Below are 57,671 nucleotides of genomic sequence, written 5' to 3'. Positions count from 1 at the left end.
GCTTCGTAAACCGTTATTTGTATTAATTTCTATTTTAACCTTTGGTCTTGTTACACCAACACAACTAATGAATTCTGTATATGCGGAGAACTTCAAAGATATAGATGCTTTTGAAGCGACGGCAGATAGAAATATTACTCGGCAAAATGGATTTTATGAAGAATTAGAGTTTAACCGGGAAGAGTTTATGGAACAATTAATAAAGCAGGCAGAAATTCAGTCTTACCAAAAGTTTGGAACAAAAATTAAGCCTGTAATAGAAGATGAATTTCGCGAAGTTATTTTGCCTAATATTGAATTGGCCATTGCACAAACGGCTGACCAATTCCCAGAAGAGGATTTGAAGACCCTTACCATTTCTGAACAGCCAGGTTCTGGTCTTTCAGAAAAAATATTTAATATTAAAAGCCGCTTAACAGGGGAAGATATTTTACGTTTCCATGTTAGACGTGACAATCCACCACAAGCAGGATACTGGTTTAATTTTCATTATCATACTATTTATGACGGCTATCAAAGCCATCATGAATTAGGAACAATCTATTGGGCTAAAAACACACCTCCTAAGTGGATGAGTTAGGTTAGCAATTGCGATTGAGAACAAAAAATTTTTTTATAATAAATGAAACCTTTTTATGAGAAACTCGTAAATAGACTATTACCTAAAATGGAGGAATGAAAAAATGGCAGTAAGTTTATCAAAAGGTCAAAAAGTTGATTTAACAAAAACAAATCCAGGATTAACGAATGTTGTAGTTGGACTTGGTTGGGACACTAATAAATATGACGGCGGAAATGACTTTGACTTGGATTCATCTGTTTTCCTTTTAGGAGAAAATGGAAAAGTAACCAATGAAACTGATTTTGTTTTTTACAATAATCCGCAAGGAGCAAACGGAGCCGTTGTACATACTGGTGACAATCGCACAGGTGCTGGTGATGGTGATGACGAACAGGTGAAAATTAATCTAACAACAGTTCCAGCAAACGTTCAGCGTATTGCGTTTACAATTACGATCCATGAAGCTGACAGCAGAAACCAAAATTTTGGTCAGGTTTCTAACTCCTATGCACGAATTTTTAATGAAGCAACAGGAGAAGAATTAATTCGCTATGATTTAGGGGAAGATTTCTCAATTGAAACTGCAATTGTTGTTGGCGAGTTGTATCGTCATAACGGTGAATGGAAATTTAGTGCAATCGGCAGTGGTTATCAAGGTGGATTAGCAGCGCTTGCAACTGACTTTGGTTTATCTGTAGGTTAATAATTTGAATGGAGAAGACCCAGGTGTACATGGGTCTTTTTACAAAATGTATACTTTATTTAAATACTGAGCTAAAGCGCCTGAGACTTCCTTATAATCCAAGGGCGCTTATGCTTTTCTACTCTAGGAGGAATTTTTTTAATGTCTGTTTTAAATCATATCTTAGATACATATTCTCAATTTTTTAATTGGAGTATGTGGGCAGAAGTATTAACAAATCCTGTAAGCTGGGGCTTGATTGGTACACTGGTTATTCTAGAAGGCTTACTATCAGCTGATAACGCGCTTGTTCTAGCAGTAATGGTTAAGCACCTGCCACCTGAAAAACGAAAGAAAGCTCTATTCTATGGATTATTAGGTGCCTATGCTTTCCGCTTCATTGCAATCGGAATTGGTGTATTCCTAATTAAGCTTTGGTGGGTAAAAATATTGGGAGCAGGCTATCTTGCATGGTTATCAATCAAGTACTTTATTGATAAACGAAAAGGTTCCGGAGGGGACGATGAAGAGGCTGAGGGCTTAAATCAAAGTGGTGTGCTTATTCGCCTATTCGGTACTTTCTGGGGAACAGTTGTAGCGGTTGAATTAATGGATATTGCCTTCTCTGTGGACAGTGTTCTAGCTGCCTTTGGTGTAAGTGAACAGGTTTGGGTATTACTAGTTGGAGGTATGCTTGGCGTATTAATGATGCGAGGAGTTGCAGGTGTATTCTTAACCTTGATAGACCGTGTACCTGAGCTTGAAACGACAGCATATATCTTAATTTTAATTATTGCCTTAAAGATGCTTCTAGCTGTATTCCATATAGATATGGGACATTTAACGTTCTTTATAATCTTATTAGTGACATTTGGAGCTACATTTGTCGTTCACTTTATGAATAAAAAGAAAGAAGAAAGTAAAGGCAATTAATTAATTTTATAATAATATTAAAAGGGGAGCTGACGAAAGTCTGTTTCCTTTATTTTTTACCTTATAACGAGGAGAAATAAAATGAATTTTTTTACCTATTTCTACGAGGAGGAGCTTAATCGTTTCTTCTATAAAAGACCTCAAACCTTTAATAAATACACTAATCGTGAGCTGTTGTCATATGGATTAGGAGCAACCCTTTACATGCCGGCAACACGCCCAAACATCCATCAAGAGATTCTTTCAAAAAAGCATGAGGGATTAACCTCGCTTGTTATTGATCTTGAAGATGCAGTGGGGGATAACGAGGTTGATAGAGCTGAAATGCTTCTTATGACGGAGTTGCTTAAACTATATGGAGAATTGAATAAAGGATTTTTAAGTTTTGTAGACTTACCGTTGATGTTTATCAGGGTTCGTAATATTGAGCAATTTAGGAGAGTAAATGAACAATTAGGAGAAGCGACCAAGCTTCTTACAGGGGTCGTTTTACCAAAGTTCACTGCAGAACGTAGTGAAGAATTATTAACTGAGGTCCTAAAAATTCATTCAAACGAGCACCCCTTTTATGCAATGCCAATCCTAGAGACAGCAACAGTCATCCAAAAGGAAACAAGAATGGAAGAATTAATGAATATTAAGCACCTACTCGACCGGTATAAGGAAAATATTCTGAATGTTCGAATAGGGGCGACTGACTTCTGTGGGTTATATGGGATTAGAAGAAGTGCTGACACAACCGTATATGATATTGCTGTATTAAGAGATTGCATTTCAGATATAATAAATGTTTTTCAGAGATTTGATTGCCCATATGTTGTATCAGGGCCGGTATGGGAATACTTTTCAGCTAAAAAAAGAATGTTAAAGCCACAGCTAAGGCAAACCCCTTTCCGTGAACGATATGGTGATGAAGGGCTGAAGTGGAGAGCCCAATTAATAGATGAGAATACAGATGGTTTCATTCGGGAAGTCCTTATGGATATCGCAAACGGTTTGACAGGAAAGACGATTATCCATCCCTCACATATTAAAATAGTTCAAGCTCTTAATGTAGTTTCCTATGAGGAATATATGGATGCGAAAAATATAATTGAAGCAGCAACGGGAGATATTGGAGTGTTTAAAAGTGACTTTTCTAATAAAATGAACGAGATAAAGCCTCACTATTACTGGGCAAAAAAAATGATCTTAAAATCACAGCTTTACGGGGTGTTACATGAAGAATTCACAACCATTGACCTTATCAAAAAAGAAGTATACGTTTAATATCCTTGATGCGATTGAAACGGAAGTAGAAATAGAAAAAAATATGTACAATTTACCGATTGATGAGCTTTTTACCATGGCTGCGAGAATCAACAAAAAGCGCTCGTTCCTATTCGTAAGCAAAGTATTAGGCAAACATTTACCCATTCTACCATATAAGGGTATGCTGACGGCCGCTTTATTAGCTGTTAGATACATGGAATCGGTCAAAGGGTTACATTGTGGGGAAAAAGAAGAGCTAGTGTCCTTATTTATAAATGAAGGAGAAACATACAACCATCTTCCGTTTGTGCCAAATTCGATTCAACCTGTCGTAATTGGGTTTGCAGAAACGGCAACTGCACTCGGTCATGCTTTCTTTGATTGTTTCTATACAGCTGAATTCTTTCATACAACAAGAGAGGAAATGCGGGAGGAAAATCCAAACGTCACTTTTGAGGAAGAACATTCACATGCAACCTCCCACCGGTGCTACATTCCAATTAATATGATTAATAACCAACGGGAAATTATTCTTGTAGACGATGAAATAACAACTGGGAAAACAGCATTAAATATCATCCAGTCTATTCATGCAAATTACCCAAGAGAAGAATATACAGTTGTTTCCATATTGGATTGGCGTTCACAAGAAAATAAAAATAGATTTAAACAGCTTGAGAACGAACTGGGTATAAAGATTCACGTGGTAAGTCTAGTAGCTGGCCATGTACAAATTAAGCAGCATAAAGAAATTATTAGTCAAACTCCTGGAAATAATGGGAATAATAAGGCGGAGCAGTCAGTCGAATTTCTGCAATTGTCTTCTTTGTTTACCCCAGTCCCCTCTTCCTCTAAGACGATTGGGAATAAGGCACCATATATCCAAGAAACGGGTCGTTTTGGTCTCCGTAGTTATGAAAACTCTTTTCATGAAAAAATATCAGAGGCAGCTTGTTACTTAGAGCAAAAAAGGACAGGTGAAAAAACGCTTTGTTTAGGTACAGGAGAGTTTATGTATCTTCCTATGCTGCTTGCTTCTAAGATGGGAAAGGGTGTGTATTATCACTCCACCACTAGAAGTCCAATACATGTAGAAAACAAAATGGGATACGGGGCTCAGTTCGGTTTGACATTTCCCAATCCAGAAGATTTAACAGTTACAAATTTTGTTTATAACATTCCACCAGATTATTATGATGAAATATTTATTTTTTTTGAGAGAGAAGTAGAGTTAGAGAATCTCCAGCCCTTACTAACCGAACTTAAACGTATAGGGGCGCCATCAATAAAGATCGTCTTTTTTTCTAAAAGTTAGAGGTGAAAGAAATGCAAAAAACAGTCAATAAGCCTGCAAAAATGGGGACATACCATGAAGATGATGTGCTTTTCTTACTTAAAGATTTAAGTGAAATAAAGCTTGAGGACTCAACAGCAAACCGGGAACTGATGGTTCAATCAGGGATGCATTATAGCGAATCATTACCTATCGAGTACCAGCCTCCAGAAGAATATGTTGATTTATTCTGGAAAACATTGATGGAATACAAACAAAAAGTGGCTTTGTGTGTAGGGATTGTGGCGGAACAAATCTACCAAATAAAAGAGAATAAGACTGTTCTCGTTTCTTTAGCACGAGCCGGAACTCCAGTAGGAATATTGATTAAGAGATATCTTAAATTCCGATACAATGTATCTTTGCCCCATTATAGTATCTCTATTATCAGAGATCGGGGAATCGATGAAAAAGCCCTTCAGTATATTATCAGCGAGCATCCAGATGGTGCCATTCAATTTGTTGACGGCTGGACAGGAAAAGGGGCCATTTCGATTGAATTAACAAAGGCCTGTCAGGAATTTGAACGAAAATACGGGACAAAGCTTGATGATACACTTGCTGTTATTGCAGATCCAGGCTACTGTACAACTCTATTTGGTACGAGGGAGGATTTCTTGATTCCGAGTGCATGTTTAAATTCAACTGTTTCCGGTCTTGTTAGTAGGACTGTACTAAATAAAACATACATTGGAACAGACGATTTTCACGGAGCTAAATTTTACAGGGATTTGCTTCCGGCTGATGTTTCAAATGAATTTATCCATCTAATCTCTACTGAGTTTTCTACGATTTGGGAGGAAGCGGCCGATATTTCATCGCAGAAGAAACACGAAAAAATAGAAACGGGATTTCTAGGGATGCAGGATGTAATGAAAATCCAAGCAGAATTTGCCATTGAGAACGCACATTATATAAAACCTGGAGTAGGAGAAACAACGAGGGTTCTTCTGCGAAGGGTTCCATGGAAAATTCTCATGCGTGATCCTTCAAGCCCATTTGTTAAACACATTCTCATGCTTGCCGAGGAAAAAGGGGTTGAGGTCGTGGAATATCCTGAGTTACGTTATTTATGCTGCGGCATAATTAAGTCAGTGAAGGAGAATAAAAAATGATAGTTGCTTCTGACCTTGACCGAACCATCATTTATTCAAAAAGAGCAATGGCTGATCTAGAAGAACAACCAGAAGGGCAATTGAAGCTGGTAGAAATAAAAGATGGTGAACAGGTTGCCTTTATGACAGAAGCAGCCTTATTTGCCCTTGAAATGATTTCTCAGAAAAGCTTGTTTATTCCAGTTACAACGAGGACAACAGACCAGTTTAACAGATTATCTATTTTTAAAAACAAGATTGAATTCAAATATGCGATAACTACTAATGGGGCTGTTATTTTAGAACATGGAAAGCCTATAGAGGGATGGACAGAGTATGTGAAAAATAGATTGAGAATGGAATCCGCTTTAGAAGAGGAACTACTGTCTATTTTTCAAAGAGAGGGTATCCGTTTTGATGGGATAAAAAAGCAGGCAGGGAAGCTTTTTTTCTATTTTATTTTAAATAGCCTTCCATCAACAGTCGAATTGCAATTAATCAATGATTTAGTCGGAAAGGTTGGCTGGAGAATTTCACTACAGGGGAGAAAACTATATTTTATTCCGCTGGCAATTAGTAAAGGAAGTGCACTTGAATATCTCTGTCAAACTGAAGGAACCAAAGCAATAGCAGGTGCAGGGGACTCCATTTTAGATTGGGATTTTCTACAGAAATGTCAATATCGGTTCGTTCCCAACCATGGTGAGCTTGCTAAGGCGACAGATACGAGTGATCTTATTTTTACTAAAAGTCGTGGGGTATGTGCGGGTGAAGAAATTCTCCAACAGGTTTTAGAACTGTTGCCTCTTAAAGTTTAATTCTTTTTCATTAACCTATTAAAAACAAAAAAGTATAGGCAGGCAAATAGACTGTAAAAAGCAAAAAAGAAAAGAATGGACATAACAAGTGAATGCATAACGGGGAAAAGAAGCAGGGTAAAGATGATACTGAAAACAAATAAGTCCAAGTAAATAAATAAATCAGATACCATTACTTCCATTACCGTATTTAATTCCTCTTGCAATTGCTCCATCCTTGGACGTTTATAGAGAAATCTCATTCGAGTCACCTACTTTAGTATGAGTACTCAAATAGTATGTAAGGACAAGAAAAAAGGTGAAAAATGAAGAGATTACTTAAATAACGAAACATTTTTGAGACACATTCGTATTAACAAATGAACCAATTAAATAACTGTGATATGATGGTAAGGAACCTTACATAATTTTCTATTATTATGCAGAAGTGCTAAAGTGCTGAAGCAGGACAAAGTATATAAATCTTCTTTGGAAAATAAGCTTTCGCTTCTAGAGGGAAGGGATTATGAATGTATCCACCATTAAATCAATTGAACGTCCGTCCTATATCCCTAACGTATGAAAATTGGTTTGATCTGTTAAAAAAAACCTTACCAGAACGGCCCCTTTTTTCATTACAAAATGGAACCATCCAGATCGGGCAAGTATTAGGTAAATTTCTAGGGATTCCAATTGACACGGATGAATACTACAACCAGTTATTTAATTATGTAAACTCGGAAGAATGGGGGTTACGGTTATTAAGTGAGGATTCACTTGATAAAACAATAAATAACACGTATTTTCAGTCCATTCAAAAAGTGATTAATATTAATCAGGAGCAAAAATTGTCAATTAACCGCTTTGCAGCCTTTCTTGATGGAGAACAACTTTTGTTAAAGTCAAAAGTACCGGTCATTCACCGGAAATTAAGGGAAGCGATGATTGCCACACTTGAATTGTACGCTACCCTTGAGAAGGATGGGCTTAAGAATCACGAACTAAGGCGAGTTCTCGTTGATGTGGTGAAGTGGTCAATCAATCATTTACAGTCAGAATTAGACCATGCGGATCCTGAGAGGGCCATGCCCAAATATCTGTGGTATGGCAAGTTTAAGAAAAGTCACCAATATTTTTTATATTATTTAATAAAGCTTGGCTGTGATATCGTCGTTTTTGATCCTGAGGGTAAAGATATACTAGCAGGTTACGTTTCAGAACCCGTCTTCACTCATCACTATCCAAATAGACTTCCTGCCGAGACCTTTCCTAAGGAAAGAAGGAACAGGAAATCAACGGTTGCTTATCGGGCCTCAAAAGAGATTGAGACGATTTTAAACCAAGAAGGATCCGGACTTTATAAACCATGGCAGTTAAGGGAATACACCCCATCTTCCATTACGTTAAAAACTACATATGATGAGCTATTTATCCTTTGTAAAGAGATAGCAATGATCCGTCCAGATTTTAAGGTAGGTGAAGGACAAGTTAAGATTCCCTCTATTTTTGCAAAAGTCCAGGGTGTTAGTAAGAATCGCAAAGAATATTGGGACCGCCTTCAATCTCTTAGTCAGTTGGAGCACAGTTACCTCATTCGACAACTGCCATTTACGATGCAGAGTACCAGTGATTTTCGCTTCCATTACCGGAATGCCCTTGGGAAGGATGGCTTGCTAGAACCTGAAAAAATGATGCAGGCACACTATTGGCCCTATTCATTCTTAGCATCTGGATTACAAAAGGGAATCGCTCATGCAATTAGGAAAATCTGTGAGAAACCAGGTTTAAAGCTTTTGCCGATGGAAAGTTTAGAAGATGTGAAAATGTATTTGTTTACTCAGGCTCAATTTATGCCAAAAAAGATCATTCAATTGCTTGAGAGATTTGATTATTCCCAGCAGGTTCCTAAATTGATTATCTTTAATAATGAATTATCCGGCATGCTTTCAAGGTCGGATACAGCATTGCTTCTGCTCTTAAATCAATTTGGGATAGATATCATCCTTTATAATCCACCAGGCCATAATGACATTGAAAATTATATCGATGAACGATTATTCGATAAACACTGGCTTGATGAAATGGTCTTTGATTTGGAATATAAAGAGCCTTCTGTTTTTAAAAAGGGGCTTTTTCAAGGAATACTAAAAAACTTAAGGGGAGATTAAGTAGTGACTTTACCTTCAAATCAATCTAGCGGCATGATGCCAGTAAGCGATAATGACAAACTATCAGAAACAAAAGCTTCTGATATCAAGCTAGCACTCCGTAAAGAACCAGAAGTTCAAAATTTAGTCCGTTCGATTGATGAGCGAGACCAAATTCAAGTTTTGGAATTTGGGAAAGAACCAGCCGTGCAAATTTCTCGCTTTTCCGATCAGATTCTCAGCAATATGCGGACAACAAAAGTAGAAGATTCTGGGGAACTTCTGAAACAACTTGGACGCATCATGGATAAATTTGATGCTAAGGACTTTCAAAAGACATCTGGTGGTATTTTCGGAAAGCTATTTAAAAAGGGCGAAAAAATGGTAGAAAAGCTTTTTGGAAAATACCAGACGATGGGCTCTGAAATCGACAAGATTTATATCGAAATCTCCAAATACCAGCATGAGATGGTTGATTCAACCAATATGCTTGAACAAATGTATGAGCAAAACTACCAATACTATTTGACACTTGAAAAGTACATTGTTGCGGGTGAAATGAAAGTAGAGGAGCTGAAGAACATTCAGCTACCACAGCTAGAATCACGGGTTGCATCAGGAGATCAATTGGCATCCATGCAGTTAGATACATTAAAAAATGCCATCGAGCTACTAGAACAGAGAATATATGACCTAGAAATGGCGAAAATGGTGTCGCTACAGACAGCACCACAAATACGATTATTGCAAAGAGGGAATACAAAGCTGATAGGAAAAATTAATTCAGCGTTTGTGACGACGATCCCTATTTTTAAAAATGGATTAATTCAAGCAGTTGCAGCGAAGCGTCAGAAGCTTGTTGCTGATTCTATGAGTGAGCTTGACCGCAGAACCAATGAAATGCTGCTTAAAAATGCTCAGAATATTTCACAACAGAGCACTGATATTGCAAGGTTAGCAGGCGCTCCAAGCATTAAAATTGAAACAATTGAAGAGTCTTGGAATATCATCATCAAGGGTATGCAGGAAACAAAGGCGATTGAAGAAGAAAATAAACGGTTGCGTGTGGAAGGTACAAAACGCTTAGAACAGTTACAGGAAAATTTTAAGAGATTGAAACAATCATAATTATTTTTATTGTGATAATTTAAAAAATCTAATTTGAGGTGAATGACATGGCTATTAACTTACAAAAAGGGCAGCGAGTGGATTTAACGAAAGGAAATCCAGGACTTACTAAAATTCTGGTAGGATTAGGTTGGGATCCAGTTCAAAGCGGAGGGGGAGGCGGCTTGTTTGGCGGTTTATTCGGCGGCGGCAGTGCTCCAAATGTTGACTGTGATGCGTCAGTTATTATGCTTGGTTCGAATGATAAGCTTCAGAATAATAAAGATGTTATCTATTTTGGTAATTTACGAAGCAATGACGGAAGTGTTCAACACTCCGGGGACAACCTAACTGGGGACGGAGACGGTGATGACGAGCAGGTAATGATTGACCTAAGTAGAGTGCCGTCAAATATACAGAAACTCGTATTCGTTGTTAATATTTATGACTGTGTGAAAAGAAAACAGCATTTTGGAATGATTCAAAATGCATTCATTAGGGTAGTAAATCCATCTAATAACCAGGAACTGATCCATTATAATCTAACTGACAATTACAGTGGATTAACATGTCTTGTGACAGGTGAACTATACCGACATGGAAATGAATGGAAGTTCGCTGCGATTGGCAGTGGTACTAATGCAGCTAGCCTTAGTGAAGTGGTTCGTTCTTATAGTTAATTTGTTATTATTGTCAAAATGAGGTGATACGTTTGGGAATTAATTTATCAAAAGGACAAAGAATCGACTTAACGAAAACAAATCCCGGATTAACGAAGGTCATCATCGGTCTTGGCTGGGATACAAATCGCTATCATGGCGGAAATGATTTTGATCTTGATGCATCGGCATTTTTAGCAGATGCCAACAGCAGGGTGACGGAAGATCTGGACTTTATTTTTTACAATAACTTGGTGCATACCTCAGGTGCCGTTGAACATACTGGCGACAACCGCACGGGTGAGGGTGACGGGGATGATGAGCAAATTAAGATTGATTTTAGTAAGGTTCCATCCCATATTAGTCGGATTGCCATTACTGTAACCATCCATGATGCTGAAGCGAGAAACCAGAATTTTGGCCAAGTCAGTAATGCCTTTGCTCGGGTAGTCGACGAAGAAACAAATCGTGAAATTCTAAGATTTGACCTGGGTGAAGACTTTTCTGTTGAAACTGCTGTTGTGATTTGTGAGCTTTATCGTCACAATGGTGATTGGAAATTCAATGCAGTAGGTAGTGGTTTTGCAGGAGGCTTGGCTGCCCTCTGTAGAAACTTTGGATTAGAAGTATAAATATAAAAACTAGAGGCGGGCATTGTGCAAGCCTCTTTTCTTTGGAATGCACCGAAAACATTTCTATTTAATGACCAACTTCATTAAACTTCCGGAAAATTTTTATGTTAAAATGAAAAAATATGAATGTCAGGAAGGGGAGTGTACGAAGTGAAGCAATATTTAGAGTTATGTGAGCATGTATTAAAGAATGGTACCGTTAAAGGGGACCGAACGGGGACTGGAACGGTTAGTACGTTTGGGTATCAAATGAGATTTAATTTAGAGGACGGATTTCCACTAGTAACTACAAAAAAACTACATCTAAAATCTATTATTTATGAATTGCTATGGTTTTTAAAAGGCGATACCAATGTTCGTTACCTTCAGGAAAATGGGGTACGAATATGGAATGAATGGGCAGATGAATTTGGGGAGCTAGGACCTGTATATGGACACCAATGGAGGTCATGGACAGGCGCAGACGGAAAAACAGTGGATCAGATTAGTGAGCTAATCCATCAGATAAAAACAAATCCAAACTCAAGAAGACTATTGGTCAATGCCTGGAATGTCGCAGAAATTGACCATATGGCATTACCTCCGTGTCATTGTATGTTCCAATTTTATGTTGCTGATGGAAAGTTATCCTGTCAGTTATACCAACGCTCAGCGGATGTATTTCTTGGAGTTCCATTCAATATTGCTTCCTACGCACTTTTAACATATATGATTGCTCAAGTGTGTGATTTAAAGCCTGGTGAATTTATTCATACCTTTGGAGATGTTCATATTTATCAAAATCATCTAGAACAAATCAAGCTCCAATTAGGAAGAGAGCCAAAGAGGCTGCCAACTCTGAAAATCAATCCTAATGTAAAGGATATTTTTTCTTTTGAATTTGAAGATTTTACTTTAGAGGGATATGAAGCTCACCCACACATCAAAGGGGTTGTCAGTGTATGATTTCTTTTATCGTTGCAATGGACGAAAATAGAACGATTGGAAGAGAAAATCAGTTACCCTGGCATTTACCGGAAGACTTAAAATTTTTTAAGAAGGTGACGATGGGTCACCCAATTGCAATGGGGAGAAAAACGCACGAGAGTATAGGTCGTGTCCTACCAGGCAGGGAGAATATTGTAATTACCCGTCAGGAAGGCTACCAAAGCGCAGGCTGTACGATGTTTTACTCGGTTGAGGAGTTTGTGAACTATTGCCGAGATGTGGACGATGAAATATTTGTCATTGGAGGAGCGGAAATTTTCCGTGAGGCATTTCCCTATGTTGACTGCTTGTATCTAACGCTAATACATGAGACATTTGAAGGAGATACATACTTTCCTCCATTTGACCTAAGTCAGTGGGAGCTTACATCCTGCGAAAAAGGGCCAAAAAACGAAAAAAACCCATATGATTATGAATTTAGAATCTATAAAAGGAAGATTTAGATAAATAAGAGCATCCAAGGCTTCAATAATAAAGGCTGTGTTAAGGAACAGTGTTGAATTGTCTACCCTGTTGATTGGAGCGGAAGGCGCGAAGACTCCTGTGGGAGTACGGTTCAGGGGAGACCCCGCAGGCGCAAGCGCCGAGGAGGCTCGCCGAAACGCCCACGGAAAGCGAAGTGCCTGGAGCGTAAATCAACAGACAAGTTTAACAAAGCCATAATAAAAAATAAGCATCAGCAATTTTTGCTGGTGCTTTCTTTTCTCTATTAAAAATAGGAACCATTCACTTCGTAATCGGTTAATTTCGCAAGCATACCTCTAAATTCATGTGGATGGCAAAACTCTTCTTCATGAAAGTGCTTTTTCACCCAAGCAATTAACTCATTTGAGCTATTAAAATATTCCCCACTTCGATCACTTTTTCGAATGGTGTATCTGCCATTGTCATCATCAATAGTTACCTCAACAGGGAGAGCTCCATCAAAACTGCATAGTGAAAATTCCATCCTCATCACATCCATTCCTTATAATTTCCTTTAGTATATGTCCTTATGGTTCAAATTATATGCAAAAAAAGTATAGTTGTCAAAATATTTTAAAAATTCTATCATAAAAATGGTCATTGACTTAAATAGAGGTAATTGTTAAATTGTCTATAGTGTTATAAAACAAAGTTGGAAATGCTAAAAATCACTCTGCTGTTAGTTTTACACGATTTTGTGAATTTACTATGAATTTTGTTGGATATTTAACGCAAATTGGTTTTTCAATACTATAATCATAGTAGAAATATACAACACTTGAAGGGGATGTAAATCCATGTTTTCAAATATCGGAGTACCCGGACTAATTTTGATTTTAACTCTTGCTCTAATCATTTTTGGACCAAAGAAGCTTCCAGAAATTGGACGTGCGTTTGGGCAAACATTAAAGGAATTTAAAAAGTCGACACGTGAACTTACAGACGATGTAATGAAGGATATTGACGAAGAAAAGAAAAACTTGACAAAATAAGGTGTAAGATTTCTTGTCTTGCACCTTTTCTTCTCGGAATTTTAACTATAAAAACATGAAAAAGCTTGTAAATAAAATGCAGAACAAGAAACATTTTCAACCTTTGAAATTGGTAGGGGAAGTACATGGAAGATAAAGAATTAAATTTAGTTGACCACTTGGAAGAACTACGTAAGCGGATTATTATTTGCGCACTCGCTTTTATCGCCTTTTTTGCCATAGGTTTTATTTATGTGGATGATATTTATAAATGGTTCGTTCGCGACCTTGAAGTGAAATTAATGGTACTTGGACCAAGTGACATTATTTGGATTTATTTTATGTTAGCGACTGTTGTAGCAGTTGCTGGGACGATACCGGTTCTAGCATTGCAAATCTGGTTGTTTGTAAAACCAGCTTTAAGACCAGTAGAAAGAAGAATCACTCTTTCATACGTACCAGCCTTATTCTTTTTATTTTTAATTGGTCTTTCATTTGGGTATTTTGTTATTTTTCCAATGGTTCTTAAATTCTTAGTGAATATTGGCGGTGATATGTTTGTAACCAATTTCACGGCGGATCGCTATTTTAGTTTTATTATGAATATGACATTACCATTTGGGGTGTTGTTTGAACTCCCGGTTGTTGTAATGTTTTTAACCTCACTTGGAATTATTAATCCGTTTGTATTGGCAAAGATACGGAAGTATGCCTACTTTGTTCTTATTATTATAGCTGTGGTAATTACACCTCCTGACTTTATGTCCGATTTTGTTGTAACCCTGCCACTGTTAATGCTTTATGAAATTAGTATTAACCTTTCTAAATTTGTTTACCGAAAACGGTTAAAGAAACAAAAGGAAGATGAATTAATAGAAGCATAGGAATATGTAAAGACCTTAAGGGATCAATTCTCTTAAGGTCTTTTTTTATTGGATGTATTTTCCATTATTTTCAACTTATTAAAAGAAAATATTGTAAAAATGCAGTTAAGGATACTTTGTGTACTTTTTTGAAAATTCAAGACGAATGGCCTAGTGTTATACTACAATTTCCTTGAAATCAAGTATTTTTTATTTTCATGATAAGTGGAGGGGAAAGCGGATGAAGAGACAGAAAACAGTATACGAAGCCGCGATCGACCATGGCTTTAGCAGGCGAGACTTTCTAAAAATGTGTACTGCACTTGCTGCTACATTAGGTCTAGAATTCACGCAGTCTGATCAAGTGGTGAATGCCATGGAAACAAAATCAAGAGTACCAGTTGTATGGCTGCAGTTCCAAGATTGCACGGGTTGTTCCGAATCTTTCATACGATCATCACAACCAAAGACTGAAAGCGTTTTACTCGAAATGATCTCACTGGAATATTCAGAAGTGCTTTCCGCAGCTTCAGGGCATCAGGTTGAAGCTTCCATGAAACAAGTATTAAAGGATTATAAAGGGGAGTACATTCTAGCTGTTGAAGGAAGTATACCTGATGATGATGCGTTCTTAACTGTTGCAGGACAATCGGCAAAAGAAACCTTCCTAGAAATGGCAGCAGGGGCAAAGGCTATTGTCGCTTATGGTTCATGTTCGTCATGGGGAGGCATCGCTGCTGCATATCCAAATCCAACGGGTGCCAAGCCAGTTACAAGCTTTGTAAAAGATACTCCAACTATTCTTGTACCGGGATGTCCGCCTATTTCAGAAGTAATGACGGGTGTAATTGCTCACTTTATTACATTTGGAAAATTACCAGAATTGGATCAGTTCGGACGCCCAAAAGCTTTCTATCGTCACCGTATACATGATAAATGCAATAGACGAGCCTTTTTCGATGCGGGATTATTTGTGGAATCGTTCGACGATGAAGGGGCTAAACAAGGTTATTGCTTATATAAAGTGGGGTGTAAAGGTCCAACCACCTATAACTCTTGTGCAGAAATGCGCTGGAATGGTGGGGTTAGCTATCCGATTCAATCCGGTAATCCTTGCTTTGGATGTTCAGAAAAAGATTTCTGGGATAATGGTCCATTCTATACAAGAAGAGCGAAAATACCAGGAACGCAAACAACAATTGAACCTGATGAGGTCGGGTTAGCAGCCATTGGATTAACAGCAGCTGGTATTGCTGTTCATGCAACTGGAACGGTAATAAAGAAGAAGAGAGACGACAAACGGGGTGAGGAAGAATGAGTGAACGAATAGTAGTAGACCCAATAACAAGAATAGAAGGTCACCTTCGTGTAGAAGTAGATGTAGATGAAAAAGGTGTAATTAAGGAAGCGTATAGTTCAGGAACAGCTGTCCGTGGTCTTGAGTTGATTGTAAAGGAACGAGACCCAAGGGATGTCTGGGCATATGTGCAGCGTATTTGTGGTGTTTGTACGACAGTACATGCATTAGCATCCATTCGTTCTGTTGAAGATGCCTTAAAAATAAAGATTCCGAGAAATGCCCATTTAATAAGAGACATAATGAATGAAGCGTTATTTGTTCATGACCATATCGTCCATTTCTATCACCTTCATGCATTGGATTGGGTAGATGTTGTAAGTGCAATCAGTGCCAATCCCGCAGAGACATCTAAGCTGGCTCAATCCATTTCAAGCTGGCCAAAGTCATCGCCAGGATACTTCACAGATGTGCAAAACAAAGTAAAAAAACTGGTTGAAAGTGGTCAACTAGGTATTTTTGCAAACGGTTATTGGGGGCACAAAGCCTATAAACTTCCACCTGAAGTAAATCTATTGGCTGTTGCTCACTACCTGGAAGCATTAGATTGGCAGAAGGAAATCGTTAAAATTCATACCATTTTTGGCGGCAAAAATCCTCATCCGCATTATGTCGTTGGTGGAATGGCGACTCCTCTCGATATTGATAGCGATAATGGAGTCCATGCTGAACGACTCATGCATGTATCACAATTAATTGATCAAGCCCGGGAATTTGTGAATCAAGTATATATTCCTGACTTACTCGCTATCGGTTCCTTTTATAAGGATTGGACGTATGGCGGCGGCTTAAATAATTATCTTTGCTATGGAGATTTCTCTACAGGAGACATCTATGATACAAAGCTATATCGCATGCCAAGAGGAATTGTTTTAAATGGCAATTTGAATGAAGTGTTGGATGTTGATTTAAAGGATCCTAAACATGTTCAGGAGTTTATTGACCACTCCTGGTATACCTACGATGGAAATGAAGGCGGAAAAGGTAAGCATCCATTCGAAGGAGAAACAACTTTTAATTACACAGGACCGAAAGCACCGTTTAAAACATTGGATACTGACAAACAGTATAGCTGGCTAAAGGCACCGCGCTGGAAAGAGCATCCAATGGAAACAGGACCACTTGCAAGGATGATCGTAGGTTATGCAGCTGGAAAAGAAGAGATTGTAAATATCGTAGATGAAACATTGAAAAAGCTGGATTTACCAATCACAGCCTTACAATCAGCATTAGGACGTACCGTTGCCAGGGGACTTGAAACGGTGTTAATTTCCGGATGGTTGCGTAATGACATGGATGAATTATTAAAAAATGTGAAAAGCGGAAACCAAACGACCTTTGATCGGACTAAATGGGAACCAAGTACGTGGCCGGAACGTGCCAAAGGCGTAGGCTGGATGGAAGCACCACGCGGCGCACTTGGCCATTGGATTGATATCAAGGATGGAAAAACACATAACTACCAGGCCGTTGTTCCTTCTACATGGAATGCCTCACCTCGTGATCATAAAAACAATATTGGGGCATATGAGGCAGCGCTTAAAGGAACACCGATGTTGAATAAGGAACAGCCATTAGAAATTATGAGGATAATCCATTCGTTTGACCCTTGTCTTGCATGTGCTGTCCACTTAACCGATTTGGAAACTAATAATACGACCGAAATTCGATTAGGTTAGGAGTGAAACAAATGGCCGCGCCAAACTTACCGACTCAAACGCCGGGGCCGTTCCCTGATAAACCGGTGATCAACAGCGAGAATTCGTTTCACACAGAAAGATCAATTGTCTATAAAGAAGTAAAAAATGAAGTCAGAGCCTATGTTTGGGAATTACCGGTGAGGATTTTCCACTGGTTAAATATGTTCGCCATCATTGTATTAATGGGAACGGGGATTTACATTGGTAAACCGTTTGCATCGGCTGGAATCCCGGAAGAGGCCTACTTTTCAAATTTGATGGGCTGGATGCGCTATATTCACTTTTTTGCTGCCTTCTTATTCGTAGTGAATCTTCTATTCCGTTTGTATTGGGTTGCTGTAGGGAATAAGTTTGCCACCTCTAATCCACTTAGATGGATATTTTGGAAGGAAGTTTTTGAAACTATTAAATTCTATTTATTTTTAAAAAATAAAAAGCCCCATTATGTTGGGCATAACCCGCTGGCACAATTAAGTTATTGGATCTTTATTGGACTTGGTTCCTGGATTGTCATGCTGACAGGATTTTATATGTACTTTGAACCGCAGCAAGAGTCATTTTGGGCAAAAGTGTTTGTCTGGGTGCCGTATTTATTTGGTGGCGAGAGTTATACGCTTCGCTCGTGGCATCATCTAGCAGCATGGGGCTTTATGTTATTTACCCTTATACATGTATATATGGCTTTCCGCGATGACTATCTTGAGCGAAATGGTTCCATCTCATCTATGATTACAGGCTACAAAACAACGACGAAGAAATCAGTAGGTGAAAAGGATGACAAATAGAAAGGTAGAATCAAAGATTACAATTCTAGGAATTGGCAACACCCTCTTTTCTGACGAGGGTGTTGGCATCCACCTTTTGCCTTTATTAGAGGAAGCACTAAAGGAAGTTGATCAGGTCGAAATTATAGAGGGTTTAACTGATGGCATGAGACTTCTGGGTCCAGTGGAGGAAGCCGAAAATCTTATCATTATTGATGCCATCAATGCCGGGAAAGGGGGTGGCACAATTATCTCACTTGTTGGGGAGGAAATTCCGGCTTATTTTGGTATCAAGATGTCCATTCACCAATTAGGCTTCCAAGAGGTATTGTTAGCGGCCAAAATGAGGGATCGTTATCCTAAGCAAGTTGTTATGTTGGGCATGCAGCCAACGTCACTTGAATTAGGAGTAGAGTTAACGGAAACCAACCGACAGAAACTGGGTGAACTGGCAAATGCCGTAATAGAGCAGGTGCATAACTGGAGAAATGTCTCATGAGACGGGGGGATTTCATAAAGGAAATGGGCAGCAGTCTTTTCCAAACGGTGAAATCTGTTTATGAGCCTTTTATTAGTGAGGATTTGGAAAAAGTAGAGTCAGCAGCAGATCGCGCTCTTGGGATTAGATGGGTTCCATTTATTAAAGAAAGTGAACTTTTTTCGGAGCTAGAATTGAAGTTTATAGGTGGGAAACCGGTAATAGTACTTCGGAATGGTACGAACATGCAGGCAATGGATGGAGTGTGTCCTGTATGTTCGAATATTATTATTCTAACAACACTATATTCAAGTGGAAAATGTTTGAATTGTCAAAAAGAATACAATTTTAAGACACAGTCAGGTGAGTTGCAGCTTGCTTCCTTTCCAATAAAAAGGAAGGAAGATATATATTATATTGGGTTTCAGAAGTATGAAAAGAAATCGGGTGGTAGTCATGCATGAATTGTCATTGATGGGAGATATTCTTCAGCTGGTGCAGGAGGATGCATTCGATAAGGGGATTCAAAAAATTGAAAAGGTGGAATTGATTGTCGGTGAAATCACAAATGCCATGCCCGATGCCTTACAGATGGCTTTTGATATCCTTAGAGATCAAAATCTTCATCTTTTCTCGGATACCGCTGAGCTTGTTATACATTTTGAAGAGGCACAAGCCAGTTGTGTCATTTGTGGCATGGAATATAAACCAGACCAAAAAATTGCTCTTTGTCCAAATTGCCTAGTACCTTCTGGAAAGGTACTAAGTGGGGAAACGTTTCAGGTATTATCATACGAAGGGAGTAATGCACAATGAAGGTTACTTTAAGGACGGACGTATTAACCAATAACAATAAGGCTGCTGAATTCAACCGAGAGTTATTCCACAATACCAAAACCTTGGTCATTAATTTAATGAGTTCTCCTGGGGCAGGAAAGACCACATTACTAGAGGAAACAGTCAGAGCATTATCTAAAAACTTTCGGATTGCCGTGATCGAAGGCGATTTGGCAACGGAAAGAGATGCGGACCGAATTCGTGCGCTGGGTGCAAAAGCTGTTCAAATTAACACCTATGGTGGCTGTCACTTAGACGCACGTATGGTTGCGGCAACACTAGGTGAATTTGATTTAGATGAAATTGATATTCTCTTTATTGAAAATGTTGGTAATCTCGTTTGCCCTTCAGGCTACGACTTAGGACAGCATCATAAAGTGGCGGTTTTAAGTGTACCAGAAGGTAACGACAAAATACCCAAGTACCCACAAATGTTTATGAGAACAGAACTTGTGCTTTTAAATAAAATTGATTTACTCCCTTATTTGGACTTTAGTGTGGAGGAAGCAAGAAAAGATTTATCGGAAATAAACCCGGAATCAATATTAATTTCTCTCTCAGCCCGGACAAAAGAAGGACTGCATGAATGGTTTTCTTGGATTGAAGGAGCATACGAGCGATGCGTACTGCAGTAAAAATTGCCGTCCGTGGCAGAGTGCAGGGAGTTGGTTTTAGACCGTTCGTTTTTCAGCTAGCCGAGAAATATCAGTTGAGTGGGACCGTCCAAAATAATATGGATGGGGTGAAAATTTATCTTGAAGGAGACGCCGGTCATATTAAGGCATTTCTATTTGCATTAAATAATAACGCACCACGACTATCAATAATAAATGAGATTTTAGTAGAAGAAATAGTAGCGCAAAACATAGCAGACTTTACGATTATCCCAAGTGAACGCAGTGGGACATCTATGCTTGTTATTCCAATTGATTCAGCAGTTTGTGACGATTGTCTCAAAGAAATGAATGATCCGAATGATTTTCGCTACCAATATCTGTTCATTAACTGCACCCAATGCGGCCCTCGTTACACGATCATTAACGAGTTACCATATGACCGGCCCTATACTTCTATGAAGGACTTTCCTATGTGTGAGGATTGTCGGAGGGAATATGAAGACCCAACAAACCGGAGGCATCATGCTCAGCCGATTGCTTGTCCAAAGTGCGGCCCTAGAGTATGGTTACTTGACCATAGTGGAAAGCAAGTAGAGGTAGAGAATCCATTGGTAGAAACAGTGACGTATTTAAAAGAAGGAAGGATAGTAGCCATTAAAGGGATAGGAGGCTATCATCTTTGCTGTGATGCAAGTAACGAGAAGGCGGTAGCCGAATTGCGAAGACGGAAAAAACGTCCTTTACGTCCGCTGGCGATTATGGTTGCATCGATGTCAGAAGTAGAACATCTGGCAAAGTTGAATGAGGGTGAATGTGATCTTTTGAAAAGCCCAGAAGCACCTATTGTCGTGTTGAAGAAAAATGAACGGTACCAGTTGGCTGAAAGTGTCGCACCACGCATGAGTACGATTGGAGTGATGCTTCCATATACACCACTTCATCACTTGTTATTTACTGATTCTGAACTCTCTTGTCTCGTAATGACTAGTGCCAATCCATCTGGAATGCCCATCCTATACAAAGATGAGGAAGCCTTTCGATACTTGGAGGGAATAGCTGATTATTATCTTGTGCATAATCGGGAAATACTTCATCCGGTCGATGATTCAGTAGTCCAATTTAATGATGGTAAGCTCGACTTTCTGCGCAGGTCAAGAGGCTACGTGCCAGATCCTTTTACGACAAACCAAGATGTGACTGGAATCGTCACTTTTGGCGGTCAACAAAAGACCACTTTTACGATAGGTCGAAATGAGCAAATTTTTGTCGGTCCGCATATTGGTGAATTAGAAAACATTGAAACAATCAATCATTACAAACAAGAATTAGATCATCTTCTAAAGTGGATTGAAATTCCTAAAAAACTGGCTGTGATCGATGCCCATCCTGGCTATCACATTCAGAAGCTAGTAAAAGAATATCCATTTGAAGAAGTAATGGAGGTTCAACATCATCACGCGCATATGGCAGCATGTATGGAAGAGCACCAAGTTAAGGGTGAGGCGTATGGAATCATTTTAGATGGAACCGGTTTTGGTCTCGACGGAAACATTTGGGGCTTTGAGGTTCTCTATGGTGATGCTCAAAGTTTTCAACGTGTGGCCCATTTACACTATACCCCCCTTCCTGGAGGTGAAAAGTGTATTCGTGAGCCGTGGAGGAATGCAGCGGCCATGCTTATTTCACTGCTTGGTGCGGAGGGGGAAACGTTGGCAAAAACGATCTTCACTGATAAAAAAACAGAGATTGATACCTTAAAAAAGATGATTGATCGTAATATAAATACGGTTTACGCTGGCACGTGCGGTAGACTCTTTGATGCTGTTAGTGCCTTATGTGGAGTGGCTAAAATATCAAGTTATGACGGGGAAGCAGCCATTCAATTAGCAGAATTAGCTGATGAAAACAACAGTTTTGAGCCTTATTTATTTGACTTCGTCGAACAGGATGTACTAACCATCGATTTTTCTAAAATGTTGAAAGAGATAGCACTGGAAATTTTAGCAGAAAGAGACGTTTCGCTCATTAGTGGAAGATTTCATGAAACAGTCGTACAGGCGACGGTAGAAGTGATGGAGAAGCTACTTGTTACAACCTCCAATGCTAATAAACAAGTTGTCATTTCAGGTGGCAGCTTCCATAATCGGTTCTTAAGGAAGAGATTGACTTCAGAATTGATAGAAAGAGGGTTTGCTGTATTCGTACCAGAGCAGGTTCCGTGCAATGACGGTGGTTTATCATATGGGCAATTAGCAATTGCCAAGGCAAAAAGGAGTGCTTTGCAATGTGTGTAGGTGTACCGGCTAGAGTAGTGAAGAAAATGGAATACAGTGCAGTCGTAGATGTCATGGGTTCGCAGACAACCGTTGGAACGATATTTGTTCCCGAATTGGAGCTTGGAGATTATGTCATCGTACATGCTGGTCAGGCCATGAGTATTGTCGATGAAACGTATGCAAGACAGAGTGTGGAGGAGTGGAGGAAACTTGTCAATGCTCGAAATTCTGAAACAGTCCAATAATCCGGAGGTCTGTAAGCCACTTGTGGAGGCCGTTATCGAAAAAGCTAAGGAATTTCAGCGGAAATTTGGACGCAAGCCTGCTTTTATGGAGGTATGCGGCTCGCACACCATGTCTCTAGCAAGAACAGGAGTGAAGCCATGTCTAAAGGATGAAGTCAACCTTATTTCCGGACCAGGCTGTCCTGTGTGTGTTACGGATCAACGTTCCATTGATGCCATGATCGCTCTAGCAGAAGGCGAAAACCGTATCATCTGTACCTTCGGTGACATGATGAGAGTTCCTGGCTCAAATAAAACATTATTGGATTCGAAGATTGCCGGTAAGGATATTCGTGTTCTTTATTCGCCCGTAGATGCGGTGAAGGTAGCCGAAGACAATCCGGATAAACAAGTTATTTTTCTTGGAGTAGGCTTTGAAACAACGATTCCTATCCTCACATTAATGGTGGGAGAAGCGGAAAAACGCGGAATTGAGAATTTTTCGATTTGGATGACTACTAAACTAGTAGAACCAGTTCTCCGCTACTTGCTTGATGCAGGTGAAGTTCATTTGGATGGATTTTTGCTGCCAGGGCATGTTTCGATTGTATTAGGTGAAGCTTCCTATCAGTATTTAGTTGATGAATATCATATTTCAGGTGTGATTACTGGTTTTGAAACGGCAGAATTGCTGTCTGGAATTTACAAAAGCATTGATTTGGCATTAAAAGAAGAAACAGCCATATTCAATAACCACCCTTCTATTGTTAGTAAAACGGGAAATCGAGTGATTCAACAGTGGATGGATCAATACTTAATCAAGTGTGACGAGGCCTGGCGTGGAATAGGGGTTATTCCTAACAGCGGGCTGGACTTAAAACCTGAATACGATAAATATAACGCGAAAAAGAGGTTTACGGTAGAGGTTGGCGAACCAAGAAAAACGAAATGTCGCTGCGGTGAAGTCATTCGTGGTTTAATTACGCCAAATGAGTGTCTACTTTTTGGTAAAGCCTGTAACCCGATGAATCCAATCGGTCCGTGTATGGTTTCTGCAGAAGGAAGTTGTGCGGCTTTTTATCAATACATGAGGGAGAGCTTTTAATGGATCATTTTATTAGCCTAGCACATGGTGACGGTGGTGAGTTAAGCCACCGATTAATCAAAGATGTTTTCATCGAAGCTTTTGGTGATGGGAACTCCGCTTTATTTGATTCTGCTTCAGTAGACATACCAATCGGCAAAATTGCTGTGACAACAGACTCGTTTGTTATTAAGCCCATTTTCTTTCCGGGTGGTTCTATCGGTAAATTAGCGGTAGCAGGTACGGTTAATGATTTAGCTGTTAGTGGGGCAAAACCTGTATATCTAACCTGCGGATTTGTGATTGAGGAAGGGTTCCCTATTCCTGATTTAAAAAAAATAGTCAGTGACATGGCTAATGAAGCGCTTAAGACAGGCGTTACCATTGTAGCTGGTGATACAAAAGTAGTGGAACGTGGCAGTGCGGATGGAGTGTACATAAATACTACAGGGATTGGAATCTATGAGCCTAACAAAGGATGCAGCCTTGAATTTGAAGAAGGCGATGCCATTATTGTGTCAGGCACGATTGGAGATCATGGCATCGCTGTATTGGCAGCAAGAGGAGAGTTAGGTATATCTTCACCTGTAAATAGTGACTGTGCTAGCTTAAATACAATGTTAGCGGAAGTTCTTAACTCTACTTCAGATGTACGAATCATGCGGGATCCAACTAGAGGTGGTCTAGCCACCACACTCGTTGAGATTGCAGAAGACTTTCATTTAACGATGAAAATTAATGAACTTGACCTTCCCGTAAAAGAAGAAGTGCACGGGGTTTGTGATTTACTAGGCTTCGATCCGCTGTATCTGGCCAATGAAGGAAAAGCCATTCTTATTGTTGGCGATAAGGAAAAGGAAATGGTGTTAGATATTTTACGAGAATTCCCTCAGGGACGAGATGCTGTAGTCATCGGTTCGATTTTGGGAAAAGAAAAAGGGCAGTTATTATTAGAAACCCCTTTAGGCTCCAAAAGATTATTAACAAGATTATCAGGAACGATGTTTCCGAGAATATGCTAAAAGATGCCCCCATACACTATAGTATGGGGGATTTTTTATATAACTAATTAATAAAAAGTTAAAGAAATAGTTCATATTTAAAATAAATGAAAAAATAATATTAATATCTTTTATTGTTCTTTATTAAGTTGTATAATTTAAATATAAGTTCTTTATAATGAACAACAAACTAACAGGAGCCTATAATATGTATAAAAAAAACTGTCCAAAATGCCACAAATCATCCTTCAGTAGTTGTGATTCCGGAACATGGATCTGCCCAACTTGCAACAATGATCTTACATATATCACTCTCCAAGACTCCGAGACGCGTAAACAAAGCAAAGCGCGATTATTTCTTATTAAAAACAGTAATCTACAAGAAAACCCACAATTAAACGCCCAAATAAAACCTTACACTTTCAAATCATTCGACTAAAAACAGGACACAAAAATAGTCCTGTTTTTTGTTGCAAATCATTCACAATTATTTTTTTTGTAAGCAGAATTAGACACTTTTCGAGGCGGAAAAGGTGTATAATATAGTCAAACGGGTGAAAAAGAGGATTGATATTTTGTTATTCAAAAGCCTAGAGTTCAAAAATGTTGTTGGACAGAAGGTTAAAGTCATGGAAATTCCTGTATTGGAGGAAGATAGTACTTATAAATTTATGATCCAAGTCCGTTTACAGACGTTTTTAACGTCCATTAATCAGGAAAGCAAACCTAAGAGATGCTACTCCTTTAAAGATTACTTGAAAAAGGTCATGAAGTGGCCCGATTATGAACAACTATTCAAAGTTCGAGAATTAAAGAATAATGCATAGTTCCATTCGAGCATCGGAAACGGTGCTCTTTTATTTTTACAGAAATTTATGAAAACAATGATTAATAGTTAATAAGGTCCAGTTGTGGTTTCTTTCAATTGTTGAAACCTGTATAATACTAAACAGTAAGTGTAGGGATGTGACTGAATGAGTAAAATTAAAATTGTAACCGATTCAACATTAGATATCTCACAAGAAATGGCTAAACAACTAGGTATTATTGTTGTACCTTTATCCGTTACGATAAACGATGAAACCTATTTAGACCGGGTGGATATAGAGCCGGCTGAATTTATTGAAAAGATGAGCAAGGCAAAAGAATTACCTAAAAGTTCCCAACCTGCGGCTGGTGTTTTTCTAGAGGTTTACGATGAGCTTGGAAATGAAGGCTATGAAGTATTATCCATACATATGACAGGGAAAATGAGCGGTACAGTGCGGTCAGCTGAAAGTGCAGCACAAATGACAGATACCAAGGTAACAGTAGTCGACTCAAAGTTTATTTCTACCGCTCTAGCTTTTCAAGTAAAGGAAGCTGCTCTTATGGCAGAGCAAGGGAAAGAAATGAATGAAATCTTATCCCGATTAGAAACAATCCAGGAACATACCAAACTATATATCATGGTGGATACGTTAGAAAACCTCGTTAAGGGTGGTAGAATCGGAAAAGGAAAGGCATTCATTGGCTCTCTATTAAATATCAAACCGATTGCCTCACTTGAAGGGGCAGAATATACTCCGGTTACTAAGGTTCGCAGCCATTCTCAGGTCGTTAAATTTTTGGCCAAGCAGTTTGCGGAAGATGTGAAGGGGAAAACGATTCGTGGTGTTGGTCTAGTCCATTCTGGTGCCCATGAACTTGCAGTAAAAGTAAAAGAGAGCATCTTCGATTTAACTGGATTCCAGGATGTTGAAATTGATTATACCGGTCCAACTATTAGTACACACACCGGTCCTGGTACAATAGCTCTAATGTATTATTTTGAATAGAGGATTGAATAACAGGATGGTGTCTGACACCATCCTGTTATTTTTTACAGACTAGCTCGAGAGAAGACTCCACAACTGTATAGCCTAGGCGGTGCAGATGCTTTCGAATTCCTCCGCGTTCCCAAGTTTTAAGGATCGAGTTTTGCAGCATTTTCTTTGGATAAAAGATACCAATATTCGTTAGTTCCTCAAAGTTCATGCCCTGTTTTATATAATGATCAATTACCTGGTCTCTTTTGTCGATGATGGCAAGGAATGTTTCCATGGCTTGATAAAACTCTTGTTTATTGAAAATCCCTTTTTGATGACCGGTTATATATGTATCGGCATCAAGGGAAAGTAATCGTTTACCAGAGGCAATAAAATCTTCAATATTTCCATCACTGCCGTTATACCAAGGACCAAAAGACGTCATGTCATAATCCCCAGCGAAAACCACACCCAATTCAGGAAAATAAGGGCAAGATAAGCCCATCGTATGCCCAGGGGTATGTAGAAATTGTACTTTTACGTCTCCAAATAAATAGGTTGTTTCATATTCATAGGTTCCCGAAATCTCGCCAAGGTTTTTAACCCATTCCTGTGGAAGGGTCTTTTTCCACTGCTCGACGCCTGCAGAGCCCCATTCCTGATAGACTCCATTGACTCTTGCTACCCCCTCAATCGTTAATGAGGTCTCGTACTCAATGGGATTAATTAGTTTTGTAGCATCCCTAAACAAATGATTATGGAGAGTATGGTCAGGGTGGTAGTGGGTGTTTATGATTAGCTCCACACCATATTCCCTATCAAGTTCTAGCAGTTGATTGGCATCGGCCCCACTATCGATTAACACTTTTTCAGGACAATCTATAAAAAGACTTCTCGAAAAAGGGACCTTGCTATAATTTGGACCTTCCAGTATCATAATCGGACCAATTCGCTCCATTATAATCACCTCTCAAAATAGAAAACAGTATCCTTGGTCAAATAAATACAATGAATGAACACTCATTCATTGTATCACATTGTCATTTGTAAAGAAACCACTATGCAAATAAAGGTTTCCTTATAATGGGTAAAAATAGGATTTTTGGTAAACCTAAAAAAAATAGTATTTATAAAGGTGCTGACAATGTTTAAGCGAAAATCCAAAAATAATCAGTCCGATGAATTTAAAAAGCATAGTTTTGATGTAGATGAATTGAAAGAGCAGTTAAACAATGAACTGGGAGCATGTTCAGATATTAACTTTCGAACCTTAAAAAAAGATGGAAAAAAGATTCTTTTTTGTTTCCTAAGTAGCTTGATTGATAAAACGAGTTTAGATGAGTATATTTTGTTACCTGTTCAACAGCAAAAAGATTCGATGGACTGGACTACAGAAAATCTAGCACAAATTTTACCTATTGCTGAAATGCAAGCAGCCAATCAATTGAACGAGGTCGTTTCATCTTTAATTGAAGGATATGCCTATATTTATATTGATGGTGAGCCGTTCGGAATCCTCGCGAATATCGGTACAACAGTAGAGAGATCCTTAGAAAAAGCGGAAACAGAATCGTTAGTATATGGACCGAAGATTTCTTTTACCGAGTCGCTAATTGGGAATTTAAATATCATTAGAAGTAATCTTAAGGATAAAGAATTATGTATGGAAGATATAAGTATTGGGAGCAGAGTAAAAACACCCGGAAAGATTGTATATATAAGGGATATTGCAGATGAAGAAAATGTAAATACCTTTAAACAAAGAATTAATGACTTAGAGTTTGATTATATTCCAGATACAACCGTATTAGGGCAGTTGATTGAGGATAATAGTTGGACTGTATTTCCACAAATTATGTCCTCAGAGCTTCCAGACCGGGTATCCCTATCATTAATGAGAGGTAAAGTTGCGGTCTTAATGGACCGGTCACCTGCGGCGATCTATGGACCAACCCCATTTTTAAGCTTTTTTGAATCCACTGAAGACGTTTATATGCGCTGGAACATGGGGTTATTTTTAAGAATGCTGCGAATTATAGCGATTTTTTTATCGGTTTTATTAACGCCAGCATATGTAGCGGTTTTGACCTATCATTATGAGGTTATTCCATCTCCCCTGCTTGTTTCATTAGGTCAATCCAGAGCGAATGTTCCGTTTCCTCCTGTATTTGAAGCTTTGCTATTAGAATTTGTTATTGAACTCTTAAGAGAAGCTGGTGCTAGACTACCAACAAAAGTGGGTCAAACCATGGGTATCGTTGGTGGTATAGTCATCGGACAAGCTGCTGTTCAGGCTGGGTTTACGAGTAATATATTAATTATTATTATTGCCCTGAGTGCACTAGGGTCTTTTACTTCTCCAAGTTATATCATGGGTACCGCGATTCGAATGATTCGGTTCCCGATTATTCTGTTAGCGGGTATATGGGGTGGTATTGGTATCATGCTGTCATTTTGCTTTTTTCTTATTCATTTGTTGAAACTAACTTCCTTAGGGAGTCCATATTTTATGCCAGTCTACCCGTTTCGTTGGAAGGACTTAGGATACAGTATCATTAAATTTCCCGTTCAATACTTGCCTTTTAGACCAGTTACTAATCATCCAGTAGATAGTAGTCGATTTAAAGAGAAAAAGGCGAATAAAAAGAAGGATGTAGATGAATAGGAGCGGTCAAGATGAAAGTGAATTTACATCCAAAAGAGGGACTGCTATTTGAAGCATTTCTTGTCGTGTTTATTGTCCATGCCATCCAAACGGGAGTAGGTTTAGTAGGACTTCCGAGGGTTGTCTATATGGAAGCCAAGCATGATGCATGGATTGCTGTCCTTCTTGGAGGGATTTTTACTGCATTTGTATTAGTCATGATGGTGCGTATGCTTGGAAAATATGACAGTGCTGATTTGTACGGTATCCATGTTGATGTTTTTGGTAAATGGATAGGTCATGCATTAAGTATTTTCTATATGCTGTATTTAAGTCTTAGCTTTTTTATTATCCTTATGAATTATATAGAAATTGTCCAAGTTTGGATTTTTCCAGATCTTCCTACCTGGCAAATTTCTTTAGTTTTAATCCTTCTGACTATTTATGCTGTAACTGGTGGTGTTCGTGTAATTGTAGGAGTGGCCTTCCTATCCGTATTGGGGACCTTTTGGCTAAACTTTTTCATCATTGTACCTATTAGGTATTCCGATTTCAAACATCTTCTTCCCATTATGAACATTAATATGATGCAGCTAGTGAAGGGTATGTACAAAACTACTCTATCGCTCATGGGGTTTGAATTAATTATGTTCTTTTATCCTTATGTAAAAGACAAAAAGAAAGTCATGCTGTACACACAGATAGGAAATCTTTATACCACTGCAATATTTACTTTGATTACTCTAGTATGTATTGCGTTTTTCTCAGAAAATGGTTTAGCACGAACCATTTGGCCGGTTTTATCGATGTTCAAGATTGTGAAACTGCCCAACTTAGAACGATTTGAATTTATTGCCGTTTCCTTTTGGATGTTAATTATTTTACCAAATATGTGCGGTTATTTATGGGCCGCTTCTAAAGGGCTTAACAGAATCTTTCAATTGAAACAGAAAAAAGGGATTTGGATTCTTGGGCTTTTAGTTTGGATAGGGACTTTTTTTATAAAAGCACGGTACCAAATGAATGTTGTAACTGATTACACGGCTAGGCTTGGATTTGTTGCAGCGTTCTGTTATCCAATACTCCTTTCAGTGATTGTTTCTGTGAAAAAGTGGCTTCAAAGGAGGAAGAAATCAAATGCAGAAGTGTAGCAGAAGTAAATTACTATTATTACTTGCTTGTTGCATGACAATCATGACAGGATGTGTGGAACAAAAGCCGCTTGAAAAGTTGGGCCTCATTACTACTGCCGGATACGATTTAATAGGTAAGAAGCAAATTAAAGGAATTGTAGTCGTACAAAAGTTTGATCCTATGGCTAAATCAGCAACAAAGGTTATAAGTGCGATTTCGAAAACAAGCAAGGGATTAAGGCAAGCAGAAAATCTAAAATCCAACCAAAAACTGGTCTCAGGACAGCTTCGGTCAGTTGTTTATAGTAGAGAACTTGCTGAAAGAGGTATTATTCAATTAGTTGATACGTTAAACCGTGATGCTGCTATTGGCAACATGGTTTATTTAACAATTGCAGACCAAACAGCTGAGGAGATTATGAAAATTGACCAGAGTAAAACAAATATTAACCTTGGCACATACATCTATAACTTAATCAAACAGAATGTCGAGGGAGAGCAGATTATCTCACCCACCTTACAAGAATTTAATCATAATTACTATGATATTGGAAAAGATCCCGTTCTACCCATTTTAAAAATACAAGGTGGGGACGTGGTTATTTCAGGCGTCGGACTATTCAGAGAGGATCGATTGGTTGATGAGCTGAAACAATCGCAGCTATTCTTTTTGAAGATTCTAGTTGATAAATATAAAGCCGGAACACTGGAATTAGGGTTTAAAAAAGAGGAACTTCAAGATATTATGCTAAAAGGTTTAGTACAAACCCCCTTGTATAATAAAATCTACCTCACCATTGATAATATAAGGAGCAAGTCTAAAATAAGACTGATTGACAAGCAGAACCTCAAATTCAAAGTGGAAATAAAATTAGATTCAAGGTTATTAGAGATGACAGAGCCACTAGATTTGGCGAAACCGGCTACGGTAAAACTACTAGAGAAAAAAATGAGCAAAGCAATGGAAAAGCAAGTAGAGGAGCTACTCTATCATCTAAGGGAACTAGATATTGATCCTATAGGCTTTGGAAACGAGTATGAAGTACATTACAGAGGCCAGCAAATATCCAAAGAGAAATGGAGAGAACTATATAAAAAGGCTGAGTTTGATGTACAAGTAAAGAATAGGATTGAGAAAACAGGTGTAATTGATTGAATAAACTCTTTCTCTTTTCACTTTTGTCTTTCTTTGTTAAACTATTCACGAAATGAATAGAAAAGGTTGCAGGTGATTAGATGAAGATTCGGTTTTTGTTGTATTGTGTGATCGTTGGTATGCTTTTATTATCCGGATGTGGAAAAAAAGAAATAGAAAATGCCGTTAATTGGCCTATTAAAGATTTTACAGCAACTAGTCAGGAGCATAAGACGGTTGGATTAAAAGATTTAAAAGGTAAGGTTTGGATTTCAGATTTTATTTTTACAAGCTGTGCCGATGTCTGCCCACCAATGACTGCTAATATGGCGAAATTACAAAAAATGGTAAACGACAAAGGGTTAGAAAACATAGAGTTTGTTTCCTTCAGTGTCGATCCTTCAGTGGATACTCCAGAAGCATTAAAGAACTATGCTACGCAGTTCGGTGCCGATCTTAAAAACTGGACGTTACTAACGGGTTATTCTCAAGAGTTTATTGAAGAATTTGCTTTGAAGAACTATAAGGCACTTGTAAAAAAACCGGAAGAAGGAAATCAAGTGATTCATGGAACCTCAATCTATTTAGTCGACCAGAAAGGGAATATTAAAAAGTCCTATAATGGCTACAAGGATGTCCCGTTTGAAGAAATAATTTCTGATATAAAATCGTTACAATAGACCAATGAAATGGTCTATTTTTTTTACCAAGAATAGGATATAGTGTATATTTGTTTTGAATGATTTGGGTCGTGGTATAATAAAATTAGTTTAGAAAGCAGGTGAATAAAGATGAAAAAGTTTTTCACCGCTCTAATTCTCTCGATATTATTTTTATGTTCATGTATTCAATCTAACCCTTTAGAATTTCATCAAGAAAAGAAGGTAGCAGCACAGGTTTTTGAACCAATTCCTGCTGATTTTTATCCGCGTAAACTAACGATTGTTTCTGTAGGTGATTCCTTAACGAAGGGCATTGGGGATAGTACTGGTAAAGGTGGATACTTACCATATTTAGAGTCTATGCTAGAAAAAGAAAAAGGGATTCAAGAAGTTGAGTTTTATAATTTTGGTGTAAAGGGTAATCGAACCACTCAACTTTTAAAAAGACTACAATCACCAAAAATGAAATTAGCAATAAAGAAGGCTGATTTAGTCATTCTGACAATTGGCGGCAATGATATTATGAAAGTTGTAAAGGATCATTTCTCTAATCTTCAGGTTTCTGACTTTATGAAGGAAAGAGAAAATTATAAAGACCATTTAACTCAAATAATGGAGGCTATTGCACAAGAAAATCCGGATGCATCTATCGTTTTAGTTGGCCTATATAATCCATTCGCCAAATGGTTTTCAGATATTAAAGAGATGGATCAAATTGTTGCCGATTGGAACCAAACTGGTCAAATGGTTATTGCCAATTATCCTCGTGCATATTTTGTCCCAATTGAGGATGTGTTCTTAAATGCAGCCGAAGACCTTTTCTACACAGATAATTTCCATCCAAATAACAAAGGATATGAACTGATTGCACAAAGGTTGAATCAGACACTTGGAGAAAGTGTATTACCTGATATGGAGAGAAAATCTTATACAGTCAGTACAGAGGAGAATTAGACATTTATGAAAAACAAGTGGAAGATTGGGTTCCTTCTCTTGTTAGGAATCAACGTATTAATCGCTATTATCATGTTATCTTTAATAATGATGCCAACGAGTAATAAGGAGAGTAGCAAACAAAAAGATTTAAAGGAGGATGATCATGTATCCTTCCATGTAAAATCAAATAAGAATGATCTTAATCAGCTAATCAATCATTACTTGAAGGAAGAAGCTGCTGATTCACCAATAGAGTACCAAGTCGTACTTGGGGATGAAGTGGAACTATATGGAACAATACCTTTTTTTAGTGAAGAACTAAATATGAAACTTACTTTTGTACCTGAAGCGTTAAAAAATGGCGATTTGGTTCTTAAACAAAAATCAATGGCGATTGGCCGATTACATCTACCAATTGCTTACGTTTTATCATTCATAAGTGACAATTACAAGCTCCCTAGGGGAGTGGATATTCGTCCAGATGATCACTTGGTTTACGTTCATATGCAGCAATTAAAGTTGAAAAGTGATTTGAAAATCCAAGCAGATAAATTTGATTTAAAGAAAGATGATATCGCATTTACCATTTTAGTTCCGGTGAAATAGGGGGGCTGACTTATAGTCAGCCTCTCTCTTTTTTTAATCCTTCAGGCTAATATAATGGATTTCAGGTTTCTCTTTTACTAACCCTAGAAAAATGATGGTGTAGCTTTCATTGGGTTTAAAAGAAACACTTGGCAAAGAAAGAACTACTTCTTTACTACCCGCCTCCCTTGCTTCAAGGTCAACTGTCATGGGGGTTAAACCTAAATATTCTGTTGCTTGTTTATAAGAGACTTTAGGAAAGATTACATCTCGGTCCTTTACGGCAATATCTAGTGGAGGAGCATCTGGTGATAAATGGATAAAACGCACCTTTGCTTCATTTAATGGTGTGGAAGGCTCATTTTGAAATACCAGCAGGCGTAATTTTTTTACAGAGTCTATAGCCGTTAAGGTATAGGACTTTCCTGGCTCTACTGTTATTTTTTTATTTAAAACACTATCTACCATGTTCCCTGCTGGATAAATATCAATATGATATTTCCCCGCCTTTAAAGAAAGTTCATTACTTATCTGTTTAAATGATAAGTCTCTGATTACTCGCTTCCCGTTAATATAGATATCAACATTGGGTGCATCTGGAGAAGTATGAAGGATGCGTATTTTCGCCTCAGTTTGAGATATTGGGAGAGGGGTTCGCATAAACTGCAGGGCTTTATTCATGTATTTTAGATGTTTACCATAATAGTGCATGTGCAGATTTGGGAGTGAATATTTATAGTATTGTGCCAACAAATCATACATTGCCGCTCTTTGTAGATAATCGGTAGAGGTTCTTTTATCAGACATTCTTTTCAACTCCTATCTATTGGTTTACATGATAATTTATTCATGCTTATTTAGGTAGGTGTCTACCATCTCTTGCTGAATGTTGAAAATTTTTCATTATTTGTTTACAAATGGATAAGTTAAACATATACTTAAAATAATTACGATTGAAAGCGGGTGAAGTGCAATGTTAATTGGAAATATTCGTAGAACTCATGATGTGAATATTGTTTGCACAGCCCAAAGAGGTTCAATTTAGGGAGATTTCTACCCTTTATTCCACTATGCGAGTAAAACCATGGGCTGTGTGTGCCTATGGTTTTTTATTATGTAAAAAATACATTCTCGCTGGAGGAATTAAGATGAATTTAGTAACAATGGGAGTAACAGATAAAGTAAAAAATGATTTTGATCATGTTAAAACAAGTGAAGAATTAGTTCTTGGACGTGTAGCACTTGAGCATAAACACTTGTACCGAGTATGGACGGAGCAAGGTGAGCTGCTTTGTGAAGTATCAGGGAAATTTAGCTTTCAAGCTCAGAACCGTGAGGATTTCCCTGCTGTAGGAGATTGGGTCTGTTTGAAGCCTAGATATTCAGAAGAAAAGGGCACAATTATGGCCGTATTGCCACGAAAAAGTAAATTTTCAAGAAAATCTGCAGGTGACACAGCAGAAGAGCAGATCGTTGCTACAAATGTGGATACGGTCTTTTTAGTTAATTCATTAAATGAGGATCTAAATCTAAGAAGAATCGAACGTTATTTATTGTTATCATGGGAAAGTGGGGCATCACCAGTAATTGTTTTAAGCAAAGCAGACCTTTGTTCAGACATCCATTCGAAACTAAATGAAGTGGAGGCTATTGCCTTGGGCGCTGTACCTGTTATTCTAATCAGCTCGGAAACGAGTCTTGGACTTGATAGCTTAGAGCCTTACCTGAAACCAGGAAAAACAATTGCCCTGCTTGGGTCATCAGGTGTAGGGAAATCGACGTTAACTAACAGGTTACTAGGGAAAGAAAAGCAATTGGTACAGGAAATAAGGCTTGGTGATGATAAAGGAAGACATACGACAACCCATAGAGAAATGATCCTTTTACCGAACGGCTGTGTACTCATTGATACCCCTGGAATGAGAGAATTACAGTTGTGGGAAAGTGCTGAGGGCTTATCTGAAACCTTTTCGGAAATTGAGGAATTGGCCGGACAATGCCGCTTCCGTGATTGTCAACATAAGGATGAACCATGCTGTGCTGTAGTAAGGGCCATTGAAGATGGGGACGTTTCGATTGAAAGGTTAACTAGCTATAATAAGTTGCAAAAAGAGCTCGCATATATTGAGAGAAAAACGGATAAACGAGCTCAGGCAGAAGTTCGAAAACAATGGAAGAGTATTAATAATCAAATTAAAAAAAGGAAGAGTCATTAGATAAAATTAAGTCGAACCAGTGTATGCTGCTTCGACTTTTTTTGTATAAACAGCAGATTTTATTTTTGTATCAACATTCTGTATACTTTTAATACAGACAATAACCAACAGAAAGGGTGGGGTATTTGGAGAAAAACTACGAAGTCGCTACTTTTGCCGGAGGCTGTTTTTGGTGTATGGTCAAACCCTTTGATGAACAGCCTGGAATTAAAAGTGCTATTTCCGGATATACGGGAGGTTCTGTAGAGAATCCTACATATCAGCAGGTATGTACGGATACAACCGGTCATTATGAAGCTGTACAAATAACCTACGATCCCGAGGTTTTTCCATATGAAAAATTACTCGAATTATTTTGGCAGCAAATTGATCCAACAGATCCTGGAGGTCAATTTTATGACCGCGGACAATCGTATCAAACGGCGATTTTTTACCATAACGAAATGCAAAAAAAACTGGCTGAAGAATCCAAGAAAGTGTTGGAGGAAAGTGGTAAGTTTAGTAAACCAATTGTTACTCCACTATTGCCCGCCAAGACCTTTTATCCGGCTGAAGAATACCATCAGCAGTATTATAAGAAAAATCGCGCACATTATGAGTCCTATCATATTGGCTCGGGTAGGGCAGGTTTTATCCAAAAGCATTGGGGAGATGAAAGTGATAAATAAGGATAAGCTAAAACAGGAATTAACACCAATTCAATATGAAGTAACACAAAATAATGGGACAGAGCCTCCTTTCAGAAATGAGTATTGGAATGAAACTAGAGACGGAATTTATGTGGATCTGGTTTCTGGGAAGCCTTTATTTAGCTCGTTAGATAAGTTTGATGCTGGATGTGGATGGCCAAGTTTTACGAAGCCGATCCAAGAAGAAGAAGTCGTAGAAAAATCTGATTTCAGCCATTTTATGGTTCGGACGGAAGTCAGAAGCAAAACTGCTGACTCCCATTTAGGCCATGTGTTTGACGACGGCCCCCATCCAACAGGCTTACGGTACTGTATTAACTCGGCCGCTTTAAGGTTTATTCCAAAGGAAAAACTTGAAGAGGAAGGGTACGGAGAATTTGTAGAACTATTTGAAGAAAAATAATAAAAGCCGCTCAGCTGAGCGGCTTTTATTATTTATTCTTTTCCCTTTTGTTTCGATGTAGAGGTCATTCCACCAGAAAGGATAAATTTCATTGCATCCTCAGGCTTAACATCGATAATCTCCACCTGGTCCTTTGGGATAAGGAAGGTAAATCCAGCTACCTGAAAGGTTTGTGGGATATAGACTGCTACATGATCCTTTAAAGGACTATAAAACTCCTCTACCTGTTCGGAAGTTATAAAACCCATACTCCGCATGTCAGTTCCGGGAATGACCACAAGCGCAACCTTGGAGAAAGCTTTCTTGTCACCAAGAAAGGATTGGACGGTATCTTTGATAACTGAATAAATGGTTTTCACAATTGGGATTCTTTCCAGTAGATGATCAATCAGTTTGATGATCTTGCTCGTTATAAATTTGGTTGACAGCCAGCCTAAAAAGGTAATTAAGATGATGGTGGTTAGTAATCCGAATCCAGGAATATAATCTTCCTTTAAAAAAGGTTTCAAGCTATTGCCAAGTAATCCGTCTAAAAAGAGAAAGGTCTTATAAATAACATAGAACACCAGAATAATTGGAACAATCGTTAAGATCCCATTAATAAAACTTTTAATCATTGATTTCATGGTTTCACCTGCAATTTTTATCATTGTCTTTCATAATATAGGCGAATGCACATACAGGTCAAGTATCTAGTTCATAAAGTAACAGTGAAAAGAAACAAATTATCGAGGAGTGAATGTTTATGTATCATGGATACGGATATGGTGGTTTTGATGGGTGCTGTGGTCCTGCATACCCAGCAGCTGGTTGTGGAGTTGGCTTTGGTTTTGGAGGATTCGCGTTAATCGTTGTATTGTTCATCTTGTTAATTATCATCGGAGCAAGCTGGAACTTTTGCTAAATAGATAAGGACTGACTCATGGATGTTCTCCATGAGTCACTTTTTTTATATGCGTATTTTTCTGAAAACAAACCAAAATACGAACATTAATTAAAATTAATAAAAAATAGTTCGTTTTTAATGTTGACGGTACCACTATCGTCTGATATATTTACCAGTGGATGAGTAAAATGACTTTGGAGGTATTGGACAATGAATGCTAAATATGATGTGATTGTAGTGGGTGCTGGCCCCGCAGGGATTTTTACCTGCTATGAACTTACACTAAAAATGCCGAACGCAAAGGTGCTATTAGTGGATAAAGGACATGATATTTATCGGAGAAATTGCCCAATCTTACAGAAAAAAATTGAAAAATGCCCGCCTGCTTCGGGAAGAAAAGAGTTTGCAGGCTGCCTGCCCGCTTGCTCCATTACCAATGGGTTTGGTGGTGCAGGCGCTTATTCTGATGGGAAGTTTAATATAACTAGTGAATTTGGTGGATGGATGACAGATTACCTCTCAGATTCTCAAGTGGTTGATTTAATTCGTTACGTCGATGAAATTAATTTAAAACATGGTGCGACAGAAAGCATTACAGACCCATTAACAGATGAGGTAAGGGATATTGAACGTCGTGGCTATGCTGCGGGGCTAAAACTGTTGCGTGCCCAAGTTCGTCACCTTGGTACGGAGCAAAATCTAGAAATCTTAAAAAGTATTTTTGAGTACTTAGCAACAAAGATTGAGATGTCATTTAAAACTGAAGTTGAGGATTTAATTACAGAGAAAACAGCAAATGGTCATATTGTAAAAGGTATAAAACTGAAAGCGGACAAAAATATTTATGCAGATAAAGTGGTTATTACCCCAGGAAGAGATGGTTCGAAGTGGCTTTCTGATCTATTAAAATCTCGTAGACTTCGGATGATCAGTAACCAAGTGGATATCGGTGTTAGAGTGGAAACTTCCAACATTGTCATGCAAGAAATTAATGAGCATTTGTATGAAGGGAAGTTTGTATTTAACACATCGGTGGGAACTAGGGTTCGAACTTTTTGTAGCAATCCTTCGGGACATGTGGTTGTGGAAAATCATTCGGGAATTATGTTAGCAAATGGGCATGCTTATAAAGATCCCAAACTTGGAAGTCCGAACACCAATTTTGCTTTATTAGTCTCCCATACGTTCTCTGAACCATTTGATAAGCCGAATGAATATGCCCACGAAATTTCGCGTCTTGCTAATACCCTTTCTAATGGTGGATTAATTGTTCAAAAGTACGGGGACATCTTAAAAGGAAGAAGATCGACAGAAAAAAGAATTAAGGAAGGTTTCTTAGAGCCAACCTTAAAAGAAGCAGTCCCTGGAGACCTTGGTTTAGTACTTCCGTATAATACATTAAAAAGTTTAGTAGAAATGACAGAGGCGCTGAATCAAGTTACCCCTGGTCTTGCGTCAGAACACACGTTATTCTACGGTGTGGAAGCAAAATTTTATTCAGCTAGACCAAAGTTAAACGACCGATTTGAAACGGAAATTAGCGGTCTGTATGTTGGTGGTGATGGAGCAGGAGTTACTCGAGGTCTGGCTCAGGCAAGTGCCTGTGGTGTTTGGATCGCAAGGGATATTATTGAAAAAACACCAATGGAACAAAAACGCGTAACGATTATGGCTTAAGCCGCAGCTTACGAATAGTTTTTTATTGGAAAGAGGAGGTTATCCATTAAACCTCCTCTTTTTTCAGAATATAAGAATGTTTTAAAATTCGACTTTGAGAATTGTCCAGCTCCAACGCCTAGCCCCTCGGGTCAAATAACCTTCGGCAATAAAAGTCAAAAGGCGGACTTTTATTGCCGAAGAACATTTGCCTGTCGGGGCTGACCAAGGCTCTTGCGCTTTTCTTACAATTAACCTATCGTTACTTTTTCCTTCGGATAATTGAACTTTTCTTTGCTGCTTTTACCACGTAAAATAAGCAAGCATGTAACGATTCCAACTCTCCCAATAAACATTAATATTATGATCATAATTTCGCCAAATGTGGTTAACCGTGGTGTTAAGCCCATTGATAAACCATTAGTACCAAAAGCAGAAGAAACTTCAAAAATAACCTCAATGACGGTACCTTCCTCTGTAATAGTTAAAATTAAAATAGAAATTAAGCAAAGGAAGGCACCCGTTGTAATAACGATAAAGGATTTAAGAATGTCCTCGCTAAGTAATTCTCGTCTGAATATTTTAACTGTACTTTTCCCTTGGGCGTAGAAGACGATGGCTAGAATAACAATGGCAAATGTCGTCGTCCGAATTCCCCCGCTTGCACTGCTAGGTGATCCCCCAATAAACATTAGGATAGATAGGAAAAGTTGGTTGCTTGGAGTAAATTCGTTGATATCTAGAGTAGCCAATCCCGCACTTTTTGTTGTAGCTGAATGGAAAAGTGAATAAAAAAAGGCTTCATGCCACTCTTTGTTCACAAAAAAATGGCGACTATCAAATAGGTAAATGAATAAAGCTCCCACAACGGTAAGGCTGATAAAGGTGACCGTTGTTAATTTAGTGAACAGAGTAAAATGAAACTTCTTCTTTTCCTTTCGACTTAAAAAGAATTCTAAAACTTCTACAATAACCGGAAAACCTATCGCTCCTACAACCATCAATAAAATGATCGTGCTTTGAATAAAATAATCATTATTAAATGGATTTAGAGACTCACCTGTGATATCAAAGCCTGCATTGGTGGTTGCGCTGATAGATGCGAAAAATCCGTGTTTAAATGCAGCCAACGGGCTTTCAAAATAATTTAAAAACCGGATTCCTAAAATAATCCCACCTATAATTTCAAAAGAAATAATGATAATGAATATTCTTTTGGCAAGCTGAACCAAACCAGCCAAGTTAGATTGGTTTTGATCAATCATGATTAGTTGCCTTTCTTTTAGGCCCACTTTTTTCCCCAACATGATCCATAAAAATGTACTTAAAGACATAACCCCTAGTCCACCCAGCTGTAAAATGACGCATAAGAGAAATATTCCGAAGTTATTAAATGTATCTTTTATTGAAATCACACTTAGTCCAGTCACACTAATCGCACTTGCAGAGGTGAACATGGCATCAATAAAACTTAATGATACATTTTCACGATGTGCAAATGGGATTTTTAATAATAATGTAGAAATAATTAACGCAGAGAAATAAAAGATAACAATTAATTGAATAGTAGAGATCTCTTTGGATTTTGTTTGTATTTTTTTAATTGGGTTCATATCATCATTTCCTTCAGCAATCTAAGTGTAATTCTATAATATTACCCATAAAAAGTAAAAGACAGGCTCAAAAGCCTGTTTTTTTTCTGTCATTTCAACACATGGAGATAGAATGAAAAATCACTTCATACAATTATATAAGTGGTTTACTTATTTCGTAAAAGAAAGTGGTGTCAAAGTGGAAAACTCATTTCTAATCAAACCAATGTTGGATGAAATATACCCTGTTATTGATTATGGCAAGGGCATATATCTATTTGATATGGACGGAAAAAAGTATTTGGATGCTGCCTCAGGGGCAGTAACTGCCAATATTGGTCACGGGACAGAGGAAATTATTGCAGCCATGAATGAACAAGCTAAAAAAGTTTCCTTTGTCTATCGATCTCAATTTACAAGTGAACCAGCGGAGAAGCTTGCCAAAAAAATTGCCGAGTTAACCCCAGGTGACCTGAACTGGAGCTTCTTTGTAAATAGCGGATCAGAGGCCACTGAGACAGCAATGAAAATGGCCATTCAATACTGGCAAGAAAAAGGGATTCAAACCAAAAACAAAGTGTTATCAAGATGGGTTAGTTATCACGGGATTACCCTTGGCGCGCTTTCTATGTCTGGACACACGGGGAGAAGAGCTAGATTTGTTCCACTGCTAGAAGAATTCCCAGTGATTAATCCTCCTTATTGCTATCGTTGTCCTTATAATCTTGAGGCTCCATCCTGTCATTTTCTTTGTGCTCAAGAACTCGAAACAGCCATCTTGAGAATAGGAGCCGAACAAATAGCTGCTTTTATTGCCGAACCAGTTATTGGTGCCGCGGGGGGAGCTATTGCACCACCAAAGGATTATTTTAAAAAGATTAAAGAGATATGCGAAAAACATGACATTCTATTTATTGCTGATGAAGTGATGACAGGCTTTGGACGGACAGGAACCATGCTTGCTTGTGAGTATTGGGGTGTAATCCCCGATATTGTAGCTTTCGGCAAAGGGATGGGGGCTGGATATGCCCCTATTGCAGCAGCTGTAGCGAGTGAAAAGGTGATGGAACCTATATTGGCCGGATCAAAATCAGTGATGAGTGGACATACATTAAGTGCAAATCCCCAATCATGTGCTGTGTCCTTAGCCGTTCTGGATTACTTGGAAAAATACAAGATTATTAGTGAAGTAGAAAATAAGGGGATTTATTTAAAAAATCAAATTGAAAAGCTAAAAGGTCAATTTCCATTTATCGGGGATGTTCGAGGGAAGGGGCTACTACTTGGTATAGAATTTGTCGAGAATCAAATTGATAAAACACCATATCCAAGAAAAGCATTAATTACACAAAAGATGGTAGCTTCAGCTAAGGAAAAAGGTCTGATCGTGTACCCTGCAGGTGCTGGAATTGATGGGATGAACGGTGACTCCATTATTATTTCACCGCCATTAATCATTACAAAAAGAGAGATTGAAGAGTTAGTGGGTTTACTTAAAGAAACATTTACCGCCTTTTTAAATGAAAGAAATGCTGAAATGGTTGGTGATGCTTAAATGGAGAATTCATTCGGAAAAATTACAACATTAGAGGCCGTTTTGAAATTTTTTCATGATGAAATGACCATCATGTTTGGGGGATTCGGCGGGGTCGGAACCCCCCCGACATTAATTGACGGTATTCTGGAAAAGGAAATCCGAGAACTCACCTTAATTGGAAATGATACAGGTTTCCCACATATAGGAATAGGAAAAATAGTTAGTCGTGGCAGAGCTAAAAAGGTCATTGCATCCCATATTGGTTCTAATCCCATTGCAGGAGACCTTATGCATGCAGGAAAGCTTGAAGTGGAGTTTTCCCCTCAGGGTATTTTGGCAGAAAGAATCCGCGCAGGGGGTGTTGGATTAGCAGCCATTTTATCTGATATTGGGATGGATAATGAAATGGTTTCGAAAAATAAACCACGTATTCATCTAAATGGCAGTGAATATCTGATAGAGACGGCCTTAACTGCAGAGGTTTCTATTGTTTATGCCAAGAAGGCTGATGAGTACGGAAATTTAGTTTATGACAAAAGCGCGCGCAATACGAATCCACTGGTCGCAATGGCAGGGGATTTAACGATAGCCGAAGTAGAAGAAATTGTTCCAATGGGAAGTCTTAACCCTGACGAAATTATTACCCCGGGAGTATTTGTTGATTATGTCATTCCAACGAAGGGGGTGAATTGGAAATGGGCATGGGAATAGACCTTAGAGATAAACTTGCAAAAAGAGCTGCCGAGGAAATTCAAAATGGGATGGTCGTTAACCTAGGTATTGGTATTCCCTCGTTAGTACCGAACCACTTAACAGAGGAAACAATGGTTATGTTCCATGCCGAAAACGGGATTACCGGAATGGGACCAAGCCCGACCAAAGGAGAAGAGGATGAAAACCTATGTAATGCAGGGGGATTTCCCGTTACCTTAAACAAGGGCGGTTCCTATTGCGATAGTGCTATTGCTTTTGGGATGATCCGAAGAGGGAGAGTGGACATTACCATTCTTGGTTCACTTCAGGTAAGTCAAAAAGGAGATTTAGCAAACTGGATTGTCCCCGGAAAGAAGGTTCCAGGGATGGGAGGGGCAATGGAACTTGCTCAGAAGGCAAGAAAAGTCATTGTTGTTATGAATCATTGTGATAAAAATGGAAAACCAAAAATTGTTGAAACTTGCTCCTTACCATTAACCTCAGCAGGATGTGTGAATCTGATTATTACAGAATTAGCTGTATTCAAGGTTAATGAAGAGGGGTTACTTTTGACAGAACTGTTTGCGCCGTACAGTTTAGCTGATGTGAAAAGCAAAACTGGATGTCAGTTCAAAATTGAAGAACAAATCCGCAAAATTCCGTACTAATCCGGATGCAGGTCGAAGGAGTGAATGATTTGCAAAACAATGAAAGCCGTATCAAGCATTGGTTAAAGGAGAATCGAGCGAGAGGGGCCAGACTGTTACAAATCCTAGTACAGGAGAATAGCACGAGGGGAAATGAAAGTAGTACACAGGCCATTGTTATTGAAAAATGCCGTCAGATGGGTTTGATTCTTGATATATGGGAAATTGGCGGAGAAGAACTAAAGAACCATCCAGCCTATTGCTGTGACCGTCAGAGCTTTGAAGGGAATCCTAATCTAGTTGCCGTTCTAAAAGGAGCAGGAGGTGGGAAATCAATTATTTTAAACGGTCATATTGATGTTGTACCTGTTGGGGATGAATCAAACTGGAGACATGATCCATTTAGTGGAGTAATTGAGTGCGGTAAGCTTTATGGAAGAGGAGCTACAGATATGAAAGGGGGGAATGTGGCTCTTTTACTAGCCATTGAATCCTTAATTGCAAACGGAATTAAATTAAAAGGAGATGTAATTTTTCAAAGTGTCATAGAAGAAGAAAGTGGTGGAGCAGGAACGCTAGCTGCCGTCTTGCGAGGATACAGGGCAGATGGAGCCATTATACCTGAGCCTACGAATATGAAATTATTCCCAAAACAACAGGGTTCAATGTGGTTCAGAATCACGGTTAAGGGAAGGGCGGCACATGGTGGAACTAGATACGAAGGGGTAAGTGCGATTGAAAAATCAATGTGGGTCATTCAAAGATTACAACAATTAGAGAAAGATAGAAATGCTAAGATTACTGACCCTCTCTTTGAAAAAACACCTATTCCCATCCCTATCAATATTGGAAAGATTAACAGCGGAGAATGGCCTTCTTCGGTGCCTGACACCGCCATTATTGAGGGGAGAATGGGTGTGTCACCAGAAGAAACGATTCAAGCCGCCAAGTTAGAAATGGAGGCAAGCCTACAGGAATTGAATGAAGCGGATGAATGGTTTCAGGAAAATCCCCTTAAAATTGAGTGGTTTGGAGGCAGGTGGCTGCCGGGAAGTTTAGAAAGTGATCACCCGTTAATGAATGAACTATCTAAGAGTTTTATAGAGGTGAAAGGGGATCCACCAATCGTTGAAGCAAGTCCATGGGGAACAGATGGTGGAATTCTTTCGACTGTTGGTGATACCCCCGTTGTGGTATTCGGACCGGGAATTACCGAAACAGCACATGATGCGAATGAGCACATTGATTTGGAGGATTTGTTTGCGGCTAGCGAAATTATTGCTCTAACCTTGATGAAGTGGTGTGAAGTTTGTGAATAAAAGAGGGGGAAGCCAATGGGATCGATCCAACTTAGAACCAAGATTCCTGGTCCAAAAGCGGTAGAATTACTCACCAGGAAAGCGCAGAATGTACCGAAAGGCCCGTTTAATACAATTCATACGTTTGCTAGTAAGGGAGAAGGGGCACTCATTACGGATGTTGATGGTAATACCTTTATTGATTTTGCAGGTGCTATTGGTTCCTTAAATGTGGGTCACTGTCCCCCGGGTGTGGTTGCAGCACTGCATCAGCAAATTGATGCCTACCTTCATCCCTGCTTCCATGTCATGATGTATGAACCATATGTTAAGTTAGCGGAAACACTTAATCGGATTTCTCCGGGTAATCATCAAAAGAAAACGTTCTTCTTAAATAGTGGTGCCGAAGCTGTCGAGAATGCCGTGAAAATTGCAAGAAAGTATACGGGGAGGAAAGCAATCATTTCTTTTGAAAGAGGCTTTCACGGACGTACCTACATGGCAATGTCGTTAACGAGCAAGGTGAAACCCTACAAATATGAATTTGGACCATTCGTACCGGAAACGTATAAATGGGCTTATCCTTATTATTATCGTTCTGAATTCGATACGCCTGAACAATTAGATACAATTCTTTTACAGCGCTTTGAAACCTTCTTCCAAAGTGAGGTTCCACCTGAAGAAATTGCTGCAGTAATCATGGAACCGATTCAAGGGGAAGGCGGTTTTGTTATCCCGTCAAAGCAGTTTGTAAAAGGGGTTAAGGAGCTATGTGAAAAACATGGAATCTTATTTATCGCTGATGAGGTTCAAACTGGCTTTGGCAGAACGGGTAAAATGTTTGCTATAGAACATTTTGATGTTGTGCCTGACTTAATGACTATGTCAAAGTCATTGGGGGCAGGTCTTCCGATTAGTGCCGTAACAGGTAGAGCGGAAATTATGGACTCACCGAATGTAGGAGAAATTGGAGGAACATATGGGGGCAGTCCGCTCGGTTGTGTGGCTGCACTTGAGGTGATAAAAGCGATTGAGGAAGGAAATTTATTAGATCGGGCCGAACATATAGGAGAGGTTTTTCAAAAACGATTTTCTGCTCTTAAGAAACAATATCCTCAGATCGGTGATGTTCGGAATATTGGTGCTATGTGTGCTATCGAATTTGTAAAAGACTCAAAATCAAAAACACCAAATAAAGAACTAGTTCAACAAATTATTCATACCTCACATCAAAATGGACTTATTATTATGACAGCAGGATTGTTCGGAAACATCATCCGACTACTAACTCCTCTCGTCATCACAGATGACCAATTAGAGGAAGGTTTGGATGTTCTGGAAAATGCCATCGGTGTATGTTGTCGAGATTAGCTATTTGATTTACATGCAAAAAGATTGGAGGATGTCTTTTGAAACAGTCACTGTGGATTGGCGGTGAATATCGACCAACCCTATCTTATATAAAATTAAAAAATCCATATAACCTGAAGCATATTGCTGATATCGCCGTTGCGGAACAGGAAGATGTTGTGGCAGCCATTACGGCAGCGCATCAAGCTACTGTGGATATGCAAGAAATCCCTGCCTTTAAACGTGCCGAGATTTTAGAAAAAGTAGCCAGTTTTCTAAAAAATGAAAGAGAAGAGTGTGCAAAGCTGATTTCCGAGGAAGCAGCAAAACCTCTTAAAGCTGCCAGAGCTGAGGTCGACCGGACCATCATGACTTACACGTTCGCTGCCCATGAGGCTAGAAGAATACATGGAGAAACAGTTCCGATGGATGCAGCACCTGGCGGAGAAGGCAGACTTGCTTTTACGATTAGGGAACCCCTTGGAGTAATCGCAGCCATTACTCCATTTAACTTTCCTATGAATCTTGTCGCACATAAGGTTGGCCCGGCCATTGCTGCAGGAAATACAGTTGTCTTAAAACCAGCGAGCCAGACACCATTATCCGCTTATAAAATTGCTGAATATTTTCATCGTGCTGGATTGCCATCGGGTGCATTAAATGTGGTCACAGGAAGCGGCAGTGTGCTCGGTGATATATTGATGAAAGACGAAAGAATTAAGATGATTACCTTTACGGGAAGTCCCAAGGTGGGGAAATATATTCGTGAAAATTCAGGGTTAAAGAAAGTAACCCTTGAATTAGGTTCCAACTCCGCTGTTATTGTCGATGATGGGGTAAGTTTGGAAAAAATCATTCCAAGAATCGTTACGGGGGCATTTTCTTATCAAGGTCAAGTATGTATAAGTATTCAACGTGTCTTTGTTCATGAAAAAATGATAGATCAGTTTGTCGAACAGTTTATTGAAGAAACGAAAAAATTAAAAGCGGGTAATCCACTTGACGAACAAACAGATGTATCCGCACTTATAACTAGAGCGGATGTAGAGCGTACAAAAGAATGGGTTGATGAGGCAATTGCCAATGGGGCAGATCTTAAAATAGGTGGAAATTTTAATGATGGAATCTTTCAACCTACTGTTCTAGTAGATGTTCCTGTTAGGGAGAAGATTTCTTGCGAAGAAGTCTTTGCTCCTGTGGTTCATATTAACCGCTTCAGTTCAATGGAGGAAGCAATTAACTTTGTAAATGATTCAAAATACGGTCTACAGGCAGGAATCTTTACAAATGATATACATTATGGGTTGAGGGCAGCTAAAAAACTCGAAGTAGGCGGGGTTATGATAAACGATATCCCGACCTTCCGTGTGGATCAAATGCCATATGGTGGGGTAAAGCTTAGTGGAATGGGCAGGGAAGGAATCAAGTATGCGGTTGAAGAAATGACAGAATTAAAGTTAATTAGCTTCAAGATGGAGTAAATAAAAAATGTCTGGCTATTTCCAAAGCCAGGCATTTTTTCAAAAGATGAAGTAGTGAAGGAGTGAGAAAAATGAATCAGACTGCATCCACTACTTATATTGAGGAAAGCAACTTTTTTATCGAAGTCTACCTTGATCCTTTTAACAAAAGGATTCGGGTTGATGATTATCGCGGGAATATACAATTGGTTCTTAAAAGAGTAGAGGAACTAGTGCAGGATCAACATGCAGAAAAGCTCATTGTGAAGGGACGCAGCAATGATTTTATGATATTAATGGAAAATGGACTACAGCCTGAAGCAGTGGTTGATCGATTTTTTTTAGGTTCAGATGCTTTTTTCTTTTCAAAATTTTATTCACAGGACCGTAAAAAAAACGATCATTGGATAACCGAGGATGGCATGATTCATAGTATCTATCAATTAGACCCCACCATGGAAAAAAACTTTCCTCCTAAGGAATATGAGCTAAAGAAGGCAGATGAAAATTGTGCTGCTGAGTTATCCACATTGTATCGTCAAGTCTTTCAGGTATACCCAACACCGTTGCATGATCCTGAATATGTAAAAAAGACGATGGAAGATGGGACGATTTACTACGTTTATTTCCATCAAGGCAAAATTGTCAGTGCAGCCTCTGCAGAAATAAATTCTTTTTATAAGAATGCAGAATTAACCGATTGTGCCACCATATCCGAACACAGGAAGTATGGATTAATGAAGATGATTCTTCAAGAGCTTGAGGGTGAATTGAAAAAAAAGGGAATCTTTTGTTCTTATTCAATTGCGAGGTCGTTATCGTTCGGTATGAATGCCGTTTTATTTCAGCTAGGATATTCCTATCGTGGCAGGTTAATGAATAATTGTTATATTTATGATAAGTTAGAAAATATGAATATGTGGGTGAAAAATCTGGCAACCTGCTAAAAATTCGGCTGCTCATGCCGAATTTTTGGCACCTTAAAAATGGCAAGAAGGGCAGGTGATGTAATGGTTCAATTAACAGCTTTAACAGAAGAAGTGTTATCAGCTATTCTAAAAAGTATAGATGAAGGTATTCATGTTGTTAATACAGAAGGAAAGACCATCTTTTATAATGAAGTGGCAGCTAAGCATGATGGCATGGAAGTGAAGGAAGTACAAGGGAAGCATTTAATTGATGCATTTCCCTCCCTGACAGAGGAATCTAGTACTCTATTAAAAGTGATTCAAACGGGTAAGCCTATCTACAACCAAACACAGGTTTACCTTAATGTCCATGGTACAAGAATTGATACCATTAATACCACTTTACCAATTTTTTTAGGAAAAGAAATTATCGGTGCAGTTGAAATTGCTAAAGACTATTCACGGATGAAGCTCCTTGCAGAAAGGCTATTAGATTTACAAAAAGGTGTCAATAGGACTACCAAGAAAAAGGTAATAAAACAAGTAAATTATACATTTGCGGATTTAAAAACGGTAAACCCCGTTTTTATCAGCACGAAAGAGGAAGGGAAGAAACTTGCAAAATCAGATTCTCCTATCCTTGTTTATGGGGAATCCGGGACAGGTAAGGAGTTATTTGTCCAGGGGATTCATCATGAATCCATCCGTTCTGGGGGGGCATTTATAGCTCAAAATTGTGCAGCTATTCCAGAAACTTTATTAGAAAGTATTCTTTTTGGTACAGCTAAAGGAAGCTATACTGGTGCTGTGGACCGTAAAGGCTTATTTGAACTCGCGGATGGGGGAACTTTATTTCTAGATGAATTACATACGATGCCCATTGAACTTCAAGCAAAGCTGTTAAGGGTGTTAGAGGACGGAATTGTTAGAAGGGTTGGAAGTTCGCAAAACATTTCTGTAGATGTACGCGTAATTGCAGCAATGAATGTGCATCCGAGTATTGCACTACAAGACCAAAAACTTCGATCGGATCTCTATTACCGGTTAAATGTGTTCACTTTTTCTCTTCTCCCCTTGAGAGAGAGAAAAGATGATATCTTATTTTTAACAAACTATTTTATGAAGGAATTTAACCGTAAACTTGGGAAAAATATCTATGGTTTGGAAAAGAAACTGGAGTTGTTTTTTATTGAATATCAGTGGCCAGGAAATGTAAGAGAACTAAAACATACGCTTGAATACATGATGAATGTTTGCGAAGGGACACAGTTATGCGTTGAAGAATTGCCGATGATGCTAAAACATCATGCTCCCTCTTTAAAAGGTAAGAGTAATCACCCGTTTGAAAGTTTGTCGTTAAGAAAAAATATGGAGGTATTAGAAAGAGAACTTATTATGAATGCTCTTGAATTGAGTGAAGGTAATGTGAATCAAGCGGCGAAGCTTTTGGAGATTCCTAGACAAACACTGCAATACAAAATTAAGAAGTGGATGGATTGAAAAGTGCCGAATTTTTGGCACTTTTTTATGTTTTAAAAACTGAAATTTAAGAAATTTTAGAAAAATGTACTTCTCCTCCTGTTTTATAACGTTGGCACGAAACTTGCATATTATTTAGTAAAGCCAGATAGGGGGAAATGAATATGAAGCAATTCTTATATAAACCAAGCAGATACTGGAAGGATATAGAACTTTGGAAAGATGTAACAGAAGAGCAATGGAATGATTGGCTCTGGCAACTAACAAATACGATTCGTACTTTAGATGACCTTAAGAAAGTAATCAATTTAACTCCAGAAGAAGAAGAAGGGGTACGAATTTCAACCAAAACAATCCCTTTAAATATTACACCTTACTATGCATCATTAATGAACCCAGATGATCCACGTTGTCCAATCAGAATGCAATCAGTACCTATATCAAAAGAGATTTATAAAACAAAATATGATCTTGAAGACCCTTTGTATGAAGATGAAGATTCTCCTGTCCCTGGATTAACTCACCGCTATCCCGATCGTGTTCTCTTTCTTGTCACCAATCAATGTTCGATGTATTGCCGCTATTGTACTAGGAGGCGCTTTTCAGGACAAATTGGAATGGGTGTTCCAAAAAAACAGCTGGATGCAGCAATTAACTATATTAGGCAAAATCCGGAGGTACGTGATGTATTAATATCCGGTGGTGATGGGTTATTAATAAATGATAATATTTTAGAGTATATCCTTAAAAATTTACGAGAAATTGACCATGTTGAAATAATTAGAATAGGGACTCGTGCACCTGTTGTCTTCCCACAACGAATTACAGAGAACCTTTGCAACATTCTAAAGAAGTATCATCCAATTTGGTTGAATACCCATTTTAATACATCTATTGAGATTACTGAGGATTCTAAGAGAGCTTGTGAAATGCTTGCCAATGCAGGTGTACCTGTAGGTAACCAGTCTGTTATTTTAGCAGGCATTAATGACAGTGTTCCAATCATGAAGAGACTCATGCATGACCTTGTGAAAATCCGAGTACGTCCATACTATATTTATCAATGTGATCTTTCTGAGGGCATTGGACACTTCCGGGCACCAGTCTCTAAAGGACTTGAAATTATCGAGGGACTCCGTGGGCATACGTCAGGATACGCAGTACCAACATTCGTGGTTGATGCACCCGGTGGAGGCGGGAAAATTGCGTTACAGCCCAATTATTTAATTTCTCAAAGTCCTGAAAAGGTCGTCCTACGTAATTTTGAGGGTGTAATTACTTCTTATCCTGAGCCGGAAAACTACATCCCTGGGAGAGCGGAAGGCTATTTTAAAGAAATTTATCCTGAGATGGAAGCAAAAAGATCTGTTGCGGGTATTGCTGGTATTATGAATGATCAGCATTTTAATCTTGTTCCAGAAGGCCTAACAAGATTAAACCGCCGTAAAGATTACAATCAAGATCCTTCGCATACTTCATTAAAGGATAAGCGGAGTAAACGGGATGAATTAAAAGAAAAAAAATTCAAAGCGGTTACCCAAAAGGAAAAGGGAAGCGCTGAAACACAACCTAGTGTAGATGTTATGAAAGAATAAGAGGTGGGAGCATGAAAATGGAATGTGAATGGTGTGCAAGTCCAAACGTAGATAGAATGGTAGACTCGGTATACTGGGAATTACCTGATGGGACGAGAGCAATCGAGATTTCAGAAACTCCTACCTATTTCTGTCGAGATTGTTCTATGACTTACCAAAGTGAGGTAATAGTAAAGGAAATAGAAAATCACTTATTCTTAATTGATTGTAAACAAGTTTCTAAAGTAATTACCTTTGAGGATTTAATGAAAATACCAAGGTTGTTGAAAAGGAATTATTTTGATTTTTCCTCATAAATATATAAACTGGACGATACTGTGAGTATTCGTTATCATATATCACATAAGTGAATTTCCATGGAAAGGCGTTTGTGTGATGAGTAAATCCTTTTATCATTTTTTAATGAAATATAGACATCCGGCACCAAAAGATCGTATTAGTTTATTTGCAAACCATGCCTATATGGACCATAGCTTTCCGAAATCCTCAAAGGATTACCACGAACTCAGTTCCTACTTAGAACTAAATGGTCAATATCTAGAGTCAATGTCTATTTTTGATGAGGCATGGCAGTTATATGTTAATGCTGAAAGCAAAAATTAAACAGTTGGAAGAAATCGCTTCTTTATATGGAGGCGATTTTTTCATTTTACAAATGGTATGCGCGATATCAATTCCGATGCATATACTATTGTAATTAAAATTCACGACTTAGCATTTGAGGGGATGGGAGGACATGGCAAAACGGAGAAAACCGAAGTATAAGATCGGTGATACGGTCGTGATTACCATTTATGGTACTGTTGGCAGAGTAACAGATATTGATTTTCTAATTTTATTCGATAAAAAATATGATGATTTTTATACATAGTAAAGGAGTGATAAAAAAACAAAATGTCAATATCAGCTATTTACTTACGCTTATCAAGGAATGAGGAACAATTAGATATTGAGGAAATATTAACAAGTCATCGAAATGCTTTAATCAAACTCGCGAATCAACATAATTTAACATACGACATATATCAAGAAATCTCTAGTGGGGTGAATACTGAGAGGCCACAGTTGAATTTGCTATTGAGCAAGTTAGACGAATATGATTATCTACTGGTTATGGACATAGATCGTATTTCTCGTGATAATGCATACGCTGAACAAATCAAAACATTGCTGATTGCTCATGATATTAAAATTTTAACTCCTCATGGCGCAATTGATTTAACACAAGAAAGTAATGAAATGCTTTTCTCATTTCAAGCAATGTTGGCTAATTTTGAATATAAACAGATCCGTAAACGTTTAGGCAGAGGTCGATTGGCAGCTGCAGAGCAGGGTAGATGGGTGATGAGTAATAAAGCACCATTAGGGTATGAAAAGGATAAAAATCAAAAGTTAGTGGTTATTGAAGAAGAAGCAAAAATAATAAGACATATTTTCGAAAAAACATTAGAAAGATGTAGTGCAAATGAAATAGCTAAACAATTGGATACACTGGGTTGGAGGAGTAGGAACGGTAAGGTATTAACCACTTCTCATATTTCTTCCGCAAGAAAGAATGTTGTTTATTATGGAGTAGTAAAAGCTTGCAGGAGAGTTAATGGAAGAGTGGTCGATGAGGTATTCGTTGAAAAGGCACATGAACCTATTGTTAGTAAACAAACCTTTTTGGAGGTTCAAAAAATATTAGATGAAAACAAAAAAGGCAGTTATTTTAATAAAAAGAAAGCAACAAGGAGACTTCAAAACCTACTTTATTGTAATTGTTGCGGAAGAAAAAGATATATTCAAATGGATGGTTATGGAACAGATTTTATTAAGTCTTGTTCTTACAAGATCAGTAATAATACTTGCAACGATAGAGGCCACAAATATCTGCCTGTTGAAGTATATGTATTACAAAAAGTAAAGGAGAGAAAGACAGATTTTGAAGAAGCATTAGAAAAATTGAAAGCCCTTGACACCTCTGATGAGAAAAAAAAATTTATTATTCAAAGGGAATCTCTCGAGAAGCAATTGGAAAAGTTTGGTAACAGACAAAATAATCTGAAAATTATGAGAATGGATGGGGAAATCACTAAAACTGACTTTCATGAATTGAGTGAAGAAAACGATAAGCAAATTAAACAAGTAAAGCAGCAAATAGAATTAATAAATATCCAATTGGAAAATCTGAATAATACCGATGAAGAGCAACAACGTTTAAAACAAAGCATTGAAACCTTGGGTACGATAGATATACTTGAACCTGAAGATTGTAATACTTTCCTTAAAACATTTATTAAAAAAATCTGGTTCTCATCCAATACCATAGCAGATCATAATACAAAAAAAGAAGATGTTGAAGTTACAATTGAAATTGAATGGCTTTAAAAATGATTTATGAGAGGAAATTTTAGATATACAAAAATGTGGATTTAGGGGAATAACAATACGAGGGTCTGAACAATAGGTTCAGGCCCATATTTTTTAAGTTAATTCAATTAATGGAAAAATTCACGAAAAATAAATTCACCTGTATCAGATTAAACTTTCCAATGATGGAGGTTCACTTTTCTTATTTCATTTATTTCATGCATTAAAACTGAACCAGAAAGCTGATTAGATAGGCGGATATTGCTTATTTTAGAAATTCGGTGAATAATTCAGGTTTAAGTAATATTAGGCAAATTAAAAGAATTTTTTACAAGAATTCCCTATAATGAAAATGGTATCCTAAAAAGGGATTTTGGGAGTCAATTGCTAAAATGGTACGAATTGTGCAAAATGAAATTGAAGAGTTGAATGAAGGAAGGAGAAGGAAACCATGAATAAAAGAAAACTCGGATCAACAGGACTTGAGGTATCTGCCATCGGGCTTGGATGTATGGGAATGTCTGATTTCTATGCGGGGCGTGATGATGAAGAATCAATTAGAACGATTCAACATGCACTTGACCTTGGAGTAAATTTTCTGGATACAGCAGATATGTATGGAGTCGGCAAAAATGAAGAATTGGTAGGGCAAGCAATTAAAGGCCGTCGGGAAAACGTAATCGTAGCTACAAAATTTGGGAATGTCCGTGCAGAAGACGGCACCTTTTTAGGTGTCAATGGCCGTCCCGACTATGTAAAAAGTGCTTGTGATGCGAGTCTTCGCCGATTAGGTGTTGAATACATTGATTTGTATTACCAGCACCGTGTAGACCCTAATACACCAATTGAGGAGACAATTGGTGCAATGGCTGAACTAGTTAAAGAAGGAAAAATCCGCTACATTGGTATGTCGGAGGCCGCACCACAGACTATTCGCGCAGCCCATAAGGTCCATCCAATTACCGCTCTCCAGACAGAATACTCACTCTGGAGCCGTAATGTAGAGGATGAAATTCTTCCAACTGTTAGAGAACTTGGAATAGGATTTGTCCCTTACAGTCCTCTTGGAAGAGGTTTTTTAACCGGACAAATTCAAAAATTTGAGGACCTAGCTGAAGACGATTATCGGAGGTTCTCCCCGCGTTTCCAGGGAGAGAACTTTGAACGCAACATTGAATTGGTTAAAAAAATTAAGGAAATCGCACAGGAAAAAGGGTATCAGGCATCACAACTGGCGTTGGCATGGCTGCTTGCACAGGGAGAAGATATAGTGCCGATTCCAGGAACAAAGAAACGAAAATATTTAGAAGAAAATGTAAAAGCTGTAGATATAAAACTGACAACAGAGGACCTGGCCCGAATAAATGAAGCTGCGCCGATTGGAGCAGCTGCGGGTCTGCGTTACCCTGAAGCATCAATGAAGGGATTAAATTTATAATTTCCAGAAAGGTCCAGCCATTTTAATGGCATTTGGACCTTTCTTTATATTTTTAATATTTACAAATATATCCATTTAAACTGCGAGGCTTGAACGCTAACAAAAGTTATTTATTTTTCTTTGCTCCAATCATTCCGTAATCCTGTATCGTAATCGATACATCATAGGTGATGGGAACCTCACTAAATTTTTCTTCCCAATCGTCCTTCACATTTTTCCAAACATTAGGATAATGTATTCGCAATTGGTTACCAAAACCTCCAACATCTACTCCTAATTCCTTTTGCGTTTTTTTTGTTGTATTTTCTACTAAATGCATTACTTCTTTCTCAACCGCATTTTCAAAGTGATTAATAGTTGTATTCTTAAAAGCAGGTTTAAAGTGAGGATTCCAGTATTCAGCAATTCTTCCCTCTGACTCAATTTTTACATCAAACGAAATTCTATCACCGGTTACATGGGGCTTAATTTTGCTTTTCATTGACTGAATCTGATAATATGTGGGTTTATCCGACTCATTTTGGAAGGCTTTTACCGCCCCGCTTTTACCTTCTCCTGTTATCCAATTTATGCCTTCAATCTCTTCCTTATTAAGAATCCCAATCATCTTGTTTGTTCTTCCTTTTATTACGGCCGCTCCATCAAAGTCAATTTCTCCCTTTTTTAAATCAATCAGCTGTAATAGGAAGCTGGTCTGAGAGTTCGATTTTCCCCAAATCTTCATTAAGGAGAGGTGCCTTAATGTTCTAGTTGTAAGTTCCTGTTCTGCAATTTCTACTAAGCGTAATGCAGGAATGACACCTGCTTCCTTTGATTCGAGAGTTCGTGCAGCCTCTCCTTTAGAAATAAAGATTAAGGTGCTTCCTCTAATATCGATATCCCGAAAAAACAAATCTGTTATTTCTCTAATTGGCTCTTTACGGGCAAGATCTTGTCCAATAATCACTACTTTTTCATGTGCCCCTGATATTGGACCCTCTCTTCGTAAGGTCGTTTCCCAACCGATTGGTTCTAATGAGGTTCCTGAAGCAGAGACATTAAGATAAGGTTTTTGTTGTGGTGACTTGTTACTTGAATTACCGATTGCACTTGGTATTACATATTGAAGAGTTGATCGTATTTTTCCATCTTTTGCTTTATCAACAGCTGTGCCAACCGCAATATTTAGTTCTTCAATAGACTTGCTGCTCCAGCAACCTGACAGCAGTAAAAGTGAAAGCAATGAGCCAAAACAGTTTCTAAGTATAGATTTACATTTTTTCATATATTCTTTCCTTCACCTTTGAAATAATGAAAAGGACCATCGGAATAATAAAAAATAAATAAAAAGCGAAATTACCAATCATATCTGCCATCTTAAATACCTCATTTATATTTTTAGGAATCATAGAAACTAAATAAATGAGAGGTAATAAACTATAAATAAATACGTGAGTATTTTTCGAAAAAATCTGATGTAAACCTAGATTAGCAATAAATAAAGCAATGACATACGTAGCGAATATTTGCATAATCCAAATGACAAGAATAAGGGAATCGAACCGTTCAAATAGAAGGCCTGTGATTTCAAAGCTTCGAATAAATGTAAGTACAGGCCATGTTTGTGACACCACTGAGTCTACTGAAAGGGAACCTATTACGATTACCACTGTAATGGTATAAAAGACAAAGGGTATTCCAACTCCAAGTAATGGAACTTTTATTACCTTGTTTTTTTCTTTCATAAACATATAAATAAAGAGGAGAATTTCGAAGCCTGCAAAGGAAAG

General features: G+C 38.2%; 61 protein-coding genes (2 of these 61 running past the window's edge). 53 read left to right on the top strand and 8 right to left on the bottom strand.

All coding sequences use genetic code 11. The features are described 5' to 3' along the window. The 7 genes from AC3A54_RS01175 to AC3A54_RS01145 all read left to right on the top strand — a co-directional run. Positions 1-580, top strand: the 3' portion of a protein-coding gene (locus tag AC3A54_RS01175) for a YpjP family protein (RefSeq protein ID WP_487653089.1). The gene continues 11 nt to the left of window position 1, outside the view; only the last 580 of its 591 coding nucleotides appear in the window; the start codon falls outside the window, past its left edge; its stop codon occupies positions 578-580. Between the two features lie 103 nt (positions 581-683). Then, complete coding sequence (locus AC3A54_RS01170) at positions 684-1,265, top strand: TerD family protein (RefSeq protein ID WP_335544991.1); 582 nt, start codon at positions 684-686, stop codon at positions 1,263-1,265. Between the two features lie 141 nt (positions 1,266-1,406). Further along, positions 1,407-2,177, top strand: coding sequence for a TerC family protein (locus AC3A54_RS01165; RefSeq protein WP_335544992.1), 771 nt, complete (start codon positions 1,407-1,409; stop codon positions 2,175-2,177). A gap of 81 nt (positions 2,178-2,258) precedes the next feature. Further along, positions 2,259-3,446: an HpcH/HpaI aldolase/citrate lyase family protein gene (locus AC3A54_RS01160; protein WP_487653088.1), complete on the top strand. Its 1,188-nt coding sequence runs from the start codon at positions 2,259-2,261 to the stop codon at positions 3,444-3,446. Further along, complete coding sequence (locus tag AC3A54_RS01155; RefSeq protein WP_487653087.1) at positions 3,397-4,743, top strand: phosphoribosyltransferase family protein; 1,347 nt, start codon at positions 3,397-3,399, stop codon at positions 4,741-4,743. The genes AC3A54_RS01160 and AC3A54_RS01155 overlap by 50 nt, the downstream gene beginning before the upstream one ends. A gap of 11 nt (positions 4,744-4,754) precedes the next feature. Continuing rightward, a complete protein-coding gene (locus AC3A54_RS01150; protein ID WP_487653086.1) occupies positions 4,755-5,876 on the top strand; it encodes a cysteine protease StiP family protein in 1,122 nt (373 codons plus the stop codon). Next, positions 5,873-6,673: an HAD family hydrolase gene (locus tag AC3A54_RS01145; RefSeq protein ID WP_487653085.1), complete on the top strand. Its 801-nt coding sequence runs from the start codon at positions 5,873-5,875 to the stop codon at positions 6,671-6,673. Before AC3A54_RS01150 ends, AC3A54_RS01145 begins: the two co-directional genes overlap by 4 nt. Here the strand turns inward: AC3A54_RS01145 and AC3A54_RS01140 are convergent. Then, a complete protein-coding gene (locus tag AC3A54_RS01140; RefSeq protein ID WP_335544997.1) occupies positions 6,670-6,915 on the bottom strand; it encodes a hypothetical protein in 246 nt (81 codons plus the stop codon). The genes AC3A54_RS01145 and AC3A54_RS01140 overlap by 4 nt on opposite strands. A gap of 267 nt (positions 6,916-7,182) precedes the next feature. Between AC3A54_RS01140 and AC3A54_RS01135 the strand changes: the two genes are divergently transcribed. From AC3A54_RS01135 to AC3A54_RS01110, 6 genes are all read left to right on the top strand, one after another. Next, positions 7,183-8,820: a YceG family protein gene (locus AC3A54_RS01135; RefSeq protein ID WP_487653084.1), complete on the top strand. Its 1,638-nt coding sequence runs from the start codon at positions 7,183-7,185 to the stop codon at positions 8,818-8,820. Between the two features lie 33 nt (positions 8,821-8,853). Beyond that, positions 8,854-9,927, top strand: coding sequence for a toxic anion resistance protein (locus AC3A54_RS01130; protein WP_487653473.1), 1,074 nt, complete (start codon positions 8,854-8,856; stop codon positions 9,925-9,927). A gap of 47 nt (positions 9,928-9,974) precedes the next feature. Then, on the top strand, positions 9,975-10,586 hold the full coding sequence (locus AC3A54_RS01125; RefSeq protein WP_487653083.1) for a TerD family protein: 612 nt from the start codon (positions 9,975-9,977) through the stop codon (positions 10,584-10,586). Between the two features lie 32 nt (positions 10,587-10,618). Beyond that, complete coding sequence (locus AC3A54_RS01120) at positions 10,619-11,197, top strand: TerD family protein (protein WP_308083468.1); 579 nt, start codon at positions 10,619-10,621, stop codon at positions 11,195-11,197. A gap of 150 nt (positions 11,198-11,347) precedes the next feature. After that, complete coding sequence (locus tag AC3A54_RS01115) at positions 11,348-12,142, top strand: thymidylate synthase (protein WP_335545000.1); 795 nt, start codon at positions 11,348-11,350, stop codon at positions 12,140-12,142. After that, the gene (locus tag AC3A54_RS01110) at positions 12,139-12,627 is read left to right on the top strand and encodes a dihydrofolate reductase (RefSeq protein WP_487653082.1); all 489 of its coding nucleotides are present in this window, start codon (positions 12,139-12,141) and stop codon (positions 12,625-12,627) included. The genes AC3A54_RS01115 and AC3A54_RS01110 overlap by 4 nt, the downstream gene beginning before the upstream one ends. 266 nt (positions 12,628-12,893) lie before the next feature. Here AC3A54_RS01110 and AC3A54_RS01105 read toward each other — a convergent pair whose 3' ends face one another. Next, the gene (locus AC3A54_RS01105) at positions 12,894-13,133 is read right to left on the bottom strand and encodes a hypothetical protein (protein ID WP_335545002.1); all 240 of its coding nucleotides are present in this window, start codon (positions 13,131-13,133) and stop codon (positions 12,894-12,896) included. A gap of 313 nt (positions 13,134-13,446) precedes the next feature. Here AC3A54_RS01105 and AC3A54_RS01100 point away from each other — a divergent pair, with 313 nt between their 5' ends. The 15 genes from AC3A54_RS01100 to AC3A54_RS01030 all read left to right on the top strand — a co-directional run bounded on the left by AC3A54_RS01100 (position 13,447) and on the right by AC3A54_RS01030 (position 26,638). Continuing rightward, on the top strand, positions 13,447-13,641 hold the full coding sequence (locus AC3A54_RS01100; RefSeq protein WP_066256906.1) for a twin-arginine translocase TatA/TatE family subunit: 195 nt from the start codon (positions 13,447-13,449) through the stop codon (positions 13,639-13,641). Between the two features lie 125 nt (positions 13,642-13,766). Next, positions 13,767-14,504: a twin-arginine translocase subunit TatC gene (tatC, locus tag AC3A54_RS01095; protein WP_487653081.1), complete on the top strand. Its 738-nt coding sequence runs from the start codon at positions 13,767-13,769 to the stop codon at positions 14,502-14,504. Between the two features lie 220 nt (positions 14,505-14,724). Continuing rightward, positions 14,725-15,801, top strand: coding sequence for a hydrogenase small subunit (locus AC3A54_RS01090; protein ID WP_487653080.1), 1,077 nt, complete (start codon positions 14,725-14,727; stop codon positions 15,799-15,801). Next, positions 15,798-17,519, top strand: coding sequence for a nickel-dependent hydrogenase large subunit (locus AC3A54_RS01085; RefSeq protein ID WP_487653079.1), 1,722 nt, complete (start codon positions 15,798-15,800; stop codon positions 17,517-17,519). The genes AC3A54_RS01090 and AC3A54_RS01085 overlap by 4 nt, the downstream gene beginning before the upstream one ends. A gap of 11 nt (positions 17,520-17,530) precedes the next feature. Further along, complete coding sequence (cybH, locus tag AC3A54_RS01080; protein WP_335545005.1) at positions 17,531-18,325, top strand: Ni/Fe-hydrogenase, b-type cytochrome subunit; 795 nt, start codon at positions 17,531-17,533, stop codon at positions 18,323-18,325. Then, complete coding sequence (locus tag AC3A54_RS01075; RefSeq protein ID WP_487653078.1) at positions 18,315-18,803, top strand: HyaD/HybD family hydrogenase maturation endopeptidase; 489 nt, start codon at positions 18,315-18,317, stop codon at positions 18,801-18,803. The genes cybH and AC3A54_RS01075 overlap by 11 nt, the downstream gene beginning before the upstream one ends. After that, complete coding sequence (locus AC3A54_RS01070; RefSeq protein WP_487653077.1) at positions 18,800-19,246, top strand: hypothetical protein; 447 nt, start codon at positions 18,800-18,802, stop codon at positions 19,244-19,246. The genes AC3A54_RS01075 and AC3A54_RS01070 overlap by 4 nt, the downstream gene beginning before the upstream one ends. Beyond that, entirely contained in the window at positions 19,239-19,598 is a 360-nt protein-coding gene (locus AC3A54_RS01065) for a hydrogenase maturation nickel metallochaperone HypA/HybF (RefSeq protein WP_335545008.1), read from the top strand. The genes AC3A54_RS01070 and AC3A54_RS01065 overlap by 8 nt, the downstream gene beginning before the upstream one ends. Then, a complete protein-coding gene (hypB, locus tag AC3A54_RS01060; protein WP_487653076.1) occupies positions 19,595-20,254 on the top strand; it encodes a hydrogenase nickel incorporation protein HypB in 660 nt (219 codons plus the stop codon). The genes AC3A54_RS01065 and hypB overlap by 4 nt, the downstream gene beginning before the upstream one ends. Further along, positions 20,239-22,530 (top strand): carbamoyltransferase HypF, encoded by a 2,292-nt coding sequence (gene hypF / locus AC3A54_RS01055; protein WP_487653075.1) that lies wholly within the window; start codon positions 20,239-20,241, stop codon positions 22,528-22,530. Before hypB ends, hypF begins: the two co-directional genes overlap by 16 nt. Then, positions 22,521-22,757: a HypC/HybG/HupF family hydrogenase formation chaperone gene (locus tag AC3A54_RS01050; RefSeq protein WP_309861369.1), complete on the top strand. Its 237-nt coding sequence runs from the start codon at positions 22,521-22,523 to the stop codon at positions 22,755-22,757. The genes hypF and AC3A54_RS01050 overlap by 10 nt, the downstream gene beginning before the upstream one ends. Next, the gene (hypD, locus tag AC3A54_RS01045) at positions 22,729-23,841 is read left to right on the top strand and encodes a hydrogenase formation protein HypD (RefSeq protein ID WP_487653074.1); all 1,113 of its coding nucleotides are present in this window, start codon (positions 22,729-22,731) and stop codon (positions 23,839-23,841) included. The genes AC3A54_RS01050 and hypD overlap by 29 nt, the downstream gene beginning before the upstream one ends. Then, on the top strand, positions 23,841-24,842 hold the full coding sequence (hypE, locus tag AC3A54_RS01040) for a hydrogenase expression/formation protein HypE (protein ID WP_487653073.1): 1,002 nt from the start codon (positions 23,841-23,843) through the stop codon (positions 24,840-24,842). The genes hypD and hypE overlap by 1 nt, the downstream gene beginning before the upstream one ends. A 554-nt stretch (positions 24,843-25,396) precedes the next feature. Continuing rightward, positions 25,397-25,648, top strand: a complete 252-nt coding sequence (locus tag AC3A54_RS01035) for a DUF2535 family protein (protein ID WP_335528682.1) — start codon at positions 25,397-25,399, stop codon at positions 25,646-25,648. A 147-nt stretch (positions 25,649-25,795) separates the two neighbouring features. Continuing rightward, complete coding sequence (locus AC3A54_RS01030; RefSeq protein ID WP_487653072.1) at positions 25,796-26,638, top strand: DegV family protein; 843 nt, start codon at positions 25,796-25,798, stop codon at positions 26,636-26,638. A gap of 37 nt (positions 26,639-26,675) precedes the next feature. Here the strand turns inward: AC3A54_RS01030 and AC3A54_RS01025 are convergent, their stop codons facing one another. Beyond that, positions 26,676-27,566 (bottom strand): MBL fold metallo-hydrolase, encoded by an 891-nt coding sequence (locus AC3A54_RS01025; protein WP_335545014.1) that lies wholly within the window; start codon positions 27,564-27,566, stop codon positions 26,676-26,678. A gap of 186 nt (positions 27,567-27,752) precedes the next feature. On the opposite strand from AC3A54_RS01025, the gene AC3A54_RS01020 reads away from it, so the two are divergent. From AC3A54_RS01020 to AC3A54_RS00995, 6 genes are all read left to right on the top strand, one after another. Beyond that, on the top strand, positions 27,753-29,273 hold the full coding sequence (locus AC3A54_RS01020) for a spore germination protein (protein ID WP_487653071.1): 1,521 nt from the start codon (positions 27,753-27,755) through the stop codon (positions 29,271-29,273). A gap of 11 nt (positions 29,274-29,284) precedes the next feature. Then, on the top strand, positions 29,285-30,403 hold the full coding sequence (locus AC3A54_RS01015) for a GerAB/ArcD/ProY family transporter (RefSeq protein ID WP_487653070.1): 1,119 nt from the start codon (positions 29,285-29,287) through the stop codon (positions 30,401-30,403). Beyond that, positions 30,390-31,541, top strand: coding sequence for a Ger(x)C family spore germination protein (locus AC3A54_RS01010; protein ID WP_487653069.1), 1,152 nt, complete (start codon positions 30,390-30,392; stop codon positions 31,539-31,541). The genes AC3A54_RS01015 and AC3A54_RS01010 overlap by 14 nt, the downstream gene beginning before the upstream one ends. An 80-nt stretch (positions 31,542-31,621) precedes the next feature. Continuing rightward, positions 31,622-32,200, top strand: a complete 579-nt coding sequence (locus tag AC3A54_RS01005; protein WP_487653068.1) for an SCO family protein — start codon at positions 31,622-31,624, stop codon at positions 32,198-32,200. A 111-nt stretch (positions 32,201-32,311) separates the two neighbouring features. Further along, entirely contained in the window at positions 32,312-33,136 is an 825-nt protein-coding gene (locus AC3A54_RS01000; protein WP_487653067.1) for an SGNH/GDSL hydrolase family protein, read from the top strand. Between the two features lie 6 nt (positions 33,137-33,142). Then, positions 33,143-33,724: a YpmS family protein gene (locus AC3A54_RS00995; protein WP_487653066.1), complete on the top strand. Its 582-nt coding sequence runs from the start codon at positions 33,143-33,145 to the stop codon at positions 33,722-33,724. A gap of 33 nt (positions 33,725-33,757) precedes the next feature. On the opposite strand, the gene AC3A54_RS00990 is transcribed toward AC3A54_RS00995, so the two are convergent. Continuing rightward, positions 33,758-34,510, bottom strand: a complete 753-nt coding sequence (locus AC3A54_RS00990; RefSeq protein ID WP_487653065.1) for a DUF4397 domain-containing protein — start codon at positions 34,508-34,510, stop codon at positions 33,758-33,760. Between the two features lie 341 nt (positions 34,511-34,851). Between AC3A54_RS00990 and rsgA the strand changes: the two genes are divergently transcribed. The 3 genes from rsgA to msrB all read left to right on the top strand — a co-directional run bounded on the left by rsgA (position 34,852) and on the right by msrB (position 37,011). Next, a complete protein-coding gene (rsgA, locus tag AC3A54_RS00985; protein WP_487653064.1) occupies positions 34,852-35,919 on the top strand; it encodes a ribosome small subunit-dependent GTPase A in 1,068 nt (355 codons plus the stop codon). A 176-nt stretch (positions 35,920-36,095) separates the two neighbouring features. Then, positions 36,096-36,587: a peptide-methionine (S)-S-oxide reductase MsrA gene (gene msrA / locus AC3A54_RS00980; protein WP_487653472.1), complete on the top strand. Its 492-nt coding sequence runs from the start codon at positions 36,096-36,098 to the stop codon at positions 36,585-36,587. Further along, a complete protein-coding gene (gene msrB, locus AC3A54_RS00975) occupies positions 36,571-37,011 on the top strand; it encodes a peptide-methionine (R)-S-oxide reductase MsrB (protein WP_487653063.1) in 441 nt (146 codons plus the stop codon). Before msrA ends, msrB begins: the two co-directional genes overlap by 17 nt. 32 nt (positions 37,012-37,043) lie before the next feature. Here msrB and AC3A54_RS00970 read toward each other — a convergent pair whose 3' ends face one another. Further along, positions 37,044-37,637: a DUF502 domain-containing protein gene (locus AC3A54_RS00970; RefSeq protein WP_308083501.1), complete on the bottom strand. Its 594-nt coding sequence runs from the start codon at positions 37,635-37,637 to the stop codon at positions 37,044-37,046. 119 nt (positions 37,638-37,756) lie between these two features. Between AC3A54_RS00970 and AC3A54_RS00965 the strand changes: the two genes are divergently transcribed. Both AC3A54_RS00965 and AC3A54_RS00960 read left to right on the top strand, forming a co-directional pair. Then, positions 37,757-37,915, top strand: a complete 159-nt coding sequence (locus tag AC3A54_RS00965) for a YjcZ family sporulation protein (protein ID WP_308083502.1) — start codon at positions 37,757-37,759, stop codon at positions 37,913-37,915. Positions 37,916-38,107: 192 nt separating this feature from the next. Further along, a complete protein-coding gene (locus AC3A54_RS00960) occupies positions 38,108-39,574 on the top strand; it encodes an NAD(P)/FAD-dependent oxidoreductase (RefSeq protein ID WP_335545024.1) in 1,467 nt (488 codons plus the stop codon). 230 nt (positions 39,575-39,804) lie between these two features. On the opposite strand, the gene AC3A54_RS00955 is transcribed toward AC3A54_RS00960, so the two are convergent. Beyond that, complete coding sequence (locus tag AC3A54_RS00955; RefSeq protein ID WP_487653062.1) at positions 39,805-41,166, bottom strand: TrkH family potassium uptake protein; 1,362 nt, start codon at positions 41,164-41,166, stop codon at positions 39,805-39,807. A 178-nt stretch (positions 41,167-41,344) separates the two neighbouring features. Between AC3A54_RS00955 and AC3A54_RS00950 the strand changes: the two genes are divergently transcribed. The 14 genes from AC3A54_RS00950 (at position 41,345) to AC3A54_RS00885 (ending at position 55,902) form a co-directional block, all read left to right on the top strand. Further along, the gene (locus AC3A54_RS00950) at positions 41,345-42,700 is read left to right on the top strand and encodes an aspartate aminotransferase family protein (RefSeq protein WP_487653471.1); all 1,356 of its coding nucleotides are present in this window, start codon (positions 41,345-41,347) and stop codon (positions 42,698-42,700) included. Further along, positions 42,701-43,393 carry a CoA transferase subunit A gene (locus tag AC3A54_RS00945; RefSeq protein ID WP_487653061.1) on the top strand — a complete coding sequence of 231 codons (693 nt, stop codon included), beginning with the start codon at positions 42,701-42,703 and terminating at the stop codon, positions 43,391-43,393. It begins immediately after the preceding gene. After that, on the top strand, positions 43,378-44,043 hold the full coding sequence (locus AC3A54_RS00940) for a 3-oxoacid CoA-transferase subunit B (RefSeq protein WP_487653060.1): 666 nt from the start codon (positions 43,378-43,380) through the stop codon (positions 44,041-44,043). Before AC3A54_RS00945 ends, AC3A54_RS00940 begins: the two co-directional genes overlap by 16 nt. Positions 44,044-44,048: 5 nt before the next feature. Beyond that, positions 44,049-45,341 carry a peptidase gene (locus AC3A54_RS00935; protein WP_487653059.1) on the top strand — a complete coding sequence of 431 codons (1,293 nt, stop codon included), beginning with the start codon at positions 44,049-44,051 and terminating at the stop codon, positions 45,339-45,341. Positions 45,342-45,356: 15 nt separating this feature from the next. Further along, a complete protein-coding gene (gene gabT / locus AC3A54_RS00930) occupies positions 45,357-46,691 on the top strand; it encodes a 4-aminobutyrate--2-oxoglutarate transaminase (RefSeq protein WP_487653058.1) in 1,335 nt (444 codons plus the stop codon). Between the two features lie 38 nt (positions 46,692-46,729). Next, positions 46,730-48,151 carry an aldehyde dehydrogenase family protein gene (locus AC3A54_RS00925; protein WP_487653057.1) on the top strand — a complete coding sequence of 474 codons (1,422 nt, stop codon included), beginning with the start codon at positions 46,730-46,732 and terminating at the stop codon, positions 48,149-48,151. A 71-nt stretch (positions 48,152-48,222) separates the two neighbouring features. Beyond that, entirely contained in the window at positions 48,223-49,077 is an 855-nt protein-coding gene (ablB, locus tag AC3A54_RS00920) for a putative beta-lysine N-acetyltransferase (protein WP_487653056.1), read from the top strand. Positions 49,078-49,140: 63 nt separating this feature from the next. Further along, positions 49,141-50,538 carry a sigma-54 interaction domain-containing protein gene (locus AC3A54_RS00915; RefSeq protein WP_308083511.1) on the top strand — a complete coding sequence of 466 codons (1,398 nt, stop codon included), beginning with the start codon at positions 49,141-49,143 and terminating at the stop codon, positions 50,536-50,538. A gap of 143 nt (positions 50,539-50,681) precedes the next feature. Beyond that, positions 50,682-52,112 carry a lysine 2,3-aminomutase gene (gene kamA / locus AC3A54_RS00910; RefSeq protein WP_487653055.1) on the top strand — a complete coding sequence of 477 codons (1,431 nt, stop codon included), beginning with the start codon at positions 50,682-50,684 and terminating at the stop codon, positions 52,110-52,112. Positions 52,113-52,123: 11 nt separating this feature from the next. Beyond that, complete coding sequence (locus AC3A54_RS00905) at positions 52,124-52,408, top strand: YokU family protein (protein WP_335545033.1); 285 nt, start codon at positions 52,124-52,126, stop codon at positions 52,406-52,408. Between the two features lie 79 nt (positions 52,409-52,487). After that, on the top strand, positions 52,488-52,715 hold the full coding sequence (locus AC3A54_RS00900; RefSeq protein WP_487653054.1) for a YozE family protein: 228 nt from the start codon (positions 52,488-52,490) through the stop codon (positions 52,713-52,715). Positions 52,716-52,848: 133 nt separating this feature from the next. After that, positions 52,849-52,983: a hypothetical protein gene (locus tag AC3A54_RS00895; RefSeq protein ID WP_335545035.1), complete on the top strand. Its 135-nt coding sequence runs from the start codon at positions 52,849-52,851 to the stop codon at positions 52,981-52,983. Between the two features lie 23 nt (positions 52,984-53,006). Then, the gene (locus tag AC3A54_RS00890) at positions 53,007-54,482 is read left to right on the top strand and encodes a recombinase family protein (RefSeq protein ID WP_487653053.1); all 1,476 of its coding nucleotides are present in this window, start codon (positions 53,007-53,009) and stop codon (positions 54,480-54,482) included. 433 nt (positions 54,483-54,915) lie between these two features. Then, positions 54,916-55,902: an aldo/keto reductase gene (locus AC3A54_RS00885; RefSeq protein WP_487653052.1), complete on the top strand. Its 987-nt coding sequence runs from the start codon at positions 54,916-54,918 to the stop codon at positions 55,900-55,902. 106 nt (positions 55,903-56,008) lie between these two features. On the opposite strand, the gene AC3A54_RS00880 is transcribed toward AC3A54_RS00885, so the two are convergent. After that, positions 56,009-57,166 carry a Ger(x)C family spore germination protein gene (locus tag AC3A54_RS00880; RefSeq protein WP_487653051.1) on the bottom strand — a complete coding sequence of 386 codons (1,158 nt, stop codon included), beginning with the start codon at positions 57,164-57,166 and terminating at the stop codon, positions 56,009-56,011. After that, positions 57,153-57,671 carry the end of a GerAB/ArcD/ProY family transporter gene (locus tag AC3A54_RS00875; protein WP_487653050.1) on the bottom strand. The gene runs 582 nt beyond the window's last position, so 519 of the gene's 1,101 nt are visible here — the last part of the coding sequence; the start codon falls outside the window, past its right edge — the gene reads right to left on this strand; its stop codon occupies positions 57,153-57,155. The genes AC3A54_RS00880 and AC3A54_RS00875 overlap by 14 nt, the downstream gene beginning before the upstream one ends.

It is taken from the genome of Neobacillus sp. Soil_C_43 (assembly GCF_057656715.1).
The sequence above is the reverse complement of the archived record's forward strand: the minus strand, read 5'-3'. Positions and strand labels throughout refer to the sequence as shown.

Bases quoted from the DNA above. Each gene is read 5' to 3' on its own strand.
- AC3A54_RS01000 (WP_487653067.1), top strand. From the start codon at position 32,312: ATGAAAAAGTTTTTCACCGCTCTAATTCTCTCGATATTATTTTTATGT.
- AC3A54_RS01155 (WP_487653087.1), top strand. From the start codon at position 3,397: ATGAAGAATTCACAACCATTGACCTTATCAAAAAAGAAGTATACGTTT.
- AC3A54_RS00885 (WP_487653052.1), top strand. From the start codon at position 54,916: ATGAATAAAAGAAAACTCGGATCAACAGGACTTGAGGTATCTGCCATC.
- AC3A54_RS01105 (WP_335545002.1), bottom strand. From the start codon at position 13,133: ATGGAATTTTCACTATGCAGTTTTGATGGAGCTCTCCCTGTTGAGGTA.
- tatC (WP_487653081.1), top strand. From the start codon at position 13,767: ATGGAAGATAAAGAATTAAATTTAGTTGACCACTTGGAAGAACTACGT.
- hypF (WP_487653075.1), top strand. From the start codon at position 20,239: ATGCGTACTGCAGTAAAAATTGCCGTCCGTGGCAGAGTGCAGGGAGTT.
- rsgA (WP_487653064.1), top strand. From the start codon at position 34,852: ATGAATTTAGTAACAATGGGAGTAACAGATAAAGTAAAAAATGATTTT.
- AC3A54_RS01135 (WP_487653084.1), top strand. From the start codon at position 7,183: ATGTATCCACCATTAAATCAATTGAACGTCCGTCCTATATCCCTAACG.
- ablB (WP_487653056.1), top strand. From the start codon at position 48,223: ATGAATCAGACTGCATCCACTACTTATATTGAGGAAAGCAACTTTTTT.
- AC3A54_RS01170 (WP_335544991.1), top strand. From the start codon at position 684: ATGGCAGTAAGTTTATCAAAAGGTCAAAAAGTTGATTTAACAAAAACA.
- AC3A54_RS01030 (WP_487653072.1), top strand. From the start codon at position 25,796: ATGAGTAAAATTAAAATTGTAACCGATTCAACATTAGATATCTCACAA.
- AC3A54_RS01010 (WP_487653069.1), top strand. From the start codon at position 30,390: ATGCAGAAGTGTAGCAGAAGTAAATTACTATTATTACTTGCTTGTTGC.
- kamA (WP_487653055.1), top strand. From the start codon at position 50,682: ATGAAGCAATTCTTATATAAACCAAGCAGATACTGGAAGGATATAGAA.
- gabT (WP_487653058.1), top strand. From the start codon at position 45,357: ATGGGATCGATCCAACTTAGAACCAAGATTCCTGGTCCAAAAGCGGTA.
- AC3A54_RS00995 (WP_487653066.1), top strand. From the start codon at position 33,143: ATGAAAAACAAGTGGAAGATTGGGTTCCTTCTCTTGTTAGGAATCAAC.
- AC3A54_RS00940 (WP_487653060.1), top strand. From the start codon at position 43,378: ATGGGCATGGGAATAGACCTTAGAGATAAACTTGCAAAAAGAGCTGCC.
- cybH (WP_335545005.1), top strand. From the start codon at position 17,531: ATGGCCGCGCCAAACTTACCGACTCAAACGCCGGGGCCGTTCCCTGAT.
- AC3A54_RS00905 (WP_335545033.1), top strand. From the start codon at position 52,124: ATGAAAATGGAATGTGAATGGTGTGCAAGTCCAAACGTAGATAGAATG.
- AC3A54_RS01090 (WP_487653080.1), top strand. From the start codon at position 14,725: ATGAAGAGACAGAAAACAGTATACGAAGCCGCGATCGACCATGGCTTT.
- AC3A54_RS00895 (WP_335545035.1), top strand. From the start codon at position 52,849: ATGGCAAAACGGAGAAAACCGAAGTATAAGATCGGTGATACGGTCGTG.
- msrA (WP_487653472.1), top strand. From the start codon at position 36,096: ATGGTCAAACCCTTTGATGAACAGCCTGGAATTAAAAGTGCTATTTCC.
- AC3A54_RS00960 (WP_335545024.1), top strand. From the start codon at position 38,108: ATGAATGCTAAATATGATGTGATTGTAGTGGGTGCTGGCCCCGCAGGG.
- AC3A54_RS01100 (WP_066256906.1), top strand. From the start codon at position 13,447: ATGTTTTCAAATATCGGAGTACCCGGACTAATTTTGATTTTAACTCTT.
- hypB (WP_487653076.1), top strand. From the start codon at position 19,595: ATGAAGGTTACTTTAAGGACGGACGTATTAACCAATAACAATAAGGCT.
- AC3A54_RS01160 (WP_487653088.1), top strand. From the start codon at position 2,259: ATGAATTTTTTTACCTATTTCTACGAGGAGGAGCTTAATCGTTTCTTC.
- AC3A54_RS01050 (WP_309861369.1), top strand. From the start codon at position 22,521: ATGTGTGTAGGTGTACCGGCTAGAGTAGTGAAGAAAATGGAATACAGT.
- AC3A54_RS00915 (WP_308083511.1), top strand. From the start codon at position 49,141: ATGGTTCAATTAACAGCTTTAACAGAAGAAGTGTTATCAGCTATTCTA.
- AC3A54_RS01150 (WP_487653086.1), top strand. From the start codon at position 4,755: ATGCAAAAAACAGTCAATAAGCCTGCAAAAATGGGGACATACCATGAA.
- AC3A54_RS01020 (WP_487653071.1), top strand. From the start codon at position 27,753: ATGTTTAAGCGAAAATCCAAAAATAATCAGTCCGATGAATTTAAAAAG.
- msrB (WP_487653063.1), top strand. From the start codon at position 36,571: ATGAAAGTGATAAATAAGGATAAGCTAAAACAGGAATTAACACCAATT.
- AC3A54_RS00965 (WP_308083502.1), top strand. From the start codon at position 37,757: ATGTATCATGGATACGGATATGGTGGTTTTGATGGGTGCTGTGGTCCT.
- AC3A54_RS01125 (WP_487653083.1), top strand. From the start codon at position 9,975: ATGGCTATTAACTTACAAAAAGGGCAGCGAGTGGATTTAACGAAAGGA.
- AC3A54_RS00880 (WP_487653051.1), bottom strand. From the start codon at position 57,166: ATGAAAAAATGTAAATCTATACTTAGAAACTGTTTTGGCTCATTGCTT.
- AC3A54_RS01015 (WP_487653070.1), top strand. From the start codon at position 29,285: ATGAAAGTGAATTTACATCCAAAAGAGGGACTGCTATTTGAAGCATTT.
- AC3A54_RS01145 (WP_487653085.1), top strand. From the start codon at position 5,873: ATGATAGTTGCTTCTGACCTTGACCGAACCATCATTTATTCAAAAAGA.
- AC3A54_RS00900 (WP_487653054.1), top strand. From the start codon at position 52,488: ATGAGTAAATCCTTTTATCATTTTTTAATGAAATATAGACATCCGGCA.
- AC3A54_RS01110 (WP_487653082.1), top strand. From the start codon at position 12,139: ATGATTTCTTTTATCGTTGCAATGGACGAAAATAGAACGATTGGAAGA.
- AC3A54_RS01005 (WP_487653068.1), top strand. From the start codon at position 31,622: ATGAAGATTCGGTTTTTGTTGTATTGTGTGATCGTTGGTATGCTTTTA.
- AC3A54_RS00935 (WP_487653059.1), top strand. From the start codon at position 44,049: ATGCAGGTCGAAGGAGTGAATGATTTGCAAAACAATGAAAGCCGTATC.
- AC3A54_RS01140 (WP_335544997.1), bottom strand. From the start codon at position 6,915: ATGAGATTTCTCTATAAACGTCCAAGGATGGAGCAATTGCAAGAGGAA.
- AC3A54_RS01075 (WP_487653078.1), top strand. From the start codon at position 18,315: ATGACAAATAGAAAGGTAGAATCAAAGATTACAATTCTAGGAATTGGC.
- AC3A54_RS01165 (WP_335544992.1), top strand. From the start codon at position 1,407: ATGTCTGTTTTAAATCATATCTTAGATACATATTCTCAATTTTTTAAT.
- AC3A54_RS01025 (WP_335545014.1), bottom strand. From the start codon at position 27,566: ATGGAGCGAATTGGTCCGATTATGATACTGGAAGGTCCAAATTATAGC.
- AC3A54_RS01070 (WP_487653077.1), top strand. From the start codon at position 18,800: ATGAGACGGGGGGATTTCATAAAGGAAATGGGCAGCAGTCTTTTCCAA.
- AC3A54_RS00970 (WP_308083501.1), bottom strand. From the start codon at position 37,637: ATGAAATCAATGATTAAAAGTTTTATTAATGGGATCTTAACGATTGTT.
- AC3A54_RS01085 (WP_487653079.1), top strand. From the start codon at position 15,798: ATGAGTGAACGAATAGTAGTAGACCCAATAACAAGAATAGAAGGTCAC.
- AC3A54_RS00955 (WP_487653062.1), bottom strand. From the start codon at position 41,166: ATGAACCCAATTAAAAAAATACAAACAAAATCCAAAGAGATCTCTACT.
- hypE (WP_487653073.1), top strand. From the start codon at position 23,841: ATGGATCATTTTATTAGCCTAGCACATGGTGACGGTGGTGAGTTAAGC.
- AC3A54_RS01065 (WP_335545008.1), top strand. From the start codon at position 19,239: ATGCATGAATTGTCATTGATGGGAGATATTCTTCAGCTGGTGCAGGAG.
- AC3A54_RS01130 (WP_487653473.1), top strand. From the start codon at position 8,854: ATGATGCCAGTAAGCGATAATGACAAACTATCAGAAACAAAAGCTTCT.
- AC3A54_RS00890 (WP_487653053.1), top strand. From the start codon at position 53,007: ATGTCAATATCAGCTATTTACTTACGCTTATCAAGGAATGAGGAACAA.
- hypD (WP_487653074.1), top strand. From the start codon at position 22,729: ATGCTCGAAATTCTGAAACAGTCCAATAATCCGGAGGTCTGTAAGCCA.
- AC3A54_RS00990 (WP_487653065.1), bottom strand. From the start codon at position 34,510: ATGTCTGATAAAAGAACCTCTACCGATTATCTACAAAGAGCGGCAATG.
- AC3A54_RS00945 (WP_487653061.1), top strand. From the start codon at position 42,701: ATGGAGAATTCATTCGGAAAAATTACAACATTAGAGGCCGTTTTGAAA.